The following is a 53,610-nucleotide window of genomic DNA, read 5'->3' as shown; positions in this document are numbered from 1 at the left end:
CAACGTGACGGGCATGCTCACCAACCGGCGCCTGGCCCGGCACATCGCTGACGCCGGGTTCGGTGAGCTGCGCCGCCAACTGGCGTACAAGGCTGTGTGGAACGGCGGCCGGCTCGTGGTGGCCGACCGCTGGTATCCCTCCAGCAAAACCTGCTCGGGTTGCGGTGCGGTGAAAACCAAACTCACCCTGACCCAGCGCACCTACCACTGCACCACCTGCGGCCTCACCCTCGACCGGGATGTGAACGCCGCACGTAACCTCGCCGCCCTCGCACACGAGGCGACATCCGCCGGGAGTGGCCCGGTGGCAGGACGTGGAGCCACCCAGAAGACCCACCCCGGTGGGCAGGAGGCAGTGAAACGTCAACCCGGCCCCGCGCTCTGCGCGGGTAAGACCGGGACCGTTGTGCCGCAAGGCAGAACTGCCACATGAGCGCCACAAAGCACTCACTGGCAACGGTGTTGAGTCGCGCCGATGAACCGCGTGGCGGTCGATGTGGACTACGTGCTGGCCGCGACCGCCAACCCCATCCCGGGCGACCTGCCGAACTGCCGACGGTCGCCGAGTACCTGCCGCGTCATCGCCGCAGCCGACCTCTGCGCCCAGCTCACCTGTGGCACCTATTGGCAGCGCATGGCCGCCGGCCGGGGTGACGCACTTTCACGTTCACGCCCCGCCACCACAGTCAGCCCTCGGGAAGGCGCGAGGTTAGCCGGCGGCAGACGGGGTACGCATGCGTGACCCATGGGGAGGTCGGCTGAAACTGGCACCTCCTGCCGACGACCCATCCGAGAGGGACAAGGTGTCACACGAGTATCGCAAGAGCCCCGAGGCGATTTCTCGGCTTTCGCCGGAGCAGTACCGAGTCACCCAGGACGCTGGGACAGAGCCAGCCTTCGACAACGCCTACTGGGACAACAAGGAGCCGGGCATCTACGTCGACATCGTGTCCGGTGAACCCCTGTTTGCTTCCGTCAACAAGTATGACAGCGGTACCGGCTGGCCGACTTTCACCAAGCCGATAGAACCGAGGAATGTGGTCCGAGCCGGAGACTCGAGCTTCGGCATGGTCGGCATCGAGGTCCGGTCGGCGCGCGGGGACAGCCACCTCGGCCATGTGTTCGACGATGGCCCCCCGGAGGCGGGAGGACTGCGTTACTGCATGAACTCGGCCGCGCTTCGGTTCATTCGGCGCGACGACCTCGAGCGTGAAGGCTTCGGCGAGTACCGCAGGGTGTTCGAACACCCGGACGGGGAGCGAAGCGATGACTGACACGGCTGAGAAGGCGATCCTGGCCGGCGGCTGCTTCTGGGGCATGCAGGACCTCATCCGGAAACGCGAGGGCGTGCTCGCCACCAGGGTCGGCTACACCGGCGGAGACGTACCGAACGCGACTTACGAGAACCATGGTTCCCACGCCGAGGCGATCGAAATCGTCTTCGACCCCCAGAAGCTGTCCTATCGAGACCTTCTCGAGTTCTTTTACCAGGTCCACGACCCGACGACCAAGAATCGTCAGGGCAACGACGTCGGCACCAGCTACCGGTCAGCCATCTTCTACTGCAACGACCAGCAGCGGCAGGTCGCCGAAGACACGATCGCCGACGTCGACGCCTCTGGCCTGTGGCCAGGCAAGGTGGTCACCGAGGTCAGCCCTGCCGGACCGTTCTGGGAGGCCGAGCCCGAACACCAGGACTACCTGGAGCGGTATCCGGCGGGTTACACCTGCCACTACGTCCGGCCGGACTGGAAGCTTCCCCGTCGCAGCGAAAACGTTAGTCGGTAGATCCGCGGGCCAGGCCCGTCCCGGGAGGTCGCGCGGGATTACTCGTATCGCCCGCGATCACGGGAAAGGCGCTCTAGGGTCGAACTGAAGGGCGACTCGGAACGAAAAGGAGGCCTTCGTGGCTGTCAAGACCGAAGCGCGACCGAGTACCACAGAGGTCCGGCCGTTCAACATAGAGATCCCCGAGGCGGAACTCGAGGCGCTGCGGGCGCGCATCGCGGCCACGCGCTGGCCCGAAAAGGAGACCGCCGCAGATCAGTCGCAGGGCGTGCAACTCGCGACGATCCAGGCACTCGCGCGCTATTGGCAGACAAAGCACGACTGGCGCAGGGTCGAGGCGAGTCTGAACGCCCTACCGCAGTTCATCACCGAGATCGACGGGCTGGACATCCACTTCATCCACGTCCGTTCGAAACATGAAGACGCATTGCCGCTGATCGTGACGCACGGATGGCCCGGCTCGATCATCGAGCAGCTGAAGATCGTGGATCCGCTTACCAATCCCACGGCGCACGGCGGGAGCGCATCCGATGCATTTCACTTGGTGATTCCGTCGTTGCCGGGCTACGGTTTTTCGGGCAAGCCGAGCCAGCCCGGCTGGGGCCCGGAGCGCATCGCACGGGCCTGGCCGGAGCTGATGAAGCGCCTCGGATATTCGCGGTTCGTGGCACAAGGCGGCGACTGGGGCGCGGTCATCGTTGATCTGATGGGGCTGCAGGCGCCTCCGGAACTGCTCGGCATCCACACCAACATGCCTGGCGCGGTTCCAACCGACATTGACAAGCTGCTCCAGTCTGACATCAGCGGGGCCAACAACGCACTCGGCAAGCTGCCAGCCAATCTCTCGGCGGACGAAAAGCGCGCGTACGAGCGGCTCGCCTTCGTATATCAACACGTCGCCTACGGCCTCATGATGGGTACGCGCCCGCAAACGCTCACCGGATTGGCGGATTCGCCCGTCGGCCTGGCGGCGTTTCTGCTCGACCATGACGCGCGTAGTCTCGACCTGATCTCACGAGCCTTCGCTGGACAGCCCGAGGGCCTTACCCAAGACGACGTCCTCGACAACATCACGCTCTACTGGTTGACGAACACGGCGATTTCTGCGGCTCGTCTCTATGCAGAGAACAAGCTCTCCTATTTCGCCGCCAAGGGAGTCTCCATCCCGGTTGCCGTGAGCGTTTTCCCCGATGAACTCTATGAGGCACCGCGTAGTTGGACAGAGCAGGCGTACCCCAATCTCATCTATTACCACAAGCTCGACAAGGGCGGGCACTTCGCGGCCTGGGAACAGCCCCAACTCTTCTCCGAGGAGGTTCGCGCCGGCTTCCGGTCGCTCCGCTAGTGTCGCCTGTCGTAAGTGGTTTTGTGGTCTGGGTGCGGGTCAATGAAGGTATGTCTGTTGCCGCGCCGTTGGCGCTTCGCCCCGGAGACGGGGCCCGTCTCCGGGCGTTGACGCGGTCGTCGCAGATTGCGGCGGGTGTGGTCCAGCGGGCGAGGATCGTGTTGCTGGCCCCGGAGGGGTCACGAACGCGGCCATCGGGCGTCAGGTCGGGGTGTCGACACCGACCGGTCCTGGCCTGGCGTGACCGGTACGACGCGGGCGGGATCGACGCCTTGGCCGACCGGGAACTCTGGGGTCGCCCGAGGGCCGCCCAAGCTCGCCAACTCCGTTGAGCCGCTTGATGTTGGACGGAAACCGGCGCCCGTCGCACCACGTCCAACAGCAATGGGCGATGGCGAGGTTGAAGACCAGGAACCGGATTCCGGTCTGGAGGGTGGTATCGGGGACGAGTCGGTGGGGTCAGCTCGCCAGCTTGTCCGTCGTCCCGGATTTGGCCGTGTCGAGGTCGAAGTCGTGCCGTCCCGGCGCGTGTGGGAGTTGCTGCGACGCACGCGATCACTCGCGATGGCTGCCCGATGGCGACTGTTGGCCCTGTGCGGCGCATTCTTGGCGACGATCCCCACGTGGCCGGCCCTGGACGGTGTGTTGCGGACCAGCCCCGCTACCTGGCGGCCGGCCCCGGACGGTGCGTTTCGGACCAGCCCCAATTTCGAGGCCGGTGAGATCGTCCTGCTGCTGGCGATCGTGCTGGTAGTGCCGATCGCCTGGGTCGTGGTGGCCCCTGGTCCTGGTCGGATTGTCGGTGCCCTGCTCGTCGCGTCCGCTGCCGGATGGTCGTTTGCGACCCGGCTGTGGGCGAGCTGGGCCATACCGCCCACCGTGGATGACGCACTGCGCGGATCCCTGGCTGTCGGGTGCGCGATCGTGGTCACGGCCCTGTGGTTCGACCGGCACCGACACCCGATCATCCGGCGGCCCTGGCTCGGCTTGGCGCTGCTGGGCGTCGCATGCGCCGCGGTCGTGGTGCTGCCCGCCGTAGGTAACGCCTCGATCCCGGGGCGGGATGGGCTGCTGCCGCTGCCGGAGGGAGTGGTCATCGTGGCCGAGGACGCCGGCTGCGAATCCCGCGGCTCGTGTGTGCGTAGCTTCCAGCTGACCGCCGACGACGGCGCGGATCCGCAGGAGGTAGCACGTCGGCTGACCCGTCATCTCGAAGATCGCGGCTGGCGGATCGGCGTCGAACACGAGGCGAAAGCGTGCCGGCCGCTTGGCTATCTGGCGAACCCATACCGGACCTGCGTGTCCATCTTGCATCTGCGCGGCCCGGGCACGGTCGAGGTGCTCTTCAACGTCTTCAATCCACGCGAGCCGCGGATCAGCTACGCATCAGAGACACCTTGACCCCCGCCTACTTCGTGGAGCCACAATGCCGCGGCCGCCTCACCCCGATCGAGTTCGAGACAATCGACCAGCCCGCACACGCGGCCTGAACCACTCAACCCCGCGAGTCAACCAAACCCGGGGCAGTCCCCAAGTTGTCGTTGCCGTCCCAGCGGGGCTGCTGTGACGGATCGGCGCCGAGCTCGAAGATCTCCGCAGCCGTCGTCTCGCGCTGCAGCCGCGTTCAGGTGAGCCGCTTGGCGCGTTCGGTGAGGTAGCGCTGTTCTGGGATGCTGGCGGTCCGCTTCGCGGCCAGCCGGTACGCCTCCCGGGCGGCGGCGGTATCCCCGGCCAACTCCAGGAGGTGGGCGCGAACGGCGGGCAGCCGGTGGTGTCGGGCCATCCGCTCGTCGGTTTCGAGGGTGTCCAGCAGTTTCAGCCCCGCTTCCGGCCCATCGGTCATGGCCACGGCGACGGCCCGGTTGAGGGTGACCATCGGGTTCGGCGATAGCCGTTCCAGGATTCGGTACAGCGCGGCGATCTGCGCCCAGTCGGTCTCCGCTGCGCTGGAGGCCTCCAGGTGTACCGCCGCGATCGCCGCCTGCAATTGGTACGGTCCTGGTGGCGACTCGGCCATCGTCCGCGTGATCAGAGCGACGCCCTCTTTGATCGCGTCGGTGTCCCAGCGGGTACGGTCCTGCTCGGCGAGCGGCACCAACACCCCGTCCGGGCCGGTACGCGCTGGGCGGCGGGCGTCGGTCAGCAGCATCAGTGCGAGCAGTCCGGCGACCTCGCCGTCGGTCGGAAGAATCCGGTGCAGTAACCGGGTCAACCGAATCGCCTCAGCTACCAGGTCGGGGCGCTGAAGGTCAACACCGGAACTCGCCGTATATCCCTCGTTGAAGATCAGGTAGAGGACGTGTCGCACCACCCGTAGCCGGTCGAACCATTGCGACCTTGGGGGCAGGTCGAAGGTGGCACCCGCCGTTTTGATCCGCTGCTTTGCCCGACTGATCCGTGGCCCCATCGTCGCCTCGGGCATCAGGAACGCGGCGGCAATCTGAGCGGTGGTGAGGCCGCCGAGGGCGCGCAGGGTCAACGCCACCTGGGAAGCCGGGGTGAGGGACGGGTGGCAGCACATGAACAGCAGGGTGAGCGTGTCGTCCGCCTCGGGCACCTGCTCGGGGGCGACACCGGAGATCACGGGCGCCCCGGCCAGCGCGGCGGCGGTCGCCTCCCGGCGGCGCCGGGCCGCCTCACTACGTACATGGTCAACCAGCCTGCGGGTCGCTACGGCAGTCAGCCAGGCTCTCGGATTGTCCGGCACCCCGTCGGCGGGCCACTGCGTCGACGCGGCGAGCAGCGCCTCCTGCACGGCGTCCTCGCAGGCGTCGAACTGCCCGTACCGGCGCGTCAGCGCACCGAGGACCCGCGGGGCGAGTTCCCGCAGCAGGCCCTCGGTGCGCTCGGTCACATCTCCATCCCGGTCGAGAACATCACCGGACGCACCTCGACGCCCAACCCGTCGATGCCCGCATCGGGGATCATCGCGGCCAACTCCAGCGCCCGGTCCCGGTCGGCGCATTCAACCAGGTAGTAGCCGCCCAGGAACTCCTTCGCCTCCAGGTACGGGCCATCGGTGATGACCGGGACGCCGTCACGCACCCGGACTACCGCGCTGTTGGACGGATCGGCCAATGCCTGGGTGAAGATCAGCTCACCGGATTCCTGAATGGTTTTGATGAAGTCACCATGGCCATTCATCAGCGCGGTGCGCTGGTCCTCGGTGAGCGCGTCCAGCGCGGCCGGGTTGTTGTGCAGCAGCAGCAGAAACTTCATGCCTCGTCTCCTCGCGTTCTCGGCCCCGTGGTGGGCCCGACGCTATGGAGTCGGGGCACACCGTGCGATCTTGACGTCGGCCGCCGAACTTCTCTATGCACGTCAGAAGCCCGAGAACTGGTCCGGCGACCCGGCGCAAGAACCTCCGACCAGCACCGACCTCCTCACGACAACCGCTTCGACGAGGAGGAACCGTACGTGGCCACGATAACGCGTCCCGATGGTGCCAGCCGCGCTGGCCTGCGTGAATGGCTGGGCCTGGCCGTGCTCGCGCTGCCCACCCTGCTGGTGGCTCTGGACATCAACTCGGTGTTTCTGGCGCTGCCCCACCTGAGCATCGACCTGCATGCCAGCGCCACGCAGCAGTTGTGGGTGGCGGATGGATACGGGCTCATGGTGGCTGGATTCGTCGTCACCATGGGCACCCTGGGGGACCGGATCGGCCGGCGGCGCCTGCTCATGATCGGCGGCGCGGCGTTCGGTCTGCTGTCGCTGGTGTCCGCCTACGCAGTCAACCCACTGATGCTGATCGTGGCCCGGCTGCTCCTGGGAGTGGCGGGTGCCACCCTGATGCCGTCTACGCTCGCCCTGATCAGCACCATCTTCACTGACGCCCGGCAGCGCACCCTAGCCATTACGACCTGGTCCACCTGCGTGTTCGCCGGCGCAGCGCTCGGCCCGGTGCTCGGCGGGGTGCTGCTCACCCACTACTGGTGGGGATCGGTGTTGCTGATCGGTGTGCCGACGATGGCCGCGCTGCTGGTCGCCGCCCCGCTGACGCTGCCCGAGTCCCGCAACCCCGACGCCGGCCGGCTCGACCTGACCAGCGTGATGCTCTCCCTGGCCGGCATCCTCCCCCTCACCTACGGTGTCAAGCAATTGGGCGCGGACCGGGCCGACGCGCCTCTTGCACTGGGCGCCGCTGCTATCGGTGCGCTCTTCGCCGTGCTGTTCGTCCGGCGCCAGCGCGGCCTGCCCGACCCGCTGCTACGGCTGGATCTCCTGCGCGATCGCATCGTGGGCGGCGTGCTGGCCGCGCTGGTCGTCACCGGCGCCGGGCTGGCTGGCGTCGGTCTGCTCACCACGCAGTACCTGCAGATCGTGTGCGGGCTCTCACCGCTCGCCTCGGCCGTGTGGTTCGCCCCGATGGGACTGGCATTGGCCGCCGGTTGCACGCTCGCCCCGCTGACCCAGCGCTGGATGTCCCCCGGCGCCGCGATCGTCGCCGGCCTGGCGGTCTCCACCCTCGGCTTCCTGCCGGTCGCGCTGGCCAGCGGCCCAGTCACGGTGATCGTCGGGACCGCGGTGATCGCCCTGGGTACTGGCCCGCTGTTCGCGCTGGGCACTGGCATGGTGATCGGCTCCGTCCCCCCGGAACGGGCCGGCTCGGCCGCGGCGCTGTCGGAGACCAGCAACTATCTGGGCGGCACGGCCGGCATTGCCCTGTTCGGTACCGTCGCGGCGGGCGTGTACCACGCCCGACTGGCCGGATTCGGCGGAGCACCGGCCGCCGCACGTGAATCCGTCGCCGGCGCCACCTCAGTGGCCGCCACGCTCCCCGCAGGCCCAGCTGACCGGCTGCTGGAGGCCGCACACACCGCATTCACCAGCAGCCTCAGCCTGGTCGCCGCCTGCGGCGCCGTGCTGTTTCTCGCCTTGACCATTCTCGCCGCCCGGCGCTTCCGCTGACCGAACGCCATGCGGCGAGCCGCGGGTACGGAGGCGCTGGACCTGCCGGTCCAGTAGGCGGCAGCCGCCACATCGTCTGGGGGGTGTCGCCGCAGATCGTGCGCGCTGGCCCGGTGCCTGTCGCACCGCTGATTTTCAGCCCGAGCCGGACCTCGCGCCGTGTCCACCAGTTGCCGTCGCCCGCGCCGTGCGATCCGTGGCCGCGGTAGAGGGCGCCGCATCACGCCCCTCGGCTCTCCATCCATTGCGGTGTCTCTGCTCGTGCCGACCGGGTACCAGCCGCGCCGGACGGAGCCTCCGGCGCGACCCGGACCCGGTCGGCAACGGGTCGAAACCCGATGTCCTACCGGCTTCTCTTGAGCTGGTCGCAGAGCTTCTCGGGATTACGCACGAAATCCATCCCCCTGTCGCGCACTCGGGAGAAGTCGTCGATCATGTGCTGCACCTCGCCGGGGGTGAACCGTCGGTCCTCGTCGCCCGACTTCTTCAGCCACCCGATCACGTCGTCGTAGCTCTTCCAGTCCTGCCTGCCCATCAGGCGCTCGATGTCGGTGACGTCGTAGTCCTTCTGCATCGCCTGACTGGACGGGTCGTGGATCTTCATTACCTGTTCCTCCCCGTGTGACCTGGTCTGCCGCGCGATTGCCCGACGCGTCCGGCGGCAAACGGCCCGCGACATGATCCGCCGCGACCGTGTCAGACGCCGGATGGATACGTCTCGGCCTCGGCCAGGCTGGTCGGTCGCACGCGCAGCGGCCGGACCGCCTGGGTCTCGTCGATCCAGCAGAAGGCGTCGTAGCGGTCGCCGAGCACGGTCGGTACGTAGTTGCCGAAGCTTTCCCGCGAGGGGTGGTAGACGACTCCGATCGCCCGGTGGTCGAGTTCGTCGGTGAGCACGTCGGGCTTGCCGTCGCGCGGGAAAACGAACAGGGCCTGCGCGGGCGCGGCGCCGTGCAGGGCGTCCTCCAGTGAGTGCCGGCGGCCCGGTGGCACCGGCATCACCTCCATCGGCGCGCCCCAGGCGTCACCGGCGACGACTGTGCCGTGGTGGGTGCCGAAGCCGACCAGCACGACCTGGTCCGGACCGTACCGTTCCCGGGCGAGCTGGCCGATGTTGACCTCTCCGGCGTCGGTCATGTCGGTGGCGCGGGCATCCCCGACGTGGGTGTTGTGCGCCCAGACGAGCGCCTTCGACCCCGGCCCGTAGTGCCGCAGCAGCCGGTCGAGGGTGTCGTCCATGTGCCGGTCGCGGACGTTCCATGACTCCCGGCCACCGCGCGCCATCGTCCGGTAGTAGCGCTCGGCCCCGGCGACGATCTCGGCGTTCTGCCAGGCCACGAAGCGGCCCGCGCCGCCGCCCCCGGCCCGCTCGCGCAGCCCGACGAGCAGGTCCACCACCTCGTTCTCGCAGTTGTTCGGCACGAACCGGGTCGCCAGCGCGTACTGCTGCGGGTCCTCGTCGTACGGCTGGAAGCAGCGGTACGCGGCCAGCGCCGCCGGCACCTGCTCCGGGTCGTGCTCCTGCAGCCAGGTGATGATCTCGCGCAGCGACTCCCACAGCGAATACACGTCCAGACCGTGGAACCCGGCGCGGTTCGGCTCGTCCGCACTCGCGTTGCGGATACGCAGCCAGCGGGTGAAGTCGATGACCTCCTCGTTGGCCCACATCCAGGTCGGCCAGCGCTCGAAGGTGGCCAGCGCGTCCCGCGGGTCGCTGGGCGCGTCGGCCTGGCAGCGGACACTGCGGTCCACCCGGTCGCAGTCGGGCCAGTCGCCCTCCACGGCGACGAACGAGAAGCCCTTCTCCTCGATCAGCCGCCGGCTGATCGCCGCGCGCCAGGTGTAGAACTCGTGGGTGCCGTGGCTCGCCTCGCCGAGCATCACCACCCGGGCGTCCCCGATCCGGTCCAGCAGCACGTCCAGGTCACCCGGGTCGGCCAGCGGCGCTGCCAGCCCGGTCACCTCGTCGTCGTAGCGACCCATGTTCACCCCCGCCGCGTCAGGTCCCGGCTCGTGGTCATGCCCCTGGCGTACCCGGCCCGGCATCGGCCATGCGAGCCACCGGAACCGGTAGCGGCGCGCCGGCGCCGCTACCGTCGACGTCGGGATGCACGTCCGGTGCGGGACGCCTGACGAATGACCGGTGTCCTGTCGGGTACGCGGGCGGCGACACCGAGGAGAGGCAGATGACCGTAACCGTTCCCGACGTGATCGTCCGTTACTACAAGCTGGCCGCCGAACCGGACGTCGACGCCTTCGTCTCCTGCTTCACCGACGACGCGATCGTGGCCGACGAGGACCGGACCTACGAGGGTCCGGCGGCGATCAGGGCGTGGCGTGAGCGGACGACGGCCCAGTTCGACTACAAAGCGATCCCGGAGACGGTCGAGGAGGAGGCCGGCGGCAACCTGGTGGTGACGACGCTCGTCTCGGGCACGTTCCCGGGCAGCCCGGTCCGGCTGCGTTACCGTTTCACGCTGCGCGACGGCTTGATCGGTGCCCTGGACATCCGTCCGTAGGGCTCTGAGGGCCGCCCTTTTTGTTGGTCGCGGCTCCATCCGACCGACCCGCTTGTGATTTCAGGTCGAGACGGGCACGAAGTCGGATCGCGGGTGCATTTTTACCGAACTGCGAACCGGGGGAAACGTCGCCCATAAGCGAGTTTCTGAATCCGCAGAAATTGCCCCGTACGTCTCCGCACCGTGGAGAGAATGTGGCGGAGGGAAAGCCATGAACGGGGGAACAGTATGGGGTTCAGGCGGCGATTGACGCTGGTGTCGGTGACCCTTGCGGCCACACCGTTGGTCCTCGACGGGTGTACCGCCGATCGTATGCCGGGCGCCCGGCCTGCTGAGCGAAGGGCGGCGGCCCCGCAGCTGACGGTGACGCCCGACGACCACTCACGGGACGTGCCGATCACCGCCGACGTGGGCGTCCGGGTCAGCGGCGGTCGGATCACCGCCGTGCGGATCGCCGACGACAAGGGCGCCGAGGTCAAGGCCGAGCCCCGCGACGACGGCTCGGCCTGGGTGCCGAGCGCTCCGCTGCAGCCCAGACGGACTTACACCGCCGAGGTGACCGCCACCGGCGACAAAGGGACGACGACCACCCGGAAGACGACCTTCACCACCATGCCTGAATCGTCGAAACCGGCGATCACCAGTACGTTGTATTTCGCCGGCAACCAGACGTACGGCACGGCGATGCCGGTGACCGTCGCGTTCGACCCGCCCGTTCCCAAAGACGCCAGGGCCGATGTGCAGCGCCGGTTGTTCGTGAAGACAAACCCCCCGCAGCCGGGCACCTGGTCCTGGTTGGACGACGGCAGCGAGGTCTACTACCGGGCACCGGACTTCTGGCGACCTGGCACCGCGATCAGCGTCCGAACCGGGTTGGAGGGGCTGCCGATCGGCAAGGACCGTGTCGGTGACGCCGACCGGAACGCCACCTCCAAGATCGGTCGCCAGGTGTCCCTGGAGGTCGACAACGCCACCAAGCAGATGTCGGTGCTGCGCGACGGGAAGCTGATCCGCAAGATCCCGGTCAGCCTCGGCAAGCCGAGCACGCCGACGTCCAGCGGCAAGATGGTGATCATGGAGAAGCACCAGTACGCGACGTTCGACACCCGGGGCGACCCGATGGGCGGCTACGTGGTTGACGTCGAGGACGCCCAGCGGCTCACCGATGGAGGCGAGTTCATCCACGGGGCACCGTGGTCCGAGGGGGATCAGGGCAACACCAACGTCTCGCACGGCTGCACCAACGTCTCCGCCGCCGCCGCCGACTGGCTGATGGGCGTCACGCAGGTAGGCGACCTGGTCACCTTCACCGGCACCGAGGTGAGGTTGGAGCAGGGCAACGGATGGACGGCCTGGAACGTCAGCTGGGACGAGTTCGTCAGGGGCAGCGCGCTGCCGGTCCCGGCCGGGCTCCGGCCGACCCCGAGCCAAACGCCGCATCCCGGTGCCGTGGCCGGTGGTGGCTCGCCGACGCCGGCCCCGTCCGTCCGCGGCGGCTGATCCGGGCGTCCGCCTTCGCACGGTGGTGGGCGCGGTCGCAGCCGGATGCTCGTCCCGACGGGCGGCGCCTCGGCCCACCTCAGGCTCTCGACGCCCGCGCCCCCGTCCGCCGCGCTGCTGGCCGGCGTTACGGCCGCAGGGTGTCAACCCGGGGAAATGCTTGGGCGAGGTCTTCACGCCCGCCGCTCGGTGGGCCTGGATCTCCTGGCCGGCGTTACTGACCACGACGTCGGGGTCCGCGGAGAAGCTACGGTCGAGTTTGCCGTTACCGTTCACCCGCTCGCCGCGGAATCCGACGACGAGCAGGCTGGCGACCTTTCGCCGCAGCGCAGAGTCGTCTCCCGACCCCGCTGAAGGCTGCCGTCCGGGGCTTCTTGCAGGCGTCGTCGGGCGGGAACCCGGCGATGCGGCATCGGTGGATTCACAGCCGGTCAGCGTCGCCACGGCAGCCGAGCCCGCTGCGGCGAGCAGCAGCCGCCGGGGCAGACGCACGGTGTTCACCGCCGCACGCCAAGCCTCGTCTGCGTCTGTACGCCGTCACACGGAAACAGCTCTTCATGTACCCGTGGTCGGTGGTCGTCGCCGAGCTGGGGGCCACGGCCATCGTGGAGATGTTCGTGTTCCTCGGCGGGGTGTTCGTGGCGGTGCTGTGGACCTGCTACCGCCGCTGCCCTGACCGTCGAGCAGATCACTGATCTACTCGTCCAGGCCGGCTGGCGCCACCACATCGCCGCGACCGCAACCCGGCTGCACGCCATCTTCTGCGGCCGGCGGCATGCTCGGGCGTCGCCAGCCCGGGGCAGGTTTCTTTTCGCCCGAGGGCTAGCGACAGCTGAAGGTTTTTGGCAGGGTGGCACCCACTATCGTGATCGCCCCCTGTGGCGGCACGTCCGACGTGAGGGGGCGCCGTGCGTAGACCTTCCCGAATCCGATCACTTGCCGTCGCGGGCGCGGCGACCCTGCTCGCCGTGGTGGCATCTCCGGCCAGCGCACACGAGCCGTGGGATGACGGTTCCGTTCCGCCGCCCCCGCCGAGCAGTCCGGCCGACGGCTACAGCAAGAACATGCACCTGCTCTCGACCGACGAGCACACCGGCGGGGTGAACTCGGACCTCGCCTTCTCCGGGAATCTCGTCTTCGCCGGCCACTACGGCGGCTTCCGGATCATTGACATCGCCGAGCCGGGCGCGCCGGTCGAGCTGGCCGACGTGCACTGCAACGGGCCCCAGGGCGATGTGTCCGTCTGGGGTGACCTGCTGTTCCTGTCCGTGGACACCCCGCAGAGCACGCCGGGCTGCGAGGGATCCCGCAACGTCACCGCGTCCACCCCGGGCGCCTGGGAGGGCGTACGGGTCTTCGACATCAGCGACCCGCGCGCGCCGCAGTTCCTCCAGGCGATCCGGACCGACTGCGGCTCGCACACCCACACCCTCGTGCCGCGCGAGGACGGCGGCACCTACATCTACGTCGCGTCGTACCCGCTGAGCGCCAGCAACATCGGACCCGACTGCCAAGCCCCGTTCGAGCGGATCTCGGTGATCGACGTACCCGGTGGCGACGCCGCCGCCGGCCTCGCCGCGAAGGTCGTCGCCGAGCCCACCATCAAGGGGATCGACCTCTTCTCCGGCGCGTCCGGTGACTTCTTCGCCTGCCACGACATCCAGGTGCTCACCCCGCGCAAGCTCGCCGCCGCAGCCTGCCTGTCCCAGGGCCAGCTCTGGGACATCAGCAACCCGCTGGCACCCCGGGTGACCGCCAACATCGACACGCCGGACGTGGACATCTGGCACAGCGCGGCGTTCACCCACGACGGAAAGTACGTCACCTTCGGCGACGAGTACTTCGGGCCCGCGCAGGAGCCGTTCGGGGCGCTCTGGACGTACGCGGTCGACAACCCGAGCACCCCGCTGAGCCACCTGCGCATTCCCCGCGCCGAGCCGAACACCTACCACAACTTCAACTACGTGCCGGTGGCCGGCCGAAACATCCTGGTCTCCTCCGCCTACGGCTCCGGGACCTCGGTGGTCGACCTGACCGACCCGACCAACCCGAAGGAGATCGGCTACTACGACATGCAGTCCAACCAGTGGTCCACCTACTGGTACAACGGCCTGATCATCGCCAACGACATCTCCCGGGGCGTGGACGTGATCCGGTTCAGCGGACGCGAGACGGCTGGCGCCAAGAAGCTGCCGATGCTCAACCCGCAGACCCAGACGTTCCTGCTCAACTGACACTGCCACGCGAAAGCGGGCGGGTGCCGACGGCGCCCGCCCGCTTCTCGTGTCGGACAGCGAACCGCGTAAACCCCGCACGATCCCTTGACTCTGGAGGAAAGGTGGACCAACTCATGAACCACACGCAGAATGAAGGGCTGAGCCGGCGCGACATCCTGGGCGGAGCAGCCGGACTGGCCGCTGGAGCCGCGGCCGTCGCGGCGGGGCTGCCATCCGGCGGCGCGTCCGCCGCTCCCGCGAAGAACGCGCCCGACCTCGCCCGCTGGCGTAGGCAGGCTGCGCACGTGACGATCACCCGCGATGACTGGGGCGTCCCGCACGTGGTGGGCAAGACCGACGCCGATGCGGTGTTCGGGATGATGTACTCCCAGGCCGAGGATGACTTCAACCGGATCGAACGCAACTATCTGGTGAGCCTTGGCCGTCTCGCCGAGGCCGAGGGCGAGAGTGCGATCTGGCAGGACCTGCGCCAGCGGTTGTTCGTCGACCCCGAGGTGCTGAAGGCGGACTATGCGAAGTGCCCGGCCTGGTTACGGGAGCTGATGCAGGCCTGGGCGGACGGGCTGAACTACTACCTCGCGACACACCCCGACGTGCATCCACGCGTGATCAATCGGTTCGAGCCGTGGATGCCGCTGAGCTTCTCCGAAGGGAGCATCGGCGGTGACATCGAGCGGGTGCCGCTCACCCAGCTCGAAGCCTTCTACAGCAAGCGTACGGTGGCGATGACCGATGAGGAACGCGGGCTGCTGTTCCGCGAGCCCAGGGGCTCGAACGGCATGGCGATCGCGCCGAGCCACACACGGGACGGCCATGCGCTGCTGCTGATCAACCCGCACACCAGCTTCTTCTTCCGCTCTGAGCAGCACGTGACGAGCGGCGAAGGGCTCAACGCCTATGGCGCCGCCACCTGGGGGCAGTTCTTCATCTACCAGGGCTTCAACGCCAACACGGGCTGGATGCACACGTCCAGCGGCGTCGACAACGTCGATGAGTTCGCCGAGACGATCGTGAGCGGGGCGGACGGCAGCAGCGCCTACCGGTACGGCAACGAGTTGCGGCCGGTGACGACGAAGACGATTACGTTGTCCTATCGCACGGCGCATGGCGGGCGGGCGCAGCGCAGCTTCACCACCTTCGCCACGCACCACGGCCCGATCGTGCGCGAGGCGGACGGCAAGTGGTTTGCGTTCGCGCTGATGAACAAGCCCGTCGAGGCGCTGCAACAGAGCTTCCTGCGCACCAAGACGCGGGATTATGCGGACTTCCTCCAGGTGGCGGGCCTCAAGGCCAACAGCTCGAACAACACGCTCTTCGCGGACTCGAAGGGCGAGATCGCCTTCCTGATGCCGCAGTTCATGCCGGTCCGAGACGATCGCTTCGACTATCTCAAGCCCGTCGACGGCAGCGATCCGGCGACCGACTGGCGCGGGCTGCACAGCCTCAAGAGCCTGCCACAGGCGGTGAATCCGAAGAATGGCTGGGCGTTCAACACGAACAACTGGCCCTGGACCGCAGCCGGCGCGGACAGCCCCAAGGCCGCGGATCATCCGCGCTACTTCGACCGGGCCGGCGAGAACCCGCGGGGGCCACAGGCAATCCGGGTGCTGACCGCGCGGAGCGACTTCACCCCGCAGACGCTGATCGCAGCCGCCTTCGATCCGTACCTCACCGCCTTCGCCCGGCTCGTGCCGGGACTTCTCGCGGCGTGGGACAAGCTGCCCGAGGGCGACCAGCAAAAGGCGAAGCTCGGCGGCCCGATCGGCCTGCTGCGCGACTGGGACTATCGCTGGGGCGCGCAATCAACCGCGACTTCGTTGGCCGTGTTCTGGGGCGAGGCGCTCTGGGCGCCCTTGGCCCAGGCGGCGAGAGATGCGGGCATGTCGATGTGGGATTACCTGGCCGAGCGCGCCACCGACGCGCAGCGGCTCGTCGCGCTCGATGCGGCGGCGGAGCGGCTGACGCAGGATTTCGGCAGCTGGCAAGTGCCCTGGGGCGAGATCAACCGCTTTCAGCGCAACGACGGCGCGATCGTCCAGACGTTCGACGACGCCAAGCCGAGCATCCCGGTGCCCTTCACCTCCGCGCAATGGGGCTCCCTCGCCTCATTCGGGGCGAGGCGCTGGCCGGGAACGAAGCGCTACTACGGCACCAGCGGCAACAGCTTCGTGGCGGTCGTGGAGTTTGGGCCGAGGCTGCGCGCCTGGGCGGTAACGGCGGGGGGCGCGAGCGGGCATCCCGATTCGCCGCACTTCAACGACCAGGCCGAACGCTACGCGAGCGGCAACCTCCGGCCCGTCTATTTCTATCCCGATGACCTCAAGGGCCATATCGAGCGGAGCTACAAGCCGGGCATGTGATCAGTCACCAAACGGGAGTTCCTCGGCGAGGCGCTCCTCGAAATTGGAGACAATGAGCGGCCCTGAGCATGGTGGAGGGTGCCGGTAACGAGGCAGCGGGACTCCGGTAGAACGGCTTGTCGACCAAGACCAGCCATCTACGGGGGAGTCCCGCTGCCGGAGCATCTGGCATCACACGGGTGATCACGGTGGCGAAGGGCGCCTTCGCGCCGGGTCATCTCGGTGAACTCACGCGGATCGTGCCGTTCGACGGCGATCTGCAACACCTGCTGGACATCCTCGCGCCGGATGTCGTCTTCCTGGGTGGCGGAGTCGTGCAGGCCGTGCTGACGCCCGTCGTGGGGCCGACAGGGTGGCCAGCGTGCTGGCCGCTGGGCTGGGCGGGCTAGCCACGGCGTCGCTGCAGCCAGCACAGATGCTGATCCGATTCAGTCCGTAGTGATCGTGACCAGCATCTACGGAGAGTGACTCGACACGGCGTCTTGGACGTCGGCGACATCAGCGACCGGGAACACGGGCTGCGCGAGTTCACCCCGACCGACCCAGACGGCAACCAGGTACGCGTCGGCAGCCCTATCCCGACGGGGATGAGGCGCCCCGCAGAACTGCTTTGGTGGTGTCGTCGCCGGCGTGCTCGGTGTCGTGCTTCTCGTTCCTCGGCTGCATCGGTAGGCCCATGGGAGATCCTCCTGGGCCGACGGTAGCCGTACGCGGCGCGTCGCCGGTTCGCGGGGAGGTTGTCCGTCCAGCGGACGATCAGGGGAGAGGAAAGTACCCACTCCTTGCCACCTTCAACGTATACCGCACCGGGGGGCTTGCGGCAAGACCCGGGTCGTGCCGCAGAATCGTCGGCCGAGGCCAGAATCTACGGAACTGGGAGGCGCGACGTGCGTGTGTTGTTGTCGACGATCGGGTCGCGCGGAGACGGGGCTTCATGCTGACAGGCGTGGTCTTCACCCAAGCAGAACTCGACTACCTGGCCACGCAGCGCATCGGGCGGCTGGCCACCGTCTCGCCTGACGGGCAGGTGCAGAACAACCCGACCAACTTCTTCGTCGATGCCGGCACTGGCGCGATCGTCATCGGCGGGCACGCGCTGGGCTCGTCGAAGAAGTTCCGGAACGTCCAACAGGGCAGCACGGTCGCGTTCGTCGTGGACGACCTGGCGACGGTCGATCCGTGGGCGCCCCGAGGCATCGAGATCCGGGGCACGGCGGTGGCGCTGACGGACCACGAGCCGCCCCTGCCGTACCTCTCTCGGGAGATCATCAGGATCACCCCTACCAAGATCGTCTCGTGGGGGCTGGACGGGCCGCGAGCGAGCCGTACGGTGTGAAATCTCGCTAGGACAGGGCCACACAGGCCTGAGCGGGTGGGGATGGCCGCGTAGCACACGCGGTGGAGCGGGCCTGCGGAGGCCGGCGCCATGCTGTCGTGCCTGGGCCGGTTGGCGACGTGCCGGTCGTGGTCATGCTGCCGTCGCCGCACCACCCGCCGCACCCGCTGCCGGGCCGGCCAGTCCCGCCGGACGTGACCGACAACCGGGTGCTGTGGGACCTGCCCGCCCAGAGCGTGAACGCGCTGTTCGGCGCCGGGAAGCGGCGGCGGCACCGCACTGAGTCGCGGGGCGCCTGGCCCGTCGGCCACGGGTCAGGGCGCCGCGCGGGGCGTACCCACCACCGCTACACGTGGGCTTCGGCAGCATTCGCATGCGCGCCTCGAAAGACCTCGCCCGGGTGGCCATCGAGGCGATCCGCGCGCAGGGCCGCCGCGCACTCGTCTCCAATTGCAAGCGACCTCAGATCGGAGCTGATGACGTGAACCCGCTGACTACCAGCGCGTTTGATCTTCCCGACCACCTCTCGCCCAAGGCCGACCCGAGACTGATCGCCCGCGACGAGCAGCACTTCGCGGCCATCGCGGAGAGCCTCGAACGGACGATCTCCGACCTGTCCGGCCGCCTCGATGCCGCGCGCAAGGCGGCTGGCGGCACCGGCCAGGCGGCGATGGACCGGGACCTGGAGGCCCACCGGCTGACCGCTCGCCTGCGCACCCTGCGTCGCTTCGGCCTGGACCTGTGCCTCGGCCACATCGTCAGCGCGGACAACCCCGAGCCCGTGTACATCGGACGGCTCGGCCTCACGGGCACCACGGGTCGTCGGCTGCTGCTCGACTGGCGCTCCCCTGCGGCTGAGCCGTTCTTCGGCGCTACCCACGCCAACCCGATGGGTCTGGCGAGCCGCCGCAGGTACCGCTGGACCCGTGGCCGGATCAGCGACTACTGGGACGAGGTGTTCACCTCGGACGGGTTTGAAGGGCACGCCGCGCTCGACGACCAGTCCGCCTTCATCGCCAGCCTGGGCAGCAACCGGTCGACGCGGATGCGAGACGTGCTCGGCACCATCCAGGCCGACCAGGACGCCATCATCCGGGCGGGATCCCGCGGCGCTCTCGTCGTCGACGGCGGTCCGGGTACTGGGAAGACCGTCGTCGCTCTGCACCGCACCGCTTACCTCCTCTACTCCGACCCTCGCCTCGGTCACCGCCGGGGCGGCGTGCTGTTCGTCGGTCCGCACCAGCCCTACCTGGCGTACGTCGCCGACGTCCTACCCAGCCTCGGCGAGGAGGGCGTGCAGACCTGCACCCTGCGGGATCTCGTCGCCGAGGGAGCTTCGGCGACCATCGAGGCAGACCCGGACGTGGCCCGCCTGAAGTCGTCCGCCGGCCTGGTGAAGGCGATCGAGGCGGCCGTCAGGTTCTACGAGGAGGCGCCCACCAAGGGGATGACGGTCACGACCCACGAGTCCGACATTCGGCTGAGCGCCGACGACTGGGCTGACGCGTTCCAGGCAGCGGGACCAGGTACCCCGCACAACGAGGCGCGTGACCAGATCTGGGAGGAGCTGCTCACGATCCTGATGGACAAGTACGACGGCGACGAACCGGATGACCTGCTGCGCCGATCGCTGCTGCGGAACAGGGAGCTGCTCACGGCGTTCAACCGCGCGTGGCCGCTGCTCGAAGCGGCCGACCTCGTCGGAGACCTGTGGTCGGTGCCCGCGTACCTGCGTAAGTGCGCTCCCTGGCTCAGCACTGACGACGTCCGGCGACTGCAACGCAGAGACGCCCAGGCCTGGACGGTGTCCGACCTGCCGCTCCTGGACGCGGCACGGCAACGGCTCGGCGACCCCGAGGCGTCACGGCGTCAGCGTCGACACAGCGCCGCTGTCGCCGCCGAACGCGAGCGGATGACCAGGGTCGTGGACGACCTGATCGAGGCCGTCGACGACGAATACGGTGTAGGCCTGGTGACGATGCTTCGTGGCGAGGACTTCCAGGACGCCCTGGTCGACGAGACCGCACTGCCCGGCACCGAACCGGATCGGCTCGCCGGCCCGTTCGCGCACATCGTCGTGGACGAGGCTCAGGAACTGACCGACGCAGAGTGGCAGATGTTGTTGCTCCGCTGCCCGTCCCGGAGCTTCACCATCGTCGGGGACCGCGCCCAGGCCAGGCACGGGTTCACGGAGTCGTGGCAGGAACGGCTCGAGCGGATCGGGCTCGAGCGGATCAACCTGGCCTCCCTGAGCATCAACTACCGGACGCCGGAAGAGGTCATGACGGAAGCCGAGCCGGTCATCCGGGCCGTGCTCCCGGACGCCAACGTGCCGACCTCCATCCGCAGCAGCGACGTCCCCGTCGTACACGGATCTGCTTCTGATCTGGACTCGATCCTCGACGCCTGGCTCGCCGCGCACGCCGACGGGATCGCCTGCGTCATCGGCGATCCCACATTCCGGGCGACGTCCCGCGTCCGGTCGCTGGCCCCGGAGCTGTCGAAGGGGCTCGAGTTCGACCTGGTCGTCCTCATCGACCCAGAGGCGTTCGGCGAGGGCATCGAAGGAGCGGTCGACCGCTATGTCGCGATGACCCGAGCGACCCAGCAACTTGTCATCCTCACGAGCTCCTGACGGGCAGACGCCGCTGGGCTGTAGCTGGTGTGGACCGAGGTGTCGGTTCGGTACTGGAGGCGCTTGAGCCGGACGCGGCCGTCCGGCTGGAGGTGATCGACGCTGCGGACGGCGAGGCTGTCGATGCCGCGGTTGAGGTGTGACCACACCTGTTCTTTGGGTTGAGGTCGGGGGACGTGGCCGGCAGTTGGATCACGTGCAGCCAGTCCCGCGTGCTGCCCCTTGCCGGGCTGGTGGGGTTCGCGATGAATTCACCGCCTCGAAGTGCGTCGGGCAGCGGCGTCGCGTAGCAGGCGGCTGGCGAGGTCTGCGGGCTCGCTGGTGGACAGCGGACCGGGCTGTGTCGGGACCAGGTAACTGGTGAGTGGGTGGGATTCGTCGGCGTCCTCGAACAGCTCCGCGAGCAGCTCGTCCAGCGCACCCGGGCCATGTGGTCCAGGAAGCAGCAGGGGTGCCGTGACCACATCGGAGGCAGCTGGTGGCGGTACGGCTCGCTGCCGGGTGGGGCGTTCCACCGCCACTGTGCCGTCGGTGTTTTCTCCGACGGGTGCGTAGCCGGCGTTGCGGAGCGCGGTCAGGGTTTCCGCGATGGGGGCGGTGCTGGCCAGCACGGTCGGTGCGAGCAGCGTCAGGCCCAGTGTGCTCAGTGCGCGGGCGTGCAGGATCTCCTTCAGGAGCACCGGGTCGTCGCTGCGCAGGCAGCAGGCTACCGGCCTGACCCGGATCGCGCCGTGCCGCCGTGCCGTGTCGCTGATGAGGTATGCGAGTGGCTGTGGTACCCGGGCGCCGGCGGCTCGGTCCCGTAGGGCGGTGAGTAGCTCGGCCTCGGTGCTGCCCGCGTCCAGCGCTCGGCGTACCGAGGCTGGGGTGAAGCGCCACGTCGACGCGCCACCGCGGGCTTTCCGGTCGGCTGCCGCGTCCAGCAGCATCGTGAGGGTCCGCGACGGGGTTCCCACGACCACGGCGGTCAGGTCGGCCTGCAGCAGGACGGTCTCTTCCGCCGGCGGTAGCAGCCGATCCAGCACGGTCGCCAGCTGCTCAGGCTGGTCCGCGGCGAGCGCCCGGCCGAGGTCAGTGACTGCTCCGTGCGCGACCGCTCCCAGCAGTTGGGCCTCCCGCCACACGCCGTTGACCAGGCCGGTGTCATCGTCGAGGTTGTCCAGAAGCATCGGGTTGCGCCACCGGGCCAACGAGACGAGGGCCTCCATGTCGGCGGCGCCAGCTCCGGCCGGCAGCCCCGCGGCCATCCTGAGCACCGCGGCCCGCAGCAGGGGCAACGCCGCGCCGTCCGCCGTGTGGACCAGGGCGGGCACCGGCTGCCCCGCACCGGCCGGTTGGTGCAGGGGAGCGCCCTCGCTGGACAGCCAGCCCGCCAGCAGCTCGGTCAGCTGCTCCGCCGGCTGCTGATCGCCCCAGGTGTCGTACTCCTCGGTCGGTAGCAGGCCCGTCTCGGTCGGTGCCAGCAGTCCGGTGGTCATCGCAAGCTCCAGCCACAGCCGGACGTGGTCGGCGCTGTCGCCGATGGCCTTGGCGAGCCGGCGCAGCTCGCGTACGCCAACCCCGCCGGTCTTGAGGGGTGCGACGGGTGTCCGGCCGCACTCCTCCAGCAGGTTCACCATCCGGGCGAGCGCGGTCGCCGCGGACGAGGCGGATTCCCGCTCGACGGACTCCCCGTCGACCGGCCTGGTCGGTGCGGACGGCGGCGCGGGGTCGAACGGGAGCTGGTAGTCGGGTCCGCGCAGCGCCAGCGCGACCTCGCAGGGCATCTGCAGGGGTGCGCCCCAGTGGGCGGCGACGTGGATCAGTCCGTGCTCCACCGCCCACTGGGCCGGCCCTGTCCGGCGGCCGTAGCGGTAGGTCGGCTCGTCGAGGTAGGGGCCCTCCCAGGCGAGTTGGTGGAGTAGCTCCTGGGTGTCCGCGGGTGCTGTGGTGCTGATCTTCCGGACGTTCGCACCGTCGGCCAGCCAGGCGGACAGGTTCCGTACCGTGACGGCTTTCTGCGTGCCCGCGGGTACCCCGAGCGTCCGGGCGAGCCGGCGCAGGTCATCGGCGCGTTGCTCGGTGAGCAGCGCGGACAGCGGCGCCCCGAGACCCAGTGGGCACGGCCAGACGTGCCCCAGCGGTACGGTGCGCAGGCGGTCACCGTCCGGCCAGGCGACGGCGACGTCACCCAGCCGGACGAGCGCCGCGTCCAGGTCGGCGTTGTCGGTGGCCACGCCGAGGGCCGCCGCCAGCTCTGCACGGTTGCATCCATCGCCCAGCGCCGCCAACGCCTCGGCGACCTGCAGCTCCGGTCGGCTCAGTCCGAGCAGCGCGACGCCGATCAGAGGCGCAGCGTTCAGCCGCTCGGCCAACTCGGTCATCGTCGCGGGCTCCGGCGGCAGCAGCGCCTCCGGTCGTGCGGCGATCAGCTCACTGAGCTGCTCAGGCGTCAGAGCTGTCAGGTGGGTGATGAGACTCCGCATGCTCCCGGCTCCGTCTCCGTCGGCTCGATGAAGCGACGCTACATACCCTCAGTGACACCTGAGCCGCACCACTGCCCGACTCACCGCATTCGCCTGATAGATCCCGTAAGTCTCCATAGACTTGCTCAGAGACGAACTGCCGCCGGGCCGCGGAAGGGGATTGTGTCATGACCGACGACCAGGTCACCCGCAACCTGAGGGGCATGGATGAGCTCGACTTCAAGGGTTGGAACTCGGCGGACTGGAACGGAGTGTTCGCCCACCACCACACTGATGACGTGCTCGTGGACATGAAAGGGCAACCGCAGACTCACGGCATCCAGGAGCACATCGACGCCATGGAGGCGTTCGCCGAGAGCACCGGTGGCAGCCCGGTCCAGATCAAGTCGCACCCCATCGGTTTCGGGTCGGGAGAGTGGACCTGCGTGGTGGGCGAGTTGGAAGACGGCAGCCGGATGGTGACGGTAGCGAAATGGCGCGACGGCGCCATCGCTGAGGAGTACATCTGGATGTAGCCACCCGGCTCCGGCTGCGCTCAGACGTTGAAGCAGAGGTCTGTGCTCAGACGTTGAAGCGGAACTCTACGACGTCGCCGTCCTGCATGACGTACTCCTTGCCCTCGATCCAGGGCGCGCAGCTCGTCGAAGGGCTCGGCGTTGCCCAGCTCGGCCTCGTCGACGTTGAACAGAATCGATGCATTGTGCGATCGGCGGACGTGTCAAACCGGTGTCGAATCCGTGGTCAGATCGCTTGGGCGAGTTCGGTGAACGAAGCGGCGACCCGCAGAGCGGGCGGGGCGTCGACGGCGAGTTCGTAGTGTCCGCGGCGCATTTCTGTATAAAGGCGTGCCCGGCAATGACCACTTGCGCTGTCTTGTCGGTTCGCAGCCCGCGCATCGGTAATGACCTGCCCGTACTGGTCGATCGCCCGGTACACGTACCGCCATAACCCCGTTGACCTTGACGTACGTCTCGTCAACGAACCACCTGTCGCCTGGTGAGTGGCGGCTGCCACGTCGGGCGGACGCGTTGTTCGAGCTCACCGACGCGCTGCTGTGCTCGGGTGGGCCGGTGACCAGCCTGGTCGACCTGTCGTTGGCCGTCGAGCACCGCTGTGGTCACGGCGCCCTGGATGACGCCTTGGGCGCCGGCGGAATCGATGTCGCCCGGCTGCGGGTGGCCCTCGCAGGGCTGGCGCTGCCCCGCGCCGCCGACGGCCGGATCATGCTCGCCGCTGCACTCATGGATTTTCCAGGTACCTGCACACGTCAGCTGCGGCTGCCTCGCCGCTAGCGATGCAGGCCGGAATGCCGACGCCGTCGTACGCCGCACCCGCGAGGGCGAGACCGGGTGGCAGGCCGGCCCGAGCGGACGCGATCCGTCCGAGATGCCTGACGGCGTACTGCGGGAGCGCGCCGTTCCATCGCTGCACCCAGGACGCGATCGGTGGCGGAAGACTCTCACCGAGGAGGGCCCCCAGCTCGGCATGCGCCTGGGCGGCCAGGGCGCGGTCATGGCGCTGCAGCCGCTCCTCCTCGCCGCTCTGGCCGAGCGAGGCCCGAATGATCGTCGGCCCACCAGCAGGGCCCAGGTGGGTCCACTTACGAGTGAAGAACGTCGCCGCCTTGACAAGGGTGCCCTGGGCCGCCGGGACCAGGAAACCGGACAGCTCCGGCAGTTGGGTGTCGTACGGCAGCGCCATCGCGACCAGCGCGACGCTCGCATACGTGAGATCACCGACCGCAGCCGCTCCGGAGTCGTACCGGGCGCTCTCCAGCAATCGCGACGCGGACTTGGCAGGCACGGCCAGCACCACGGCGTCCACGTCGTCGACCTGTGGGGCCGCCGCCGGGCCGAGCGTGACGCGCCATCCATGCGCCGTACGCGCCAGTTCTCGCACCGGCAGCCCGAGGTTGATCCGGGCGCCGCTCGCCGCCGTGGCCGCCCCGACGAGCCGGCTCAGCCCGCCCTCGACGGTCGCGAACACCGGTCGCCCGGGCACCCGCACGGTGCCGGCCTGGGCGGCCCGGACGGCTCTGGCCAGGGTATGTTCAGTGCGCGCCGCCGCGGCCAGAGCCGGCATGGCCGCCTCGAGCGAGAGCTGGTCGGCGCGGCCCGCGTATACGCCGCCCAGCAGCGGGTCGACCTGTCGCTCCACGATGTCGTCGCCGTATCGGGCGCGGACCAACGCGCCCACCGTGACGTCCTCGTCCGCGTCGAGCAACGGGACGCCGGTATCGCGGTCATCGCCATCGGACTGCCGCGGAATGCCCATCAGCGTGCCGGATGGGATGGTCTCGAGGCGCCCGCCGATGGCGAGGGCGGCCTGACCCGCCGATGGGTGCACAAGCTGGTCACCCAGCCCCAGCCGCCGGGCGAACCGTACCGCCGCGGACTCCGCACCGTCGGGCGCGCCGACCAGGAACGACTCGGCACCGCGCTCCACGGTGACGCCGGCCAGCTCACCGGTGCGCACCTTGCCGCCGAGCACGTCACTCTGCTCGTACACCACAATCTCAGTGTCCTGCGGCGCCCGGTCGCGGATTCGCACCGCGGCGGCCAGCCCGGAGATCCCGCCACCGATAACCGCAACCCGCTTTCGCATGCCGTCAACAGTGTCAGACGGCTCGGTCCACGGCGCGTCCGGGCTTATCCCCTGCGAACGCAGCCAGGCACCGCGCGTCACTGATCGCGCCACTGGTCTCGACGAGTTTTGAGTTCGCGGCGAGTCCTCTGCGCTGACAGCCGTCGTTGTCTCCTTACCCCTGATTGATGCTAAACACGTGTCTTAGGCAGCTTCTCCTGCTTCTTCCAAATATGGACTTTGGTCCCCCTGGTTCGGGACCCGGTCCTCCCGACCGGAGGTTTTTGATCGCGGAGGCTTGTCGTAGTGGCCCGCATCCGCGTGTCACAGACGGCGTGAGTCGTCGTTCCGGGTCACCGAAGGAGCAACCGCCGTGTCAACGCAGCGCCTGCCAGACGCCTCCCGCATCCCGGCGATGGACGAGGTGCCCGGTGCGGCGCCGCTGCTGGCCGCTCGCCGCTTCCTGACCCGGGAGACGGTAGGTGATCACGGCCGGACCCTGCATCAGGTCGACGGGAACGATTGGGACCGTTTCTACCGTGACCGGTGGCGCTACGACCGGGTGGTGCGCTCCACCCATGGCGTCAACTGCACGGGCTCGTGCTCGTGGAACGTTTTCGTCAAGGACGGCCTGATCACCTGGGAGCACCAGGCCACCGACTACCCGACCACTGGACCCGACTCGCCGGACTACGAGCCGCGCGGCTGTCCCCGGGGCGCGTCCTTCTCCTGGTACGAGTATTCGCCCTCGCGGGTGCGCCACCCCTACGTCCGCGGGGTGCTGGCAGAGATGTTCCGCGACGGGCTGCAGCGCCTGGGCGATCCGGTGGCCGCCTGGGCCGACATCGTGGAGCACCCGCTCAAGGCGCGCGCGTACAAGACCCAGCGGGGGCGGGGCGGTTTCGTGCGCGCCAGCTGGGACGAGGTGATCACGATGGTCGCCGCCGCGCACGTCTACACCACCAAGACGTACGGGCCGGACCGGGTCGTGGGCTTCTCACCGATCCCGGCGATGTCGATGGCGTCATTCGCCGCCGGTACTCGTTACCACGCGCTGCTCGGCGGGACGTTGCTGAGCTTCTACGACTGGTACGCAGACCTGCCGATCGCCTCGCCGCAGATCTGGGGTGACCAGACCGACGTGCCCGAGGCCGGAGACTGGTGGAACGCCACGTACCTGATGATGTGGGGTTCCAACATTCCGGTGACCCGCACCCCGGACGCGCACTTCCTGGCGGAGGCGCGCTACAAGGGCACCAAGGTGGTCGCGGTCAGCCCGGACTACGCCGACAACGTCAAGTTCGCCGACGACTGGCTGGCACCGCACCCGGGCACCGACGGCGCGCTGGCTATGGCCATGGGCCACGTCGTGCTCACCGAGTTCTTCCGGGACCGCACGGTGCCCTACTTCGTCGACTACGTGCGCCGGTACACCGATCTGCCCTTCCTGGTGACCCTCCGCGAGACCGCCGGCGGAGCGTGGGCCGCGGACCGGTTCCTGACCGCGTCCGACCTGGGCGAGGCCGACGGCACACACAAGACCGTGCTGGTCGACGAGCGCACCGGAGAGCTGGTCGTCCCGAACGGGTCGCTCGGCTTCCGGTACGGCGAGGCCGGGGAGGGTCGCTGGAACCTCGACCTCGGCGACGTGGTCCCGGCGCTGGGCCTGCTCGACGTCAGCGACGAAGCGGTGGAGATCGACCTGGCCCGCTTCGACGTCGGCGACACCGAGGGCGGGACCACCATGCGCCGCGGCGTGCCGGTCAGGCGCGTCGGCGAGCACCTGGTCACCTCGGTCTACGACCTGGTCATGGCCCAGTACGGGGTACGTCGCGGTGACCTGCCGGGCGAGTGGCCCACCGGGTACGACGACGCGGACGCGCCGAACACGCCGGCCTGGCAGGAACGCATCACCGGCGTTCCGGCCGTGCTGGCCGCTCGGATCGGCCGGGAGTTCGCCCGAAACGCCGAGCGCAGCCGGGGTCGCTCGATGATCGTCCTGGGAGCCGGGGCGAACCAGTGGTTCCACTCCGACATGACCTACCGGGCGTTCATCTCGCTGGTCACCCTGACCGGCTGCCAGGGTGTCAACGGGGGCGGCTGGGCGCACTACGTCGGGCAGGAGAAGGCCCGGCCGATCACCGGCCAGCAGCACATGTCGTTCGCGTTCGACTGGCACCGACCGACGCGGCACCAGGCCAGCACCCCGTACTGGTACCTGCACACCGACCAGTGGCGGTACGAGCCGGTCCCGGCCGACGAACTCTCCTCACCGCTGGGCACCGGCCGGTTCGCCGGCATGGCCTTCGCCGACACCGTCGCGGCCGCCCAGCGAATGGGCTGGAGCCCCGGCCACCCGGCGTTCAACCGCAACCCCCTCGATCTGACCGACGAGGCGGCGGCGGCCGGGGTGACCGTGCAGCAGCACATCGTCGCCGAGCTGAAAGCCGGCCGGCTGCGGGCCGTGGCCGAAGACCCGGACGACCCGGCGAACTTCCCGCGCTGCCTGACCCTGTGGCGGGCCAACCTGCTGGGCTCGTCCGGGAAGGGCAACGAGTACTTCATGCGGCACCTGCTCGGTGTGGAATCGTCGGCCAGTGCGTCCGAGTGCGAACCGGACCACCGCCCGCGCGACGTGGCCTGGCGCGAGGAGGCGTCGACGGGCAAGCTCGATCTGCTCACCGCGATCGACTTCCGGATGACCAACACGGGCCTGCATGCCGACGTGGTCCTGCCCGCCGCCACCTGGTACGAGAAGCACGACATCTCCACCACGGACATGCACCCGTTCGTGCACGCGTTCAGCCCGGCAGTCGACCCGCCCGCCGACGTGCACACCGACTACGACACCTTCCTCGCCCTGGCCGACAAGGTCAGCGAGCTGGCCGTGACCCACCTGGGGGTGCGCCGCGACGTGCTGGCCGCGCCGCTGCAGCACGACACCCCCGACGAGCTGGCCATGCCGAGCGGCCGGGTGCGGGACTGGAAGGCGGGCGAGTGCGAGCCGGTGCCCGGCGCCACCATGCCGAAGCTCATCGAGGTCGAGCGGGACTACACGCAGCTCGGCGCGAAGATGCGCGCCGTCGGCCCGCTGCTCGACACGCTCGGCACCACCACCAAGGCGCTCACCGTCGATGTCACCGCCGAGCTGGAGTACCTGCGGCACCAGAACGGGGTCGTCACCGACGGGCCCTTCGCCGGCCGGCCGTCGCTGGCCACCGCCGACCGCATGTGCGAGGCGATCCTGGCGCTCTCCGGCACCACCAACGGTCGGGTGGCGGCGGCCGGCTTCGACGCCCTGGAGAAGCGGACCGGCCAGCCGTTCGCCGACCTGATCGCCGGGCACGAGCACGACCGGATCACGTACCCGGACACCCAGCGGGCGCCGCAGCCGGTCTTCACCAGCCCGGAATGGTCGGGCTCGGAGAAGGGCGGCCGTCGCTACTCGCCGTTCACCCTCAACGTGGAACGGCTCAAGCCCTGGCACACGATCACCGGCCGGCAGCACTTCTTCGTCGAACACGACTGGATGGCCGAGCTGGGCGAGCAGCTGCCGGCCTTCCGGCCGCCGCTGAACATGGCGCGGCACTTCGGCAAGCCGGGCGAGCTGGTCGACGGCGGGGTCACCGTACGCTTCCTGACCCCGCACGCGAAGTGGTCGATCCACTCGATGTACCACGACAACGAGCTGATGTTGGCACTGTCCCGGGGTGGGCCGGTGATCTGGATGAGCGTGGCGGACGCCGCCAAGATCGGCGTACGGGACAACGACTGGATCGAGGCGCACAACCGCAACGGCGTCGTGGTGGCCCGGGCCGTGGTCAGCCACCGGATGCCCGAGGGCACGGTGTTCCAGTACCACTCGCCGGAGCGCACGGTCAACGTGCCCAAGGCGGAGAAGAGCGGCCGGCGGGGCGGCTACCACAACTCGATGACCCGGCTGCTGGTCAAGCCCACCCACCTGGCGGGCGGGCACGCCCAGCTCACCTACGCCTTCAACTACTACGGCCCTATCGGCAGCCAGCGCGACGAGATCACCGTGATCCGCCGTCGCGTGCAGGAGGTGGAGTACTGATGAGAATCCGTGCCCAGGTCGCCATGGTGATGAACCTGGACAAGTGCATCGGGTGCCACACCTGCTCCGTCACCTGCAAACAGACCTGGACGAACCGCGAAGGCACCGAGTACGTCTGGTTCAACAACGTCGAGACCAAGCCGGGCATCGGCTACCCGAAGCACTACGAGGACCAGGACCGCTGGCACGGCGGCTGGCAGCTCGACGACAAGGGCCGGCTGAAGTTGCGCTCCGGCGGCCGGCTCAAGCGGCTCAGCCGCCTGTTCGCCAACCCGGACCTGCCCTCCATCGACGACTACTACGAGCCGGCCACCTTCGACAAGGACATCCTGGTCAACGCGCCCGCCGGGCTGAAGGACACCCCGGTCAAGCGCCCGCACTCGGCGCTGACCGGTGAGCCGATGGCGGTCACCTGGGGCGCCAACTGGGAGGACAGCCTCGGCGGAGCGCACGAACACGCCGGCGGCGACCCGAACATCGCCCGCATGCCGAGCGAGGCGGCCGCGAAGGTCAAGTTCGAGTTCGAGAAGACCTTCATGTTCCACCTGCCGCGCATCTGCGAGCACTGCCTCAACCCGGCGTGCGTGTCGGCCTGCCCCTCGGGCGCGATGTACAAGCGCGAGGAGGACGGCATCGTGCTGGTCGACCAGGACCGCTGCCGGGGCTGGCGGATGTGCGTGTCGGCCTGCCCGTACAAGAAGGTGTACGTCAACCACGCCACCGGCAAGGCGGAGAAGTGCACCTTCTGCTTCCCGCGTATCGAGGCGGGACAGCCGACCATCTGCTCGGAGACCTGCGTGGGCCGGCTGCGTTACCTGGGCATCGTCCTGTACGACGAGGACGCCGTGCTCGCCGCCGCCTCGGTGGCCGACGAGCGCGACCTGCTCGACGCGCAGCGCGCCGTGTTCCTCGACCCGGCCGACCCCGCCGTTCGGCAGGCCGCCCGGGAGGCCGGGATGCCGCAGGACTGGCTGGACGCCGCGCAACGGTCCCCGGTGTGGCGGTTGATCAGCGAGTACAAGGTGGCGCTGCCGCTGCACCCGGAGTACCGGACGCTGCCCATGGTCTGGTACGTCCCACCGTTGTCGCCGGTGCTGGACGCCGTGGGGCAGGCCGGCCGGGACGACACCGACGCCGACGACATTTTCCACACCATCCGCGACCTGCGCATCCCGGTGGAGTACCTGGCCGAGCTGTTCACGGCCGGCGACGTCGAGGCGGTCGCCGGCGTCCTGATGAAGCTCGCCGCCATGCGCTCCTACATGCGGGCCCGCACCCTGGACGGCACGGTCGCGACCGACCTGCTGGACGGCATCGGCATGACCGCCGACCAGGTGGAGGCCATGTACCGGCTGCTGGCCGTCGCCAAGTACGACGAGCGCTACGTCATCCCCGTCGCCCACACCAAGGACGCCGCCGCCCTCGAGGCCCAGGCCGCCGCCCACCCCGACTGCGCGCTCGACTGCGCGGGCGGCCCGGGCATGACCACGGAAGCCACCGTGCAGAGCTTCCACCTGGTCGACGGCGAGGAGGTACGGCCCGGCCGGCCCGGAGTCTTCTCCCGGCGCGCCGACGGCCGCCGCGGCCTCACCATCAACCCGCTGCGAGGCCACTCATGACCGCCGCGACCGACCGGTCCCGCATCTTCGAGCTGGTCTCGCTGCTGCTCACGTACCCCGATGAGGAACTGCTGGGCGCGGGCGCCGAGCTGCGCGCGGCGGCCGACCGGATCGGCGACGAGACGGTCCGCGAGCAGGTCGAGGAGTTCCTCGACTGGCTGCTCGGCGCCACCCCGATCGAGGCGCAGCGACACTACGTGCAGACCTTCGACCTGCGCCGGCGCTCCGGTCTGTACCTCACCTACTACCTGCACGGCGACACCCGCAAGCGGGGGATGGCGCTGCTGGTGCTCAAGCAGCGGTACCGGGCACACGGCCTGCGCCTCGCCGACGGCGAGCTGCCCGACCTGCTGCCGGTGGTGCTCGAGTTCGCCGCCACGGTGGGTCCCGGCGACGGGGAGGCGCCGCTGCGCCAGCACCGCACGGGCATCGAGCTGCTCCGCGCCGCGCTGGCCGAGTCCGGTACGCCGTACCGGTTCCTGCTGGACGCCGTCTGCGCGGTGCTGCCCGAGCTCACCGACGCCGACCTGGCCGCCGTCACGGCACTCGCCGTCGACGGGCCGCCGCTGGAGACGGTCGGCCTGGAGTCCCTCGGCCACGGCCCGGACCTGGACGGCGCCGCGCTCACCCCCTACCCCGCCTGCTCTCCATCGGAGGCCTCGCGATGACCACGCTCGTCTGGATCGTCCTGCCGTACCTGTGTCTCGCGGTCTTCGTCGCCGGCCACGTATGGCGCTGGCGTCACGACCAGTTCGGCTGGACCACCCACACCAGTCAGCTGCTGGAGAGCCGGCTGCTGCGGCTCGGCTCGCCGCTGTTCCACCTGGGCGCCTTCGGCGTCATCGGCGGGCACGCCATGGGTCTGGTCGTGCCCGCGTCGCTGACGGAGAAGATCGGAGTCAGCGAGCACGTCTACCACCTCACCGCGGTGTGGGGCGGCACGCTGACCGGCGTGATGCTGGTGACCGGGCTGGCGCTGCTGATTGCGCGGCGCTTCGTCAACGGTCGGGTCCGCCGGGCCACCACCACCATGGACAAGGTGCTCTACGCCGCGCTGGCCGCCATGGCGGCGCTCGGCATGACCGCCACGGTCGGCACGAACCTGCTCGGCGGCGGATACGACTACCGGGAGACGATCGCCGTCTGGTTCCGTGGGATCTTCTGGCTCCAGCCGAACCCCGAGCTGATGACCGGGGCGCCCCTGGTCTACCAGCTGCACGCGATCGGTGGCTTCCTGTTCCTGGCGCTGTGGCCGTTCACCCGGCTGGTACACGTCTGGTCGGCGCCGCTGGCGTACCTGTGGCGGCCGTACGTGGTCTACCGCGCCCGGCGGGGCGCGGTGCCCGCGGCGCAGCCCGCCCCGGCCGCGGTGCGCGACGGTGCCCACCTGCCGATCTCGAGCGGCCGGCCTGATTCCCGAGCCGGGCGTCGTACCGTGTGAGGGTTATCAGCGGTGGAGGAGATATGGAAGACGACTACCTGCCCGGCATCTACGTGCAGTTCCTGGAGCGCTTCCCGGAGGTCGCGGAGGCGCAGGGCACGCTGGCGCGCACGATCCGCGAGCAGAACCCGTTCGACGACCGGACCGACCGGTTGATCAAGCTGGCGGTGGCGATCGGTGCCGAGGCCGAGGGGGCGGTGCGCTCCAACGTCCGTAAGGCCCTGCACCACGGGGCGAGCCTGGACGAGGTACGTGCCGTCGCCCTCGCCGCCATCACCACCTGTGGGTTCCCGACCGCCATCGCGGCGCTCAACTGGATCGAGGACGTCACGCGGGCATCCGCGGACTCCTGACGACGGCAGGCGCCGTCCGGCCGCGCCCGCGCCGCACCGCGACGACGGGCACGCCGAGCGCCCGGGCGAACCCGTCGACGTCGAGGCGGCCGTGCCGGCGGGCCAGGTCGTCGGTGAAGGTGAGCACCACGCAGGTGGGCAGGCCGCGCGCACCTGGGCGACCAGGTTCATCGAACGGCGCAGGGTGGCGGCGTCGACCACCACCAGGAGCGCGTCCGGGCGGGCCGAGCCGTCCGTACGGCCGTCGAGGGTGTCGACCATGACCTACTCGTCCGGGCTGATCGGCTCCAGACTGTACGCACCGGGCAGGTCCTCGATGCTGTAGCGGCCGGTGGCGGTCACGCAGGTGCCGACGTACCGGGCGACGGTCACCCCGGGGTAGTTGCCGGTCTTGGCGCGCAGCCCGGTCAGCGAGTTGAACAGGGTGATCTTGCCGGCGTTCGGGCTGCCGACCAGCGCGATGCGGGCGGCGCCGTCCACCTGCTGATCGACCGGTTCGTGGCAGCCGGTCATCGGGATGCCCCGATGACCTGGACGCACGCTGCCTCGGTTCGGCGTAGGCATACGCCGTAGTCCCGTAGCCGGTACAGCACCGGGTCGCGCAGCGGTGCCCGGCGCTGGACCCGGACGAGCGTGCCGGGGGTGAAGCCGAGATCGGCCAGGCGGCGGGCGATCGCGGGCGACGCGGGGGAGACGACCCGTACGACCATCGCCTGGTCCCCGGGGCGCAGATCGGCCAGCGGGTGCTCGGCGCCGTCCCGGTGGGCCGACGGTCGAGGGCTCCCCATCGTCGTGGCGTCGTCCATGGGGGTGCCTTTCGTCGGGTCGACCGGTACACCGGTGTCGTGAGGCGAGGCCAACCTCACGGACCGGCATCGAACCGGGACCTTACTCCCGTTCGCCCGGGTCTTATGCCTCGTGACCTTCGGCCGGGGGCGGGGGACCGACGGCCCGTACCTGGCCAGGTTTGCACGGCTGACAGTGAAGTCACCGGGCATCAGCGCGGCCGGACCACGAGGGAGGACCAGATGTCAGCGACCGGGGCGCCAACGGATACAGGGGGCCGGGGCGGAGGTGGCGGCCGGGTTTTGGTGCTGTCCAGCGCCGGCTTCACCCTGCTGTTCGCGGTGTGGCTCATGTTCGGGGTGCTGGGCATCCCGATCCGCTCCGAGCTGGGCCTGACCGACGTGCAACTGTCCTGGCTGTCGTCGGTCGCGATCCTCAACGGCGCGGCGTGGCGGCTGTTGGGTGGAGTGCTCGCCGACCGCGTCGGCGGCCGGAAGGTCTTCATCGCGCTGCTGCTCTTCACCGCGATCCCGACCTACCTGGTTTCGCAGGCCGGCAGCTACGAGGCGCTGCTGCTCTACGCCTTCCTCGCCGGCTTCGGCGGTAACTCCTTCAGCGTGGGAGTCTCGTGGGTGTCCGCCTGGACCCCGAAGGAGCGGCAGGGCTTCGCGCTCGGTGTGTTCGGCGCCGGCAACGTCGGCGCCTCGGTGACCAAGTTCATCGGGCCCACGCTCATCGCCGCCGTGCCGGCCGCCGGGTACGCGAGCGGCCTGATCCCCGGTGGGTGGCGGTTCGTCCCGTTCCTGTACGCGGTGCTGCTCGTGTTCATGGCGGTGGCGGTGTGGCTCGGTACGCCCCGGCAGGACCGTCGACCCGGCCACGGTCGACCGCTCGGCGAGATGTTCCGGCCGCTGCGGCAGATGCGGGTCTGGCGGTTCAGCCTCTACTACGTCGTGGTGTTCGGCGCCTACGTCGCGCTGTCCGCCTGGCTGCCGAAGTACTACGTCGACGTGTTCGGGCTGCCGCTGTACCAGGCGGCGCTGCTGACCGCGTTGTTCATCTTCCCGGCCAGCCTGCTGCGGCCGGTGGGCGGCTGGCTGTCGGACCGGTACGGCGCCCGCCGGGTCATGTACGGCACCTTCGCCACCATGTCGGTGGCCAGCCTCTTCCTCGCCATGCCCTACGGGCACATCGTCCTGTACGTGCCGGAGCGGTACGAGGCCGACGGCATCCGCGAGGTGCTGCCCTACCAGCTCGGCGTGCTGCCGTTCACCGTGGGCGTGTTCGTGGTCGGGATCGCGATGGGCATCGGGAAGGCGGCGGTGTTCAAGCACATCCCCGAGTACTTCCCCAACGATGTCGGCGCGGTGGGTGGCCTGGTCGGCATGCTCGGCGCGCTGGGTGGCTTCATCCTGCCGCCGCTGTTCGCCTACGCGCAGGCCTGGGCCGGCCTGCCGCAGACCACCTTCGCGATCCTCTTCCTGCTGACCGTGACAGCCGGGCTCTGGATGCACATCACGGTGCACCGGATGTTGCACGACCGCAGTCCCGACCTGGCGCGGACGGTCGAGCCGGTGCCGGCCGGGCAGCGCGCGTGAGCACCATTCCGCCGGCGGGCGGGACCTTGGTCCCGTTCGCCGACGACCCTCGACCGTGTCCGAGCGAGTTGTCCTTGACCAGTCTGACCAATGTCCCGAACCGTTCGGCGACAGCGAGGAGCAAGACGATGACCACGGCACTACGACCCCCGGGGGCCGGCAAAGGCGGCGGCCTCTCGGCGGAGCCTCCCACCCGGAAGGGCCGGGAGTGGTTGGCGGACTGGAACCCGGAGAGTGACACCTGGGACCAGCGGCTGGCGTGGCGAACCCTCTCCATCACCACGTACAACCTGACCCTGGCCTTCATCACCTGGTTCCTCGTCTCGGCGATCGCGCCCCGGCTGAACAACATCGGGTTCGGGCTCAGCAGCAATGAGCTGTACTGGCTGGCGGCGATGCCGGGCCTGGCCGGCGGTATGTTGCGCCTGATCTGGATGTTCCTCCCGCCGGTCCTCGGGACGCGCAAGCTCGTCTCGCTCTCCACGCTCTTGCTGATCGTGCCGCTGGTCGGGTGGGGCTGGGCCGTGCAGGACGCCACGACTCCCTATGGCGTGCTGCTCGCGCTCGCCTTTCTCTGCGGCATCGGTGGCGGGGTCTTCTCCGGCTTCATGCCGAGCACCTCGTACTTCTTCCCGAAGCGCAAGCAGGGCGTGGCGCTGGGTATCCAGGCGGGGGTGGGCAACTTCGGCGTCAGCGTGGTGCAGTTCCTGGTGCCGTGGGTGATCGGCTTCGCCCTGCTCGGTACGGCGAGCATCGGCCCGGAGAAGGTGGTCAAGCCGGCGAAGGGGCTCGGCGAGTCGATCTGGCTGCACAACGCCGGCCTCGTCTTCATCCCCTGGGTGGTCGTCGGTGCGGTGCTGGCCTGGTTCTTCCTCAAGAGCGTGCCGGTGCAGGCCAATGTGCGTCAGCAGTTGGACATCTTCCGGGAGAAGCACACCTGGATCATGACCGCGCTCTACTTGATGACCTTCGGCGCGTTCTCCGGCTTCGCGGCGCAGTTCGGTCTGCTGATCAAGAACCTGTACGGCACGTTCCCGGATGCGCCGGACCCGCTGAAGTGGGCGTTCCTCGGCCCGTTGGTGGGCTCGGCGGCCCGGGTGGCATGGGGGCCGCTCTGCGACCGCTTTGGTGGTGCCGTCTGGACCGTCGCGTCGGGCATCGGCATGACCGCCTCGACCGTCTTCACCGCGTTCTGGCTCACCCCGTCCTCGCTCGGCGAGTTCAGGTTCTTCGTCGCCGGCATGCTCGGCATCTTCTTCTTCGCGGGCGTCGGCAACGCCTCGACCTTCAAGCAGATGCCGATGATCTTCGAGCGCCGGCAGGCGGGCGGGGTGATCGGCTGGACCGCCGCCATCGCCGCCTTCGGACCGTTCCTGTTCGGCATCGGGCTGGCCAGCTTGCCGGCCACCGCCTTCTACCTCGGCTGGGCCGTCTTCTTCGCCGCCTGCGTGGCGCTGGCCTGGTATTTCTACGCCCGCAAGGGGGCGGAGCGCCCCTCCTGAACAACTCTCCCGATAGTGGCGGCGGCCGGAATCCCCCTCCGGCCGCCGCCACGGCATGCGCTCGGGGTAGGGCTGTCCCTACTGAAGCTCCGGTGGCTAGCGGTGTCGCTTCGGTTGATCATGGATGGCAGGCTTCTTCCCGTGAATCGCATGACGGTCCTCACCGCAGCGGTTACCGGATGCATCGCCGCCGTGTTCGCCGTCGTCTTCGGCCCTGCCGCCTCGGCCGAACCAGGCACGACCCGTGTCGTTTCGCAGCGACGGCACCACGCTGGACGCGACGGTCTCCGCGCCGACCACCGGTGGCAGGCATCCCGGGTTGGTGTTGGTGCAGGGCGCCGGGCCGGAAACGAGGGCGAAGTACCGGGCGGAGGCTGAGGCGTCGACCCGGCCCACCCGTCGTACTCCCAACTCGCCGATGATGCTCTTGCGGCTGTGTCGCTCCTGCGCCGCCGCGCCGATGTCGATCCGGCACGTGTCGGACTGTGGGGCTTCAGCGAGGGCGCCTGGGTGGCGCCGATCGCCGCCTCCCGGTCGCGGGATGTGGCCCTCCTCGTCCTGGTGGGTGCGAGCGGTGTCGCACCGGCTCGGCAGCAGGCATGGTCTCTGGACAACCGGCTACGCCACGACGGGGTGACCGGCCCACCAGTGCGATCGGTCGCGGTTACGGGGACCCAGACGTTGGTGGCGTCGGGGCTGTTTCCCGAGGCCGACTACGATCCGGTACCGACGCTGTCGCGTTCGAGGGTGTCGACCAGCCCGGTGACGTTGCGGGAACTCACGCCGGCTGACTGGGCGAGGTCACCGATGCTGATCCCGCCATAGGACACGGCACTAAGCCGGATCAGGATGTCAAGCGCCCCGGCGCTCAGGCCACGGCTGATGCCGTGGTCACCCGACTGGCCGATCGCCGACATGTACGTCACTCCCACAGACAGAATCGAGGCCCTCGCCGACCGGTCGCCGCAGACACGGCACCGCGGGGGGACGTCCCAGCCAGCCTGCCGGCGCGTTACGCCGCCGGACCGGGCCGAAGGTCAAGTGATCATGGGGCGGTTGTGCCCGTGGTCGGTCCCAGCGGTCCCGACCTCGACAGCTGAGGCCAGGTGGCCCTCCGACCCGGGTCACCGGTCCCTGGCGTGCCCGGTTCCCGCCATGCAGCATCCTTGCCGTGACACACGCGATCACGGCGAGAGAGCCGGAGCGCCCGGAGCGGGCGGGCAGGTCCGTGCGGCTACCCCGGCAGGATGTGCGGGAGCGGCCCTTCATCGTCATCTGGGAGGCGAGCCAGGCGTGCCCGCTCGCCTGCCTGCACTGCCGTGCCTCGGCGCGCCCCCTGCGTGACCCCGCCGAACTCGACACCGAGGAAGCCACCGCGCTCATGGCCCAGGTGGCGGCCTTCGGTCGCCCAGCACCGCTGTTCGTGATCACCGGTGGAGACCCGTTCCAGCGACCCGACCTGGAGGAACTCGTGCGCCGGGGGACCGATCTGGGCCTGCCGGTCTCCGTGTCACCTTCCGGCACCCCGACACTCACCCGGACCGTCCTGGCCGGCCTCCGGGACGCCGGCGCCCGGGCCATCTCGCTGAGCCTGGACGCGGCCACCGCCGCTGGCCACGACGGGTTCCGGGGTGTGCCAGGAGTCTGGCAGCTCACCAACCGGGCCTGGTGCGAGGCGCGCGATCTGGGGCTCAAGGTCCAGATCAACACCACAGTCACTCGGGACACGGTGCACGACCTGCCCGCGATCGCCGCCCAGGTACGCGAGCGGGGAGCCCTGCTGTGGAGCGTCTTCTTCCTCGTGCCCACGGGGCGGGGTCGGGCGCTGGCCGGCCTGGACGCGGCGGAGACCGAGGATGTGCTCAACGTGCTCTACGACCTCGGCGAAACCGTGCCGGTGAAGACCACGGAAGCACATCACTTCCGACGGGTCTGCCTGCAACGTGATGCGCTCGCGCGGCGCGGGGAGGACCACGTGGCGGTGCTCGGGTTAGGGCCGATGTATCGGGACCTGCGCACCCGGCTGGAGGAACAAGGCCTGGTCGGGCGGGCCGACCGGGTGCGTCGGGCACCGCTGCGGGTCAGCGCCGGCAACGGCTTCGTCTTCGTCTCGCATCGCGGGGACGTCCACCCCAGCGGGTTCCTCCCGGTCCCGGCTGGCAACGTGCGACAGCGTTCGCTGGTGAAGATCTACCGCGACTCCGAGCTGTTCACCGGATTGCGGGATCCCGGACGGCTAGGGGGCCGCTGCGGTGCCTGCGAGTTCCGGGCCGTCTGCGGAGGGTCCCGCGCCCGGGCGTACGCGATGACCGGTGACCTCTGGGACGAGGACCCGTCGTGCGGCTACCAGCCTGGGTCGTTCCCCGGCGCGAGAGAGCTCGCCCTCGATACCTGAGCCGCCACGGTCATCCGTCCTGTTGCGGCCAGGCCGGTCGTCGTGTGTCGCCGGACTCGGCGGCGACGTTGCACCGCTGCTGCGCCTGGTCCGCTCCGGACGTCCCCTCCTGGCGCTGGACGGCTGCCCGCTGGTCTGCGTGGCGGCAACCCTGCGCCGGCACGGCCTTACCCCACAGGGGCACGTCGTGCTCAGCGACCACGGGGTACGCAAGCGTCGGCACGCTGACCCCGACGACGCGGACTTGCAACGGTTGTGGCCGCCGATCGCCGATCGCCGATCGCCGATGCGGCGCGAGCTTGCGCATCGTCGAAACTCGGCCGGCCGGGACCTGCGTCCCGATCGCTGTCGGGACCTGCTGCCCTCCCGGAAGGCTGATCGCACCGGGCAGGCTATCCGCATGATCACACTCCTCCTCGCCCTCACCGGCGTGCTGCTCCTGGTCGCCGGACCGATCATGATCGCGCAGGGCGTACTCGGCCGGCGCAGTGTCGTCCATGAGCTGACCAGCCAGCGGATCGTCTTTCCGGCCACCGGCCTACCGGCACCCCTTGCCAGGTACGCCCAGACCCCGGTGCGTACGGGGCTTCAGGCCCGCGCCTACTCGGAGTTCATCGCCGGCCATGTGGCCCAGGCCACCGATGGCCGGACGTACGCGGAGATCGCGGCGGAGTGCATGGGCGCGGGCCGCGGCGACCAGCGGCTCGACCGGCTGCGGCAGACCGCGTTCATGGGGGAGACCCTGCGGGGGGCGTTGCTCGGGGCCTACCAGGCGTGGCAGGTGACTACCCTCGTCACGGGGTTGGGTGGACTGATCATGCTGATCGGGGCGGTCTTCCTTGTTCTCGGGGCGCACCTGCGGTGACCCGGGACCCCGGCGTGTCAGGCCGTCACGGGCGGCGGGAACAGCGGGGTGGTGAGGTACCTCTGGATCAGTACATGGCGCAACCCGCGATGGCAGGAGATGCGATGCCGCCCACACCGTCGCCGGTCGTGCTCGACGGTGGTGACCGTGGGTGCGTGCGTTTGCTGCTGGAGCTTCGGGCGGTTATCCGGACCGTCCAGTCCGGCACGGTCATCCATCTGCTCACCACCGACCCGGCGGCACCGCTCGACCTCGCGGCCTGGTGTCATCTGACCGGCCACACCAATCTGGGTCCGGTGGACAGCATGAAAGCCGCGCCCGCGTACGGCATTCGTACCGTCGGGGAGGCGGCCAGACCCACCGATGCCGATAATCCATGGCGCTCGGAGCGCTGATACGGCGGGTCCGAATGACATCCGAGGGCGGGACCTACGGCCCTGCCATACCGGATCAGTGTGCCCCAAGCTTCGCACAGCTCGTCCGTCGCTGTCGGTCTGTTCGCAGCGCGGCGGCGCGTCCCGGTCGTGACAGGACGAGCGGGGCTGGAAAACCGTGCCCGAGCCACCTGGGCGCGGCGACAGGAGGGACGAGGATGGCGGAAGGCGTGGTAGGTGCGGCGGTGTACGGCCGCACCCCGGGAGTGCGGGGGGCCGGCCTGCTGCCCGGGGCCTGGCGGCTACTGCAAGGGTTGCCCACACGCGGCGCCAACCGGCGGAACCGTTGATGGCCGGGGAAACGGCTCCGGCCGTGCTCGACCCTCCGGTCGTCATCCAGGGCGGCATGGGCGTCGGCGTATCCGGTTGGCGGCTGGCGCGCGCGGTGGCCGCCACCGGGCAGCTCGGTGTGGTCTCTGGCGTCGCCCTCGACGCCCTGCTGGCCCGGCGCCTGCAACGCGGCGACGACGGCGGTCACATCCGCCGGGCTCTCGGCCACTTCCCGGTCCCGGCCGTGGTGCAACGGGTGCTGGACCGGTACTTCGTGCCCGGCGGGCGGCCCGACGGCGAGTCGTTCCGGCCGGTGCCGCGTCTGCGGCTGCGGCCCGGGGGCCACGGGCAGGAACTGGCAGTGGTCGCCAACTTTGTCGAGGTCTTCCTGGCCAAGGAGGGCCACGACGGCCCGGTCGGGGTGAACTACCTGGAGAAGATCCAGCTGGCCACGCCGGCGGCGGTGTACGGCGCCATGTTGGCCGGTGTCGACTATGTGCTGATGGGCGCCGGCCTGCCCACCGAGATACCGCGCATGCTCGACGCCCTGGCCGCCAACGCCCCGGCGCGGCTGTCGGTCGCGGTGCACGCGGCCGCGCCCGGCGAGCAGCACCAGCTCGCCTTCGACCCGCGGGACCTGTTCGGCGAGGCGCCCCGAGCGCTACGGCGGCCGCGGCTGCTGGCCATCGTGTCGTCCGCCACGCTGGCCGTCTACCTGGGCCGCGACGAGAGGACCCGGCCGGACGGTTTCGTGCTGGAGAGCTCGGCCGCCGGCGGGCACAGCGCCCGGCCCCGCGGGCCGCTGACCCTCAGTACCGACGGCGAGCCGGTGTATGGGCCGCGGGACCGCCTGGACCTGACAAAGGTGGCGAACCTGGGTCTGCCGTTCTGGCTGGCCGGCGGGCAGACCGGCCCGGAGCGGCTGACCGCCGCCCGGGCCGCGGGCGCCACGGGGGTACAGGTGGGGACCGCGTTCGCGCTGTGCCGCGAATCGGGCCTCGACCCGGCGTTACGGCGACGGATGCTGCGGGATGCGGCACGCAACGAACTCGTCGTACGCAACCACGCCACGGCCTCCCCGACAGGGTTCCCGTTCAAACTGGTGCACCTGCCCGGCACCGCAGCCGACGAGCAGGTCTACGCCGACCGGCCACGCCACTGCGACCTGGGATACCTACGTACGCCGTACCGCCGCCCGGACGGCAGGGTCGGATACCGCTGCCCGGCGGAACCGGTCGACGAGTACGTACGCAAGGGCGGGTCGGTCGACGACACGGTAGGCAGCCGGTGCCTGTGCAACGGCCTGGTCGCCACCGTAGGGCTCGGTCAGCGCCGGCCGGACGGCTACGTCGAGCCACCGCTGGTGACGCTCGGGCAAGACCTGGCCTTCCTCCCGCACCTGACTCGCCGAGGTGACGACTACACCGCCGCAGACGTCATCGCGTATCTGCTCGGTCCGGCGGGATCGGGTACCGGCTCATAGCGTTCGCGTGGTTTCCGGGGTTTTGACGGTTGAGCCAAGCTTTCACGTGGCGGCGGGTAGGCGTGCCAGGGCTGGTAGTCGTTGAGGTGCTGGTCGATGGTGCGTAGCGCCTGCCGTAGGGGTGATGGGGCTGGTCGGCGCTCACGCTGGTGGTGAGAGCGCCGGCCAGGCCATGACCCGAGGGTCGCCGAACCGTAGGGCCGGGCCCTCCTGCCCTGCTCGATGGTGGGGAGCGCGACCCGCGCGAAGGCTGGGCTCGCGAGGACACAGCCCTGACCGACGCGCTGGACGCATCACCTTGTGCGTGACATTTGCGGCCAGGTCCAGCACCCGCGAACCTACGCCTGCGTGGGATCCAGACCAAGTTCGGCACCGGCGGCCGTCACCCATTCGTCCAGCGTCGTCACCGCGCCAACTCCTCCGCTCTGCGTACGTCGTCGTCCGTGTCGCAGTCGAACCACGGCGCTGGGCCCGACCCCGTCCAGCGCAGCTCGGCCACGCGTAGCCCGGCAAGTAGCGCCCGCATCGAGGCGCCGTCCAGGGATCCGTGTCGGCCGGCGGCGAGCGCGGACACCGCGCCACGCAGGGATTCGACCCGCCAGACCCCGCAGAGCACCTGCCGCTGGCCGTTCTCGTCGAGATAGCAGGCCCCGTCGACGTCCGAGGCGGTCAGTTGCCGGCGCAGCGTGTGCACCGCCTCGGCGGTCAGCAGCGGAAGGTCGGCCGCGAGTAGCGCCACTGTGGTCGTACCGGGACCGAGCAGGAGCAGCCCGGCGGCGGCCGCGGCGGCGGGTCCGCCGCCGGGCGGATCCTCGCGGACGGCGAGCACACCGGCCGGCAGGCCCGCGGCCGGGCCGACCACGATCCGCGGCGAGGCGCCCGACACGGCATCGAGGACCCGGTCACGCATCCGCCGGCCGCCCACCCGGACCGCCGGCTTGTCGGTGCCGCCCATCCGTCGCGCGGCGCCGCCGGCCAGCACCACCGCCGCGAACTCCACCCGCTCATGGTAGCCGCGCGGGGGGCGGCCGAATCAGCGAGGAGGCTACCGGCCACGGGCGTCCCTACGTCCAGCGGTAGCGGCCACGCGCGTATCAGGTGGCCGTGGTTCTCACGAGACCAATGGCTCTGGTGCGCGCACCAACGACGCTCGACGCTGGCGGAGCACTCGCGGCGTGCCGCGAGTGCGCTACTGCGGCGGTGCGTCAACGAGTGAGGGTGAGCCATGTGCCACGACTGCGGTTGCCGGTCCTATCCGATCATTGACGCGCTCAGTGACGAACACGAGCAGATCAACAGCCTCGCTGGCCGGCTGCGGCGCGCCGTCATCGCCGGTGCTGACCCGGCACCGGTGCTCGCGAAGCTGGTCCCGCTGATCAACCGGCACACCGCCGCGGAGGAGCGGGGACTGTTCGCCGGGCTACGCGGCGACCCCCAGCTCTCCGTTGCGATCGACGAACTGTGCGCCGAGCACCTGCACCTGCACCAGGTTCTGGCCGACGCTGCGGCGGGCACGGCGGCGAAGTCTGTCGTGCTGGTCGCCATCGACACCTTGCGTCGACACATCGACAAGGAAGAGTACGGAATCTTCCCGGCGGCGGCCATCCTGTTGGACGCGGATGGCTGGGAACGCCTGGCTCACCTCTCGGCCGACGATGCCTTGGGTGGGTGAGCCAGGGCGGCCGGGTCCACCAGCCGGTAGCCGGTGACGATGTCGGCTCGGATCCGGATGACGCAGTCCATCGGGCCGTCCACCCAGGGGTGCAGCAGCCGCTGGTACCGAGCCTGGTCATGTGGGTCCCGCACCACCCGGGCGACGCCGGTGGCGACGACGCTCCAGCCCGTGTGGGTGTCCGGGTCGATCATGTCGGCCTGGTAGGCGACGACCACCTCCCCGTCGGCGCTGATCGTGGACGCGACCGAGGTGCCGAGATTCGTACGGATGATCACGTGGTCGCCGTCCATGATGTGGTTGACCGGACGGATGGCCGGCAGCGCCCGTAGCGTGAACACCACGCGGCCGAGCGGTGCGCTCCCGAGCAGTCGCAACGCCTCGTCCCTGGACAGCTCCACCAGCGTCCGTCGGCCGTCGTCCATGCTCGCCTGTCCTCTCACTCCTCGGTGCACCGGTGTCATCTGCGGGCGTCGCTGGTTGGACGGCATCGACGCCGACGTAGGAGGGAGTCATGCCACGGATGCTCAGGGTGTTCCGCGACCGAGCGGGACATCAGTGCTGAAGGTCCCGGAATGGCCCGGCCGATGGTCCCGTGCCACGCATTTCTGACATCGCACCCCGCAGTCCGTACGTCCCTCGGCGCTTCCGCCCATGAGCCGATGGTCCTGGAACGAAGGGACCTTCGGCCATGCCTTGCCGAATTGGCCGATGTCAGCCTCGCGGGCATGACTTCGGTACGGGAAACAACATTCGAGCTGTTCCGGGCCTACGGACTGACCACCGTCTTCGGCAACCCTGGGTCCACCGAGCTGCCGATGTTGGTCGACTTCCCGGCTGACTTCCGCTACGTTCTCGGGCTGCAGGAAGGTGCGGTCGTCGGTATGGCCGACGGGTACGCCCAGGCCACCGGCCGTCCAGCCCTGGTCAACCTGCACAGTGCGCCGGGTGTGGCGACCGGCATGGGTGCCCTCGTCAACGCCGCCGCCGGCCGGGTGCCGCTGGTGGTGACCGCCGGGCAACAGATCCGCGCCATGCTCACCGGCCAGGCGCTACTGACGAACCCGGACCCGACCACGCTGCCCCGGCCGTTGGTGAAGTGGAGCTTCGAACCGCCGCGCCCGCAGGACGTCCCGGCCGCGCTGGCGCGGGCGACGATGCTTGCCATGCAACCGCCGCGCGGCCCGGTACTGGTGTCGCTACCGATGGACGACTGGGCGGCGACCGCCGACGTCGAGGCCGGGCGGCTGCTGGCCGCCCGTAGGGTTGCGGCCAACAGTGCCGCACCGACGGACGCCGTTCGCGTGCTGGCCGACCGGCTCGCGGCGGCGCGCTCACCCGTCCTGCTGGCCGGCTCCGCTGTGGCCGACCGCGACGGATGGACGGCAGCGCTGGCGCTGGCCGAGCATTGCCGGCTGCCGGTGTACTGGGCGCCGCTGGAGCCGCGCTGCGGCTTCCCCACCTCCCATCCCGCCTACCAGGGCACCCTGCCCGCCACCCAGGCGGGCGTCGGCACGGCGCTGCAGGGGCACGATCTGATACTGGTCGCCGGAGCGTCGGTGTTCCGGTACTACCCGCATGTCCCCGGACCCCCGCTGCCCGAGGGCGCCGAACTGGTGCTTCTCACCGACGATCCGGAGGAGGCGGCCCGGGCACCGCTGGGCGATGCGATCGTCGGCGAGGTCGCCGCCACGCTGCGCTGCCTTCTGGATGCCGTACCCGCGGCGACCCGGCCGGCCCCGCCGATCGGCCCGCAGCCCCGACCGGTCGAATTTGCCGGCGGATCGTTGACCGCCGCCGCGGCGTACGCCGTCATCGCCAGGACGCTACCGCCGGACGGGATCGTGGTCTGCGAATCGGTGTCCAATCTGCGCGACTGCCAGGACCAGATCCGCTTCGCCACGCCCGGCAGCTTCTACAGTCCGGCTGGGGCGAGCCTCGGGTTTGGGGTGCCGGCCGCGATCGGCGTGCAGTTGGCCCGCCCCGAACGCCCGGTGGTGGCGGTCGTGGGCGACGGGGCTCTGCAGTACACCGTTCCCGCCCTATGGACCGCGGCCCGCTACGACGTGCCGGTCACCGTAGTGGTGCTGCGAAACGACCGGTACGCGGTGTTGGAGGACTACTGCGACTTCCTCGGCGCCACGAACGTTCCCGGCCTCCGCGTGCCGGGCATCGACAACGTGCTCCTGGCGCAGGGCTACGGCGTGTCGGCAAGCTCGGTCCACTCACCCGACGAACTGGACGCGGCGCTACGGGAGGCCTTCGCGAATCCTGGCCCTCGGCTATTGGAAGTCCCGATCGATGGGTCGGGCGCCACACACTGGTAACGACTTCCGCGGCCGGTGGCGGTCGAGGAGGAAGGTAGCGACGATGGATGCGGAAACGGAGCCAGATCCGGGCAGCCGGCCCGGCAGAAGAGCGGAACCGAGCGGCAAGCCGCTGGTCTACTCCTGCTCGGGCTGCTCGAGCGCGGCCCAGATGGCCAACGCTCTGGCCGTACGCCTGGACCGGCACGGCGCGGCGGAGATGTCCTGCATCGCGGGTCTGGGTGGCGACGTCCGGTCCCTGGTCCGGCTGGCCAGGTCGGGCCGGCCCATCCTCGCATTGGACGGCTGTGCCCTCGTGTGCGTCGAGGCGACCCTGCGCCGGCACGGCCTGACGCCGGACGCGCACATCGTGCTGAGCCGGTTCGGCATCCGCAAGCGCCGACACACCGACTACGACCAGCAGGAAGCCACTGACCTGTTCAAGGTGGTGGTCGAAGCCGCGAGCGCGCTGGCCGTCGGACAGTCGTAAGCGCATGTCGTCAGCCCCGAGGCGGTAAGTCGCCCTGCGTACGTCCGCTGTCTGTAGCCGAACGAGCACATACCTTGGGCGGTGGGGTGCGACCGGTGGGTCGCACCCCACCCATCAGGGGTTTCGCTGGTGCCGGCCGGGTTGGGTCAGCCGAACAGCAGGTCGCCGTACTTGACGACGATCGCCAGAGTCAAGGCCAGCATCCAGATCACCAGGACCATGAGGTCGAGGTTGGCCCGCACCGCCGTGACGAGCGCGGACTGCAGGCGCGGGGGCAGGAACAGGTTACCGTCGCGGATGTTGACATGCGTCAGGGTGGCGAATACCAGCGTCGTCGAGACGGTTACCAGCAGGCACCACGGGCACAGCGCCCCGATGTGGAACATCGACTGGTAGAACAGCCAGTACGCGAGGGCCAGCCCGAGGGTGTAGATGACCTGGGCGGCGAACATGAACCAGCGCGGGAACCTCACCCCGCCCAGGCTCGCCACGGCCACGGTGATGACCACCGGCTCGGCCATCAGACCCAGGAACGCGTTGGGGAACCCGAACAGGTGTGACTGCCAGGAGCTGCCGACCGTCCCGCAGCTGATCACCGCGTTGATGTTGCAGGAGAGCTCTGCGGCCGGGTCGGCGGCGAGGGTGATCGCGTCGACCGACAGCACGAACGAGGCGAGCAGGCTCAGGCACGACGAGAACAGCATCGTGCCGAAGATCCAGGAGTTGGCGTGTCGGATCCGGTGCAGTCGGCCCACCAGGCCAGTCACTACTTCGCCCCTCCCGCCGCGGCCTCGATGGCCTGGGTCAGCGGGCCTGGGGTGTACGCGTTGCCCTGGAACACCATGCCGTTGATCTTGATCGTCGGGGTGCCCTGGATGCCGGACTTGAACGCGGCGTCGGTCGAGGTCGCCACCCACCGTTCGAAGGCCCGCTTGATGAACGCGTCGGCCACGTCCTTGGGCACCCCGGCCTTGCGGGCCAATTCGGCGATCTGGTCGTCGGACAGCCCTCGGGTGCCCTCTTCCGGCTGGCGGTCGAACAGCTCCCTGTGGAACGCCCATACCGACCCCGGGGCGCGGTCGGCGACCGTGGCCATCGCGTTGGCCGCCCGGGTGGAGTACTTCGAACCCTTCGATGCCCGGTCCAGGAACGAGATCGGACGTAGCTGCACCTTCACCGTCCCGGCTTTGACCAGCCGGTCGATCTCGCCGCCGTTGGCCTGCTCGAACATCCCGCAGGCCGGACACATGTAGTCCAGGTAGATCTCCAACGTCACCGGCCCGGTGGCCTGCCCGACCGGGATCGCTCCCGTGTCGGTGAGGTTGGCCGGGGTCACCAGCTGACCGCTGGCGCTGTTCGGCGAGGAATCGCCCTTCGACACAGAGGTGACCACGACGGCGACGATCGCGACCAGCAGGCCGACAATCACCACCCCGCCGGCCAGCCACATCCGGTTGTGCCGCCGCCGGGCCGCAACCGCCTGCACCTGGCGCAACGCGCGGACTTTGATCCGTGCTTCCTTACTCATGTTCCGTCTCGTTTCTCGCGTTGGTGCACCGACCCGCCAGCTGAAAACGGGGTGATCGGCGGCGGGTGCCAGCACCTTGCCGGCGGCGCCCCGTCCAGATGGGGCAGCGCGCAGCCTGGCGACCACCACGCGACCACGCGCGCCAGCGCGCCGCTGCATGGGTTTCGGGTCTCGAACTCGTCCTGCCGCGGATGCGCCGACCCCCGGGCATGCCGGGCGGCCGACACGGCCAGCCCGCACGCCACGACGAGACGACGCCGACGTCAGCGATGGAGTGTGGGGATCACAGCGCCGACAGGATCGGAGGCCCGCGACGCAGCACCGGGGAACGGTCCAGCTGCCACGCCCGCAACGACTGCCCGGACGTCCGGGGGAGCGGGGCAGCACGATGCACACCCCGCGCGAGGCGCGGCTGTGCCGGCAGCCTCGACCACAGCCGGCCTACCGCCTCGGCCGCGCTGGCCAGCAGCGCCCGCAGCGTGACCCAGACCCCGACCATGCTCAGCCCGGTGCAGAGGTTCAGCAGCAATGTCGGGGCGGCCACCATCACCACGAGCCCGGCGGTGTGCCCCGGACTGGCATCCAGCGCGTACTGGCCGGCGGCGCAGTCGGGATGCTCGCGCAGCAGCGCCAGGTGCACCCCGAGCCAGGCCCACGGCCGGTCCGCCGACACGCAGCGAGCGACCGTGACCGGTGGGGCCTGGCGCGCCACCATCCACAGCACGGCGCTCACCAGCAGCGGCGCCGCGCCAAGCCACATCGAGCGACTGCCGGCCGACCACCGGCCGCGCCTGCCGGTCATGACGGACCACCCCGCCGTATCGGGCGGATCCGATGCGGCAGGCCGCTCGGCCGGCCAACCATGGCCGGCGGCGGAGCCGCCCCCACCACCCGGGCTCGGGGCCGGCGGGCGCCATCGCTGCGGGCGCGGACCCGGTCGCCGACGGCCGCGAGCATTCGGTCATCCCGTCGCTCGACACCGCCTGCGATACCGGTCATTCACGTCCTTGCGTCACGCCGGGTCCAACCAGGACCAGCCCGCCGAATGTGAGGCGAGGATAACCCCGAATCCCGGTGCGAGGCTCGGGTCCTTTCCCCCGGAGCCGTAGGACCTTTGGCCCCCCACCGGTTACCCCAACCGAGCGAAGGCGGCCGGCGGGCTGCTCGGCCAGATGGTCACGGCGGTGAAGCTGCGGGCCGGGTGGCCCAATGCCGGAAGGGGCCAGCGGATGGCGGCGGCGCCCGGCACCGCGCGGTCATCCTGGCCGGCTGAGCCTCAGTGTCAGTCCGCTCGGATGACGTGCCCCGGCTTGGTGGAGGCGATGGAGAACTCGCGGATGGTTCGGGGCAGCGGTGACGGTCGGGGGAATTGGCTTTGCGGCTGGTACGAGGGCAGGCATAGGGTCGTGACCTTGTGAAGAACGTTCTCGAGACTGTCGTGCCGGCGCGGCTGGGGTCAGGCTACCGCTGGCTGCTGGCCTCGTCGTGGACGACGAACCTCGGCGACGGCATCGCGATCGCGGCCGGGCCGTTGCTGATCGCTTCACTGACACACGACGCGTTCCTGGTCTCGCTGGCCGCCTTGCTCGCGTGGGCGCCGCCGCTGATGTTCAGCCTCTACGCAGGTGTGTTGTCCGACCGGCTCAACCGTCGGCTGATCATGATCGTCGCCAATGCTGTCCGGGTGGCGATGCTGACGGCCCTGGTCGTCACGATGCTCGCCGGCGAGCTCTCGGTTGTCGTTGCGCTGACGGCGTTGGGCCTGCTCGCGACCGCCGAGGTCTTCGCCGACAACACCTCGATGACGCTGGCCCCGATGCTGGTGCACCGCGATGATCTGTCGGTCGCCAACGTCCGTCTCCAGACCGGGTTCATCACCCTCAACCAGTTGGCCGGTCCTCCGATCGGGGCAGCTCTGTTCGTCGCGGGAAGTGCCTGGCCGTTCGTCACTCAGGCCGTCCTGGTCGCCGCGGGGGCTGCTGCTGATCTCGCGGCTCCGGTTGCCCGCCGATGGCCGCGACCAGGCCGACGGGCCGCGCAGTGTGCGCCGGGACATCGCCGAGGGCTTCTGGTGGACTGTGCGTCACGCAGCCGTACGGACGCTGTCCCTGACCATTCTGATCTTCAACATCACGTTCGGCGCGGCCTGGTCGGTCCTCGTGCTCTACGCGCACCAGCGGCTCGGCCTGGGCGCCGTCGGGTTTGGCCTGCTCACCACGGTCTCTGCGGTCGGCGGCCTGCTCGGCACGGCTCTGTACGGTTGGATCACCCGGCGGGTGAGCCTGGGCAACGTGATGCGGGTCGGGCTCATCATCGAAACCCTCACCCACCTCGGCCTCGCCATCACCACCTCAGCATGGCTGGCCTCGCTGATCTTTCTCGTCTTCGGCGCGCATGCGTTCATCTGGGGGACCACCTCCCTGACTGTGCGGCAGCGGGCGGTCCCCACTTACCTCCAAGGCCGGGTCGGCAGCCTCAACAAGATCAGCAGTTTCGGCGGCCTGGTCGCCGGCTCAGCCATCGGCGGCCTGCTGGCCACGCACTACGGCGTGACTGCGCCGTTCTGGTTCGCCTTCGTCGGCTCAGCGGTCTTCCTCGTTCTGCTCTGGCCCCAGATGACCCACATCGCCCACGCCGACGCTCGAACCACGGATCCTCCGGCTCGGAGCGTTGATAGCGTGGGTTCGGGGCGCTGAGCTTCCAGAATCGCCGGAGACGACGGCCGATACCTTCCAACCAGCTGCTCGCCGTCACCAGAGACGGCCGCCCACCTCGACCTGCTCGTGGTGCAGGGACGGCTGAAGGCCGTCGACGCCGACGGAGTCCGTCGCTACGACCAGGCGTGACCTCGGTGCCGGTGAATCAGGGTGCAGCCGTCGGGGATGGCGTTCGCGGGCCGGCCGAGCGGTCATGGCAGGTGCCCGAGCTGGTGCAGGGCGCCCAGGTCGTCGCGGCAGGCCCAGTGCTCGGCAATGAGATCGCCGTCGAAGCGGACCATGTGGATCTGCTGCATACTGAACCGTCCACCAGTGGGCGGATGCCCGAACAACGGACCGTGCTGGGTGGCGGTGAGGGTGGCCCGGTAGGCGGCCCGGTCTCCGGCCGACAGCACGTCGTGGACCTCGTAGCGGATGTCGCCGAGCGCGGAGTGCAGGAACGCGACTGCGGCCTTGAGATTGTCGGGGCCGGGCGGGGCGGCACTGGGCGGTGCGGCGTGGTCGATGAACTCGGCGGTCACCAGGCGGTCGGCCAGGTCGGTGTCGCCGGTCTCGAACAGGTCGCGGTAGATGCCGCGGATGATCTCCTCGTGAGTGGTCATCGCGTCTCCCGGCGAGCCTGCAGGGTGTAGAGGGCGACACATGCTGCGCCGACCATCAGCGGGACGTGGAACAGGTACTCGATGCGGGCCAGGCCCGCGAAGTCGTGGTGGCCCAGGACGCGGTGCAGGTTGTCGTGCGGCCACCAGCTCAGCAGCATGAAACAGACGCTCAGGTACACCGCCCAGGTCAGCCGGGCCGGCTTGGGCGCGTGTCGCGTGGCGGGCAGGGCGACGATGGCGTACGCGACGCCGGCGCCGAACAGCAGCGACTCGACCACCGACAGGATCAGGAAGTAGGGCACAAGATCAGCAGGCGGGGTGATCGCGCCCGGCGGGTCAGGCCATACGACGCGGCCGAGGGCGAAGGTCGCCAGGACGGCGGCGCCGGCGGCGAACGCCGCGGTGATCCGCGTAGCGCGGGCTGGGCTCGGTAGGGTCGTCATCGGTTACCCGCTCAGGTGACTAGAAGTCAATTGCACTGACTAGAATGAGATTAAGGTGAATGACGTGGCGGCGCAAGACGGTTCCCGGCCCAACCGACGCCAGATGCAAGCGGCCCAGACCCGCCGGGACATCATCCTGGCCGCGTCGAAGCTGTTCACCCAGCACGGATACGCGCGCACCTCGGTAGCCGACATCGCCCGGGAAGCAGGAGTGGCGGTGCAAACGATCTACGCCAGTGTCGGCTCGAAACCGCAGCTGATCACCGCGATGCTCGACGAGGTGGACACGATCGCCGAGATCCCGCAACTGGCCGCAACGATCCAGCGATCAGGCGACCCGCGCGAGGTCATTTCCCTGATGGTGCGCCTGACCCGCCAGCTCAACGAACGCTGCCACGACATCATCACCGGACTCCGCTCAGGCGCTCACGTCGATGCCGACCTCGCCGCCGCGTACGCTGCCGGAGCCGCCCGCCACCGCGACGGAGCCGCCACCTGCGCCCAACGCCTCGCACAACTCCACGCCCTACGCTCCGGATTGGACACCGCCACCGCCGCCACCACGATCGCGGTCCTGCTGTCCACCGACACCTACGCGCAACTGCACACCGAACACGGATGGCCCTACGACCACTGCGAACACTGGCTCCGCGACACCCTCAACCAGCTACTCCTGCCAGCCACGACCATGGGCGACAGGTAGCCGTCACGTCGACCGGAGAGCTCTGGCTACACCCTTGATCGACGCCCGAGGCGAGCGGCCACCGCTGGTCGCGTACGTCCCATCTGACCGCCCGCCCGAGCCATACCGGGGATCGAGCGCGGCAGACGACCTCTACGAAGAGATCCGCAACCTCAGCGAGTAGGGCAAGGAATGCCAGAAGTCGGTCGCCAGTTGCGGCCGCCGCTGCTTGACTTCAGCGGGTGATTGACGAGGGGAAGCTGCGTTCGTGTCTGGCAGACGCCTGGGGCGTTACTGATGCGACGGTGGAGGCGCACAACGGTGGCATGAACTCGGCGACGTGGTTCGTCACCGCTCGGGACGAGGGTTGGGTCGCCAAGGCAGTCGTGCCGGATTCACGTCGGTCCTTCGCGGGTGGTCTCACGGTCGCCGGCCACGTCGAGGCAGCGGGAGTCCCGGCGGGCTCCCCGTTGGCGACCAGGCAGGGTGAGATCGTCGCCGACGTTGACGGAATCCCCCTCGCGCTGCTGCGTCGGGTTGACGGGGAGGAACTGTCCGGCCGTACCCCAGATGACCAGCACGGCCCCGGCGTTGTTCGGGAGTGTCCGGTTTGATCATGGTTTGTTAGATGCCGTAGACGGCGAAGACGTCGCTGCGGTCGTGTAGGTCGCGG

The 53,610-nt window shown here is 69.6% G+C and carries 44 protein-coding genes and 7 pseudogenes; 34 read left to right on the top strand and 17 right to left on the bottom strand.

Annotated elements, in window-relative coordinates; all coding sequences use genetic code 11:
• The 5 genes from ABZ807_RS26350 to ABZ807_RS26330 all read left to right on the top strand — a co-directional run.
• Nucleotides 1–433 (top strand): RNA-guided endonuclease TnpB family protein (locus ABZ807_RS26350; protein WP_357163285.1); only part of this gene is annotated, 433 nt, incomplete at its 5' end.
• Between the two features lie 370 nt (nt 434–803).
• Nucleotides 804–1,274, top strand: coding sequence for a peptide-methionine (R)-S-oxide reductase MsrB (gene msrB / locus ABZ807_RS26345; protein ID WP_357163282.1), 471 nt, complete (start codon nt 804–806; stop codon nt 1,272–1,274).
• Nucleotides 1,267–1,788: a peptide-methionine (S)-S-oxide reductase MsrA gene (gene msrA / locus ABZ807_RS26340; RefSeq protein WP_357163279.1), complete on the top strand. Its 522-nt coding sequence runs from the start codon at nt 1,267–1,269 to the stop codon at nt 1,786–1,788. The genes msrB and msrA overlap by 8 nt, the downstream gene beginning before the upstream one ends.
• Before the next feature lie 118 nt (nt 1,789–1,906).
• Nucleotides 1,907–3,133 (top strand): epoxide hydrolase, encoded by a 1,227-nt coding sequence (locus ABZ807_RS26335; RefSeq protein WP_357163276.1) that lies wholly within the window; start codon nt 1,907–1,909, stop codon nt 3,131–3,133.
• A 384-nt stretch (nt 3,134–3,517) separates the two neighbouring features.
• Nucleotides 3,518–4,534: a hypothetical protein gene (locus tag ABZ807_RS26330; protein ID WP_357163273.1), complete on the top strand. Its 1,017-nt coding sequence runs from the start codon at nt 3,518–3,520 to the stop codon at nt 4,532–4,534.
• 223 nt (nt 4,535–4,757) lie between these two features.
• Here ABZ807_RS26330 and ABZ807_RS26325 read toward each other — a convergent pair whose 3' ends face one another.
• On the bottom strand, nt 4,758–5,987 hold the full coding sequence (locus ABZ807_RS26325) for a DUF6596 domain-containing protein (protein ID WP_357163270.1): 1,230 nt from the start codon (nt 5,985–5,987) through the stop codon (nt 4,758–4,760).
• Nucleotides 5,984–6,352 (bottom strand): YciI family protein, encoded by a 369-nt coding sequence (locus ABZ807_RS26320; protein ID WP_357163267.1) that lies wholly within the window; start codon nt 6,350–6,352, stop codon nt 5,984–5,986. Before ABZ807_RS26320 ends, ABZ807_RS26325 begins: the two co-directional genes overlap by 4 nt.
• Here ABZ807_RS26320 and ABZ807_RS26315 point away from each other — a divergent pair.
• The gene (locus ABZ807_RS26315; RefSeq protein WP_357163264.1) at nt 6,329–8,041 is read left to right on the top strand and encodes an MFS transporter; all 1,713 of its coding nucleotides are present in this window, start codon (nt 6,329–6,331) and stop codon (nt 8,039–8,041) included. The two genes, ABZ807_RS26320 and ABZ807_RS26315, sit on opposite strands and share 24 nt — an antisense overlap.
• 343 nt (nt 8,042–8,384) lie before the next feature.
• Here ABZ807_RS26315 and ABZ807_RS26310 read toward each other — a convergent pair whose 3' ends face one another.
• Together ABZ807_RS26310 and ABZ807_RS26305 are read right to left on the bottom strand one after the other, a co-directional pair.
• On the bottom strand, nt 8,385–8,645 hold the full coding sequence (locus tag ABZ807_RS26310; protein ID WP_357163261.1) for a hypothetical protein: 261 nt from the start codon (nt 8,643–8,645) through the stop codon (nt 8,385–8,387).
• Nucleotides 8,646–8,737: 92 nt separating this feature from the next.
• Nucleotides 8,738–10,024 (bottom strand): erythromycin esterase family protein, encoded by a 1,287-nt coding sequence (locus ABZ807_RS26305; RefSeq protein WP_357163258.1) that lies wholly within the window; start codon nt 10,022–10,024, stop codon nt 8,738–8,740.
• A gap of 203 nt (nt 10,025–10,227) precedes the next feature.
• Here ABZ807_RS26305 and ABZ807_RS26300 point away from each other — a divergent pair, with 203 nt between their 5' ends.
• From ABZ807_RS26300 to helR, 8 genes and pseudogenes are all read left to right on the top strand, one after another.
• A complete protein-coding gene (locus ABZ807_RS26300) occupies nt 10,228–10,560 on the top strand; it encodes a nuclear transport factor 2 family protein (RefSeq protein ID WP_357163255.1) in 333 nt (110 codons plus the stop codon).
• 228 nt (nt 10,561–10,788) lie between these two features.
• Complete coding sequence (locus tag ABZ807_RS26295) at nt 10,789–12,060, top strand: Ig-like domain-containing protein (RefSeq protein WP_357163252.1); 1,272 nt, start codon at nt 10,789–10,791, stop codon at nt 12,058–12,060.
• A gap of 545 nt (nt 12,061–12,605) precedes the next feature.
• A pseudogene (locus tag ABZ807_RS26290) lies at nt 12,606–12,755 on the top strand (NADH-quinone oxidoreductase subunit A); the annotation flags it as partial.
• 213 nt (nt 12,756–12,968) lie between these two features.
• On the top strand, nt 12,969–14,294 hold the full coding sequence (locus ABZ807_RS26285) for a hypothetical protein (RefSeq protein ID WP_357163249.1): 1,326 nt from the start codon (nt 12,969–12,971) through the stop codon (nt 14,292–14,294).
• Between the two features lie 116 nt (nt 14,295–14,410).
• Complete coding sequence (locus tag ABZ807_RS26280; RefSeq protein WP_357163246.1) at nt 14,411–16,657, top strand: penicillin acylase family protein; 2,247 nt, start codon at nt 14,411–14,413, stop codon at nt 16,655–16,657.
• A gap of 179 nt (nt 16,658–16,836) precedes the next feature.
• On the top strand, nt 16,837–17,046 hold the full coding sequence (locus ABZ807_RS26275) for a hypothetical protein (protein WP_357163243.1): 210 nt from the start codon (nt 16,837–16,839) through the stop codon (nt 17,044–17,046).
• A 545-nt stretch (nt 17,047–17,591) separates the two neighbouring features.
• Nucleotides 17,592–17,993, top strand: a complete 402-nt coding sequence (locus ABZ807_RS26270) for a PPOX class F420-dependent oxidoreductase (protein ID WP_357163240.1) — start codon at nt 17,592–17,594, stop codon at nt 17,991–17,993.
• Between the two features lie 373 nt (nt 17,994–18,366).
• Entirely contained in the window at nt 18,367–20,628 is a 2,262-nt protein-coding gene (gene helR / locus ABZ807_RS26265) for an RNA polymerase recycling motor ATPase HelR (RefSeq protein WP_357163238.1), read from the top strand.
• 251 nt (nt 20,629–20,879) lie between these two features.
• Here helR and ABZ807_RS26260 read toward each other — a convergent pair whose 3' ends face one another.
• The gene (locus tag ABZ807_RS26260; protein ID WP_357163235.1) at nt 20,880–23,093 is read right to left on the bottom strand and encodes a helicase-associated domain-containing protein; all 2,214 of its coding nucleotides are present in this window, start codon (nt 23,091–23,093) and stop codon (nt 20,880–20,882) included.
• A 167-nt stretch (nt 23,094–23,260) separates the two neighbouring features.
• Here ABZ807_RS26260 and ABZ807_RS26255 point away from each other — a divergent pair, with 167 nt between their 5' ends.
• Nucleotides 23,261–23,608: a hypothetical protein gene (locus ABZ807_RS26255; protein WP_357163232.1), complete on the top strand. Its 348-nt coding sequence runs from the start codon at nt 23,261–23,263 to the stop codon at nt 23,606–23,608.
• A 226-nt stretch (nt 23,609–23,834) separates the two neighbouring features.
• Here the strand turns inward: ABZ807_RS26255 and ABZ807_RS26250 are convergent.
• Nucleotides 23,835–24,099 (bottom strand): annotated as a pseudogene (locus tag ABZ807_RS26250) (DDE-type integrase/transposase/recombinase); the annotation flags it as partial.
• Between the two features lie 10 nt (nt 24,100–24,109).
• Between ABZ807_RS26250 and ABZ807_RS26245 the strand changes: the two are divergent.
• Nucleotides 24,110–24,325 (top strand): annotated as a pseudogene (locus ABZ807_RS26245) (transposase); the annotation flags it as partial.
• Nucleotides 24,326–24,332: 7 nt separating this feature from the next.
• Here ABZ807_RS26245 and hemG read toward each other — a convergent pair.
• The gene (gene hemG / locus ABZ807_RS26240) at nt 24,333–25,697 is read right to left on the bottom strand and encodes a protoporphyrinogen oxidase (RefSeq protein ID WP_357163229.1); all 1,365 of its coding nucleotides are present in this window, start codon (nt 25,695–25,697) and stop codon (nt 24,333–24,335) included.
• Between the two features lie 394 nt (nt 25,698–26,091).
• Here hemG and ABZ807_RS26235 point away from each other — a divergent pair, with 394 nt between their 5' ends.
• From ABZ807_RS26235 to ABZ807_RS26215, 5 genes are read left to right on the top strand one after another with little or no spacing between them, the layout of a single operon-like run.
• The gene (locus ABZ807_RS26235) at nt 26,092–29,751 is read left to right on the top strand and encodes a nitrate reductase subunit alpha (RefSeq protein ID WP_357163294.1); all 3,660 of its coding nucleotides are present in this window, start codon (nt 26,092–26,094) and stop codon (nt 29,749–29,751) included.
• Complete coding sequence (gene narH / locus ABZ807_RS26230; RefSeq protein WP_357163226.1) at nt 29,751–31,370, top strand: nitrate reductase subunit beta; 1,620 nt, start codon at nt 29,751–29,753, stop codon at nt 31,368–31,370. Before ABZ807_RS26235 ends, narH begins: the two co-directional genes overlap by 1 nt.
• Entirely contained in the window at nt 31,367–32,038 is a 672-nt protein-coding gene (narJ, locus tag ABZ807_RS26225; protein WP_357163223.1) for a nitrate reductase molybdenum cofactor assembly chaperone, read from the top strand. Before narH ends, narJ begins: the two co-directional genes overlap by 4 nt.
• Nucleotides 32,035–32,811 (top strand): respiratory nitrate reductase subunit gamma, encoded by a 777-nt coding sequence (gene narI, locus ABZ807_RS26220; protein WP_357163220.1) that lies wholly within the window; start codon nt 32,035–32,037, stop codon nt 32,809–32,811. Before narJ ends, narI begins: the two co-directional genes overlap by 4 nt.
• Before the next feature lie 23 nt (nt 32,812–32,834).
• Nucleotides 32,835–33,164 (top strand): carboxymuconolactone decarboxylase family protein, encoded by a 330-nt coding sequence (locus ABZ807_RS26215; protein WP_357163217.1) that lies wholly within the window; start codon nt 32,835–32,837, stop codon nt 33,162–33,164.
• A 34-nt stretch (nt 33,165–33,198) separates the two neighbouring features.
• Here ABZ807_RS26215 and ABZ807_RS26210 read toward each other — a convergent pair.
• Nucleotides 33,199–33,677, bottom strand: a pseudogene (locus tag ABZ807_RS26210) (FeoB small GTPase domain-containing protein); the annotation flags it as partial.
• The gene (locus ABZ807_RS26205) at nt 33,674–33,970 is read right to left on the bottom strand and encodes a FeoA family protein (protein ID WP_357163214.1); all 297 of its coding nucleotides are present in this window, start codon (nt 33,968–33,970) and stop codon (nt 33,674–33,676) included. The gene ABZ807_RS26205 and the pseudogene ABZ807_RS26210, both read right to left, overlap by 4 nt.
• Nucleotides 33,971–34,246: 276 nt before the next feature.
• Between ABZ807_RS26205 and ABZ807_RS26200 the strand changes: the two are divergent.
• Nucleotides 34,247–35,509, top strand: a pseudogene (locus ABZ807_RS26200) (nitrate/nitrite transporter); the annotation flags it as partial.
• A 167-nt stretch (nt 35,510–35,676) separates the two neighbouring features.
• Nucleotides 35,677–37,050 carry a nitrate/nitrite transporter gene (locus ABZ807_RS26195; protein ID WP_357163211.1) on the top strand — a complete coding sequence of 458 codons (1,374 nt, stop codon included), beginning with the start codon at nt 35,677–35,679 and terminating at the stop codon, nt 37,048–37,050.
• Nucleotides 37,051–37,763: 713 nt separating this feature from the next.
• On the opposite strand, the gene ABZ807_RS26190 is transcribed toward ABZ807_RS26195, so the two are convergent.
• Nucleotides 37,764–37,967 (bottom strand): hypothetical protein, encoded by a 204-nt coding sequence (locus tag ABZ807_RS26190; RefSeq protein WP_357163208.1) that lies wholly within the window; start codon nt 37,965–37,967, stop codon nt 37,764–37,766.
• 311 nt (nt 37,968–38,278) lie between these two features.
• On the opposite strand from ABZ807_RS26190, the gene ABZ807_RS26185 reads away from it, so the two are divergent.
• From ABZ807_RS26185 to ABZ807_RS26165, 5 genes and pseudogenes are all read left to right on the top strand, one after another.
• Nucleotides 38,279–39,445 carry a TIGR04053 family radical SAM/SPASM domain-containing protein gene (locus tag ABZ807_RS26185; RefSeq protein ID WP_357163291.1) on the top strand — a complete coding sequence of 389 codons (1,167 nt, stop codon included), beginning with the start codon at nt 38,279–38,281 and terminating at the stop codon, nt 39,443–39,445.
• Nucleotides 39,363–39,692: pseudogene (locus ABZ807_RS26180) on the top strand (putative zinc-binding protein); the annotation flags it as partial. The gene ABZ807_RS26185 and the pseudogene ABZ807_RS26180, both read left to right, overlap by 83 nt.
• A gap of 153 nt (nt 39,693–39,845) precedes the next feature.
• On the top strand, nt 39,846–40,310 hold the full coding sequence (locus ABZ807_RS26175; RefSeq protein WP_357163297.1) for a hypothetical protein: 465 nt from the start codon (nt 39,846–39,848) through the stop codon (nt 40,308–40,310).
• Between the two features lie 155 nt (nt 40,311–40,465).
• Complete coding sequence (locus tag ABZ807_RS26170; protein ID WP_357163205.1) at nt 40,466–40,705, top strand: sulfurtransferase TusA family protein; 240 nt, start codon at nt 40,466–40,468, stop codon at nt 40,703–40,705.
• Between the two features lie 328 nt (nt 40,706–41,033).
• Nucleotides 41,034–42,497: a nitronate monooxygenase gene (locus ABZ807_RS26165; RefSeq protein WP_357163202.1), complete on the top strand. Its 1,464-nt coding sequence runs from the start codon at nt 41,034–41,036 to the stop codon at nt 42,495–42,497.
• 403 nt (nt 42,498–42,900) lie between these two features.
• Here ABZ807_RS26165 and ABZ807_RS26160 read toward each other — a convergent pair whose 3' ends face one another.
• Nucleotides 42,901–43,482: an NTP transferase domain-containing protein gene (locus ABZ807_RS26160; protein WP_357163288.1), complete on the bottom strand. Its 582-nt coding sequence runs from the start codon at nt 43,480–43,482 to the stop codon at nt 42,901–42,903.
• A 240-nt stretch (nt 43,483–43,722) separates the two neighbouring features.
• Between ABZ807_RS26160 and ABZ807_RS26155 the strand changes: the two genes are divergently transcribed.
• Nucleotides 43,723–44,169 carry a hemerythrin domain-containing protein gene (locus tag ABZ807_RS26155; RefSeq protein ID WP_357163199.1) on the top strand — a complete coding sequence of 149 codons (447 nt, stop codon included), beginning with the start codon at nt 43,723–43,725 and terminating at the stop codon, nt 44,167–44,169.
• Here the strand turns inward: ABZ807_RS26155 and ABZ807_RS26150 are convergent.
• On the bottom strand, nt 44,136–44,594 hold the full coding sequence (locus ABZ807_RS26150) for a pyridoxamine 5'-phosphate oxidase family protein (RefSeq protein ID WP_357163196.1): 459 nt from the start codon (nt 44,592–44,594) through the stop codon (nt 44,136–44,138). The two genes, ABZ807_RS26155 and ABZ807_RS26150, sit on opposite strands and share 34 nt — an antisense overlap.
• A 303-nt stretch (nt 44,595–44,897) precedes the next feature.
• On the opposite strand from ABZ807_RS26150, the gene mdlC reads away from it, so the two are divergent.
• Both mdlC and ABZ807_RS26140 read left to right on the top strand, forming a co-directional pair.
• A complete protein-coding gene (mdlC, locus tag ABZ807_RS26145) occupies nt 44,898–46,496 on the top strand; it encodes a benzoylformate decarboxylase (RefSeq protein ID WP_357163193.1) in 1,599 nt (532 codons plus the stop codon).
• Nucleotides 46,471–46,965 (top strand): putative zinc-binding protein, encoded by a 495-nt coding sequence (locus ABZ807_RS26140; RefSeq protein ID WP_357163190.1) that lies wholly within the window; start codon nt 46,471–46,473, stop codon nt 46,963–46,965. Before mdlC ends, ABZ807_RS26140 begins: the two co-directional genes overlap by 26 nt.
• A gap of 146 nt (nt 46,966–47,111) precedes the next feature.
• Here the strand turns inward: ABZ807_RS26140 and ABZ807_RS26135 are convergent, their stop codons facing one another.
• From ABZ807_RS26135 to ABZ807_RS26125, 3 genes are all read right to left on the bottom strand, one after another.
• A complete protein-coding gene (locus ABZ807_RS26135) occupies nt 47,112–47,732 on the bottom strand; it encodes a vitamin K epoxide reductase family protein (RefSeq protein ID WP_357163187.1) in 621 nt (206 codons plus the stop codon).
• Nucleotides 47,732–48,493: a thioredoxin domain-containing protein gene (locus tag ABZ807_RS26130; RefSeq protein ID WP_357163184.1), complete on the bottom strand. Its 762-nt coding sequence runs from the start codon at nt 48,491–48,493 to the stop codon at nt 47,732–47,734. Before ABZ807_RS26130 ends, ABZ807_RS26135 begins: the two co-directional genes overlap by 1 nt.
• 283 nt (nt 48,494–48,776) lie before the next feature.
• Nucleotides 48,777–49,295 carry a hypothetical protein gene (locus ABZ807_RS26125; protein ID WP_357163181.1) on the bottom strand — a complete coding sequence of 173 codons (519 nt, stop codon included), beginning with the start codon at nt 49,293–49,295 and terminating at the stop codon, nt 48,777–48,779.
• A gap of 612 nt (nt 49,296–49,907) precedes the next feature.
• Between ABZ807_RS26125 and ABZ807_RS26120 the strand changes: the two are divergent.
• Nucleotides 49,908–51,189 (top strand): annotated as a pseudogene (locus ABZ807_RS26120) (MFS transporter).
• A 212-nt stretch (nt 51,190–51,401) separates the two neighbouring features.
• On the opposite strand, the gene ABZ807_RS26115 reads toward ABZ807_RS26120, so the two are convergent.
• Both ABZ807_RS26115 and ABZ807_RS26110 read right to left on the bottom strand, forming a co-directional pair.
• The gene (locus ABZ807_RS26115) at nt 51,402–51,812 is read right to left on the bottom strand and encodes an ester cyclase (protein ID WP_357163178.1); all 411 of its coding nucleotides are present in this window, start codon (nt 51,810–51,812) and stop codon (nt 51,402–51,404) included.
• Nucleotides 51,809–52,255, bottom strand: a complete 447-nt coding sequence (locus ABZ807_RS26110; RefSeq protein ID WP_357163175.1) for a hypothetical protein — start codon at nt 52,253–52,255, stop codon at nt 51,809–51,811. Before ABZ807_RS26110 ends, ABZ807_RS26115 begins: the two co-directional genes overlap by 4 nt.
• Before the next feature lie 55 nt (nt 52,256–52,310).
• Between ABZ807_RS26110 and ABZ807_RS26105 the strand changes: the two genes are divergently transcribed.
• A complete protein-coding gene (locus tag ABZ807_RS26105; RefSeq protein ID WP_357163172.1) occupies nt 52,311–52,958 on the top strand; it encodes a helix-turn-helix domain-containing protein in 648 nt (215 codons plus the stop codon).
• Nucleotides 52,959–53,179: 221 nt separating this feature from the next.
• Complete coding sequence (locus tag ABZ807_RS26100) at nt 53,180–53,551, top strand: hypothetical protein (RefSeq protein WP_357163169.1); 372 nt, start codon at nt 53,180–53,182, stop codon at nt 53,549–53,551.
• Nucleotides 53,552–53,610: the final 59 nt, after the last annotated feature.

The organism is Micromonospora sp. NPDC047548, assembly GCF_040642975.1.
Lineage (GTDB): Bacteria > Actinomycetota > Actinomycetes > Mycobacteriales > Micromonosporaceae > Micromonospora.
Note: the sequence above shows the minus strand (reverse complement) of the source record. Positions and strands in the feature narration are given on the sequence as shown.

Coding starts and splice junctions, on each gene's coding strand:
- ABZ807_RS26110 (WP_357163175.1), bottom strand. CDS start 52,255: ATGACGACCCTACCGAGCCCAGCCCGCGCTACGCGGATCACCGCGGCG.
- ABZ807_RS26235 (WP_357163294.1), top strand. CDS start 26,092: ATGGACGAGGTGCCCGGTGCGGCGCCGCTGCTGGCCGCTCGCCGCTTC.
- msrA (WP_357163279.1), top strand. CDS start 1,267: ATGACTGACACGGCTGAGAAGGCGATCCTGGCCGGCGGCTGCTTCTGG.
- ABZ807_RS26115 (WP_357163178.1), bottom strand. CDS start 51,812: ATGACCACTCACGAGGAGATCATCCGCGGCATCTACCGCGACCTGTTC.
- ABZ807_RS26150 (WP_357163196.1), bottom strand. CDS start 44,594: ATGGACGACGGCCGACGGACGCTGGTGGAGCTGTCCAGGGACGAGGCG.
- ABZ807_RS26125 (WP_357163181.1), bottom strand. CDS start 49,295: ATGACCGGCAGGCGCGGCCGGTGGTCGGCCGGCAGTCGCTCGATGTGG.
- hemG (WP_357163229.1), bottom strand. CDS start 25,697: ATGCGAAAGCGGGTTGCGGTTATCGGTGGCGGGATCTCCGGGCTGGCC.
- ABZ807_RS26320 (WP_357163267.1), bottom strand. CDS start 6,352: ATGAAGTTTCTGCTGCTGCTGCACAACAACCCGGCCGCGCTGGACGCG.
- ABZ807_RS26295 (WP_357163252.1), top strand. CDS start 10,789: ATGGGGTTCAGGCGGCGATTGACGCTGGTGTCGGTGACCCTTGCGGCC.
- ABZ807_RS26175 (WP_357163297.1), top strand. CDS start 39,846: ATGATCACACTCCTCCTCGCCCTCACCGGCGTGCTGCTCCTGGTCGCC.
- ABZ807_RS26300 (WP_357163255.1), top strand. CDS start 10,228: ATGACCGTAACCGTTCCCGACGTGATCGTCCGTTACTACAAGCTGGCC.
- narJ (WP_357163223.1), top strand. CDS start 31,367: ATGACCGCCGCGACCGACCGGTCCCGCATCTTCGAGCTGGTCTCGCTG.
- narI (WP_357163220.1), top strand. CDS start 32,035: ATGACCACGCTCGTCTGGATCGTCCTGCCGTACCTGTGTCTCGCGGTC.
- narH (WP_357163226.1), top strand. CDS start 29,751: ATGAGAATCCGTGCCCAGGTCGCCATGGTGATGAACCTGGACAAGTGC.
- ABZ807_RS26130 (WP_357163184.1), bottom strand. CDS start 48,493: ATGAGTAAGGAAGCACGGATCAAAGTCCGCGCGTTGCGCCAGGTGCAG.
- ABZ807_RS26330 (WP_357163273.1), top strand. CDS start 3,518: ATGGGCGATGGCGAGGTTGAAGACCAGGAACCGGATTCCGGTCTGGAG.
- ABZ807_RS26310 (WP_357163261.1), bottom strand. CDS start 8,645: ATGAAGATCCACGACCCGTCCAGTCAGGCGATGCAGAAGGACTACGAC.
- ABZ807_RS26280 (WP_357163246.1), top strand. CDS start 14,411: ATGAACCACACGCAGAATGAAGGGCTGAGCCGGCGCGACATCCTGGGC.
- ABZ807_RS26255 (WP_357163232.1), top strand. CDS start 23,261: ATGACCGACGACCAGGTCACCCGCAACCTGAGGGGCATGGATGAGCTC.
- ABZ807_RS26195 (WP_357163211.1), top strand. CDS start 35,677: ATGACCACGGCACTACGACCCCCGGGGGCCGGCAAAGGCGGCGGCCTC.
- ABZ807_RS26305 (WP_357163258.1), bottom strand. CDS start 10,024: ATGGGTCGCTACGACGACGAGGTGACCGGGCTGGCAGCGCCGCTGGCC.
- helR (WP_357163238.1), top strand. CDS start 18,367: ATGCGCGCCTCGAAAGACCTCGCCCGGGTGGCCATCGAGGCGATCCGC.
- ABZ807_RS26215 (WP_357163217.1), top strand. CDS start 32,835: ATGGAAGACGACTACCTGCCCGGCATCTACGTGCAGTTCCTGGAGCGC.
- ABZ807_RS26270 (WP_357163240.1), top strand. CDS start 17,592: ATGCTGACAGGCGTGGTCTTCACCCAAGCAGAACTCGACTACCTGGCC.
- mdlC (WP_357163193.1), top strand. CDS start 44,898: ATGACTTCGGTACGGGAAACAACATTCGAGCTGTTCCGGGCCTACGGA.
- ABZ807_RS26260 (WP_357163235.1), bottom strand. CDS start 23,093: ATGCGGAGTCTCATCACCCACCTGACAGCTCTGACGCCTGAGCAGCTC.
- ABZ807_RS26140 (WP_357163190.1), top strand. CDS start 46,471: ATGGGTCGGGCGCCACACACTGGTAACGACTTCCGCGGCCGGTGGCGG.
- ABZ807_RS26205 (WP_357163214.1), bottom strand. CDS start 33,970: ATGGACGACGCCACGACGATGGGGAGCCCTCGACCGTCGGCCCACCGG.
- ABZ807_RS26165 (WP_357163202.1), top strand. CDS start 41,034: ATGGCCGGGGAAACGGCTCCGGCCGTGCTCGACCCTCCGGTCGTCATC.
- ABZ807_RS26190 (WP_357163208.1), bottom strand. CDS start 37,967: ATGTCGGCGATCGGCCAGTCGGGTGACCACGGCATCAGCCGTGGCCTG.
- ABZ807_RS26155 (WP_357163199.1), top strand. CDS start 43,723: ATGTGCCACGACTGCGGTTGCCGGTCCTATCCGATCATTGACGCGCTC.